This is a genomic window from Streptomyces sp. NPDC056734, from assembly GCF_042790455.1.
Lineage (GTDB): Bacteria > Actinomycetota > Actinomycetes > Streptomycetales > Streptomycetaceae > Streptomyces.
In genome coordinates this window covers 63,778-121,448 of sequence record NZ_JBHTZD010000001.1, presented here as the reverse complement: position 1 = coordinate 121,448, position 57,671 = coordinate 63,778, and the positions used below count along the sequence as shown (strand labels likewise).

At 73.3% G+C, this 57,671-nt stretch carries 32 protein-coding genes and 2 pseudogenes (1 of these 34 running past the window's edge); 19 read left to right on the top strand and 15 right to left on the bottom strand.

What is annotated here, in order from left to right; all coding sequences use genetic code 11:
- From ACFRFC_RS00435 to ACFRFC_RS00420, 4 genes and pseudogenes are all read right to left on the bottom strand, one after another.
- Positions 1-2,804: pseudogene (locus ACFRFC_RS00435) on the bottom strand (type I polyketide synthase); its annotated part reaches 1,162 nt to the left of the window's first position; the annotation flags it as partial.
- A 75-nt stretch (positions 2,805-2,879) separates the two neighbouring features.
- The gene (locus tag ACFRFC_RS00430; protein ID WP_382679496.1) at positions 2,880-11,525 is read right to left on the bottom strand and encodes a type I polyketide synthase; all 8,646 of its coding nucleotides are present in this window, start codon (positions 11,523-11,525) and stop codon (positions 2,880-2,882) included.
- 28 nt (positions 11,526-11,553) lie between these two features.
- Positions 11,554-19,581, bottom strand: a complete 8,028-nt coding sequence (locus ACFRFC_RS00425; protein ID WP_382679493.1) for a type I polyketide synthase — start codon at positions 19,579-19,581, stop codon at positions 11,554-11,556.
- Positions 19,578-19,739, bottom strand: coding sequence for a hypothetical protein (locus ACFRFC_RS00420; RefSeq protein WP_382679490.1), 162 nt, complete (start codon positions 19,737-19,739; stop codon positions 19,578-19,580). The genes ACFRFC_RS00425 and ACFRFC_RS00420 overlap by 4 nt, the downstream gene beginning before the upstream one ends.
- Positions 19,740-20,031: 292 nt before the next feature.
- Between ACFRFC_RS00420 and ccrA the strand changes: the two genes are divergently transcribed.
- The 3 genes from ccrA to ACFRFC_RS00405 all read left to right on the top strand — a co-directional run bounded on the left by ccrA (position 20,032) and on the right by ACFRFC_RS00405 (position 24,651).
- Positions 20,032-21,405 (top strand): crotonyl-CoA carboxylase/reductase, encoded by a 1,374-nt coding sequence (ccrA, locus tag ACFRFC_RS00415; protein ID WP_382679487.1) that lies wholly within the window; start codon positions 20,032-20,034, stop codon positions 21,403-21,405.
- Positions 21,406-21,547: 142 nt separating this feature from the next.
- Positions 21,548-23,374, top strand: coding sequence for a fatty acyl-AMP ligase (locus tag ACFRFC_RS00410; protein ID WP_382679484.1), 1,827 nt, complete (start codon positions 21,548-21,550; stop codon positions 23,372-23,374).
- Entirely contained in the window at positions 23,371-24,651 is a 1,281-nt protein-coding gene (locus ACFRFC_RS00405) for a beta-ketoacyl-ACP synthase 3 (protein ID WP_382679481.1), read from the top strand. The genes ACFRFC_RS00410 and ACFRFC_RS00405 overlap by 4 nt, the downstream gene beginning before the upstream one ends.
- A 17-nt stretch (positions 24,652-24,668) precedes the next feature.
- Here the strand turns inward: ACFRFC_RS00405 and ACFRFC_RS00400 are convergent, their stop codons facing one another.
- Positions 24,669-25,532 (bottom strand): SDR family oxidoreductase, encoded by an 864-nt coding sequence (locus ACFRFC_RS00400; protein ID WP_382679478.1) that lies wholly within the window; start codon positions 25,530-25,532, stop codon positions 24,669-24,671.
- A gap of 252 nt (positions 25,533-25,784) precedes the next feature.
- On the opposite strand from ACFRFC_RS00400, the gene ACFRFC_RS00395 reads away from it, so the two are divergent.
- Positions 25,785-27,029 (top strand): transposase, encoded by a 1,245-nt coding sequence (locus tag ACFRFC_RS00395; protein WP_382679475.1) that lies wholly within the window; start codon positions 25,785-25,787, stop codon positions 27,027-27,029.
- A gap of 12 nt (positions 27,030-27,041) precedes the next feature.
- Here ACFRFC_RS00395 and ACFRFC_RS00390 read toward each other — a convergent pair whose 3' ends face one another.
- Positions 27,042-28,058: a polyprenyl synthetase family protein gene (locus tag ACFRFC_RS00390; protein WP_382679472.1), complete on the bottom strand. Its 1,017-nt coding sequence runs from the start codon at positions 28,056-28,058 to the stop codon at positions 27,042-27,044.
- A gap of 256 nt (positions 28,059-28,314) precedes the next feature.
- Between ACFRFC_RS00390 and ACFRFC_RS00385 the strand changes: the two genes are divergently transcribed.
- Both ACFRFC_RS00385 and ACFRFC_RS00380 read left to right on the top strand, forming a co-directional pair.
- Positions 28,315-28,842 (top strand): DinB family protein, encoded by a 528-nt coding sequence (locus tag ACFRFC_RS00385; protein WP_382679469.1) that lies wholly within the window; start codon positions 28,315-28,317, stop codon positions 28,840-28,842.
- Between the two features lie 72 nt (positions 28,843-28,914).
- Complete coding sequence (locus ACFRFC_RS00380; protein WP_382679467.1) at positions 28,915-29,688, top strand: methyltransferase domain-containing protein; 774 nt, start codon at positions 28,915-28,917, stop codon at positions 29,686-29,688.
- A gap of 8 nt (positions 29,689-29,696) precedes the next feature.
- On the opposite strand, the gene ACFRFC_RS00375 is transcribed toward ACFRFC_RS00380, so the two are convergent.
- The 3 genes from ACFRFC_RS00375 to ACFRFC_RS00365 are packed head-to-tail and all read right to left on the bottom strand — an operon-like array spanning position 29,697 to position 33,186.
- The gene (locus tag ACFRFC_RS00375) at positions 29,697-31,058 is read right to left on the bottom strand and encodes a dihydrolipoamide acetyltransferase family protein (RefSeq protein WP_382679464.1); all 1,362 of its coding nucleotides are present in this window, start codon (positions 31,056-31,058) and stop codon (positions 29,697-29,699) included.
- A 14-nt stretch (positions 31,059-31,072) separates the two neighbouring features.
- Positions 31,073-32,041, bottom strand: coding sequence for an alpha-ketoacid dehydrogenase subunit beta (locus ACFRFC_RS00370; RefSeq protein ID WP_382679461.1), 969 nt, complete (start codon positions 32,039-32,041; stop codon positions 31,073-31,075).
- The gene (locus ACFRFC_RS00365) at positions 32,038-33,186 is read right to left on the bottom strand and encodes a thiamine pyrophosphate-dependent enzyme (RefSeq protein ID WP_382679458.1); all 1,149 of its coding nucleotides are present in this window, start codon (positions 33,184-33,186) and stop codon (positions 32,038-32,040) included. The genes ACFRFC_RS00370 and ACFRFC_RS00365 overlap by 4 nt, the downstream gene beginning before the upstream one ends.
- A gap of 521 nt (positions 33,187-33,707) precedes the next feature.
- On the opposite strand from ACFRFC_RS00365, the gene ACFRFC_RS00360 reads away from it, so the two are divergent.
- The 4 genes from ACFRFC_RS00360 (at position 33,708) to ACFRFC_RS00345 (ending at position 36,282) form a co-directional block, all read left to right on the top strand.
- Positions 33,708-34,157, top strand: a complete 450-nt coding sequence (locus ACFRFC_RS00360) for an Lrp/AsnC family transcriptional regulator (protein WP_382679455.1) — start codon at positions 33,708-33,710, stop codon at positions 34,155-34,157.
- A gap of 133 nt (positions 34,158-34,290) precedes the next feature.
- The gene (locus ACFRFC_RS00355) at positions 34,291-35,136 is read left to right on the top strand and encodes a class II aldolase/adducin family protein (RefSeq protein ID WP_382679453.1); all 846 of its coding nucleotides are present in this window, start codon (positions 34,291-34,293) and stop codon (positions 35,134-35,136) included.
- Between the two features lie 46 nt (positions 35,137-35,182).
- The gene (locus tag ACFRFC_RS00350; RefSeq protein ID WP_382679450.1) at positions 35,183-35,590 is read left to right on the top strand and encodes a RidA family protein; all 408 of its coding nucleotides are present in this window, start codon (positions 35,183-35,185) and stop codon (positions 35,588-35,590) included.
- 101 nt (positions 35,591-35,691) lie between these two features.
- A complete protein-coding gene (locus tag ACFRFC_RS00345) occupies positions 35,692-36,282 on the top strand; it encodes a cupin domain-containing protein (RefSeq protein WP_382679447.1) in 591 nt (196 codons plus the stop codon).
- A 48-nt stretch (positions 36,283-36,330) separates the two neighbouring features.
- Here the strand turns inward: ACFRFC_RS00345 and ACFRFC_RS00340 are convergent, their stop codons facing one another.
- Entirely contained in the window at positions 36,331-37,026 is a 696-nt protein-coding gene (locus tag ACFRFC_RS00340) for an alpha/beta fold hydrolase (protein WP_382679444.1), read from the bottom strand.
- Between the two features lie 241 nt (positions 37,027-37,267).
- Between ACFRFC_RS00340 and ACFRFC_RS00335 the strand changes: the two genes are divergently transcribed.
- The gene (locus ACFRFC_RS00335) at positions 37,268-37,930 is read left to right on the top strand and encodes a flavin reductase family protein (RefSeq protein WP_382679441.1); all 663 of its coding nucleotides are present in this window, start codon (positions 37,268-37,270) and stop codon (positions 37,928-37,930) included.
- A gap of 109 nt (positions 37,931-38,039) precedes the next feature.
- Here ACFRFC_RS00335 and ACFRFC_RS00330 read toward each other — a convergent pair whose 3' ends face one another.
- Entirely contained in the window at positions 38,040-41,030 is a 2,991-nt protein-coding gene (locus ACFRFC_RS00330; protein ID WP_382679440.1) for a family 16 glycoside hydrolase, read from the bottom strand.
- A gap of 425 nt (positions 41,031-41,455) precedes the next feature.
- Between ACFRFC_RS00330 and ACFRFC_RS00325 the strand changes: the two genes are divergently transcribed.
- From ACFRFC_RS00325 to ACFRFC_RS00315, 3 genes are all read left to right on the top strand, one after another.
- Positions 41,456-42,592 (top strand): hypothetical protein, encoded by a 1,137-nt coding sequence (locus ACFRFC_RS00325; protein ID WP_382679437.1) that lies wholly within the window; start codon positions 41,456-41,458, stop codon positions 42,590-42,592.
- Positions 42,592-44,727, top strand: coding sequence for a bifunctional serine/threonine-protein kinase/ABC transporter substrate-binding protein (locus ACFRFC_RS00320; RefSeq protein ID WP_382679434.1), 2,136 nt, complete (start codon positions 42,592-42,594; stop codon positions 44,725-44,727). Before ACFRFC_RS00325 ends, ACFRFC_RS00320 begins: the two co-directional genes overlap by 1 nt.
- 127 nt (positions 44,728-44,854) lie before the next feature.
- Positions 44,855-47,206 (top strand): bifunctional serine/threonine-protein kinase/ABC transporter substrate-binding protein, encoded by a 2,352-nt coding sequence (locus ACFRFC_RS00315; RefSeq protein WP_382679431.1) that lies wholly within the window; start codon positions 44,855-44,857, stop codon positions 47,204-47,206.
- Positions 47,207-47,669: 463 nt separating this feature from the next.
- On the opposite strand, the gene ACFRFC_RS00310 is transcribed toward ACFRFC_RS00315, so the two are convergent.
- From ACFRFC_RS00310 to ACFRFC_RS00300, 3 genes are all read right to left on the bottom strand, one after another.
- On the bottom strand, positions 47,670-50,057 hold the full coding sequence (locus ACFRFC_RS00310; RefSeq protein WP_382679428.1) for an ATP-binding cassette domain-containing protein: 2,388 nt from the start codon (positions 50,055-50,057) through the stop codon (positions 47,670-47,672).
- Positions 50,058-50,302: 245 nt separating this feature from the next.
- Positions 50,303-50,710, bottom strand: coding sequence for a VOC family protein (locus tag ACFRFC_RS00305; protein WP_382679425.1), 408 nt, complete (start codon positions 50,708-50,710; stop codon positions 50,303-50,305).
- A 10-nt stretch (positions 50,711-50,720) separates the two neighbouring features.
- Positions 50,721-51,164, bottom strand: a complete 444-nt coding sequence (locus tag ACFRFC_RS00300; RefSeq protein ID WP_382679422.1) for a helix-turn-helix transcriptional regulator — start codon at positions 51,162-51,164, stop codon at positions 50,721-50,723.
- Positions 51,165-51,338: 174 nt separating this feature from the next.
- Between ACFRFC_RS00300 and ACFRFC_RS00295 the strand changes: the two genes are divergently transcribed.
- The 3 genes from ACFRFC_RS00295 (at position 51,339) to ACFRFC_RS00285 (ending at position 55,518) form a co-directional block, all read left to right on the top strand.
- Positions 51,339-52,721 (top strand): hypothetical protein, encoded by a 1,383-nt coding sequence (locus ACFRFC_RS00295; RefSeq protein WP_382679419.1) that lies wholly within the window; start codon positions 51,339-51,341, stop codon positions 52,719-52,721.
- Positions 52,722-52,849: 128 nt separating this feature from the next.
- Entirely contained in the window at positions 52,850-54,085 is a 1,236-nt protein-coding gene (locus ACFRFC_RS00290) for an AAA family ATPase (protein ID WP_382679416.1), read from the top strand.
- Complete coding sequence (locus ACFRFC_RS00285; RefSeq protein WP_382679413.1) at positions 54,082-55,518, top strand: VWA-like domain-containing protein; 1,437 nt, start codon at positions 54,082-54,084, stop codon at positions 55,516-55,518. The genes ACFRFC_RS00290 and ACFRFC_RS00285 overlap by 4 nt, the downstream gene beginning before the upstream one ends.
- Positions 55,519-55,645: 127 nt before the next feature.
- Here the strand turns inward: ACFRFC_RS00285 and ACFRFC_RS00280 are convergent.
- Positions 55,646-56,170 (bottom strand): annotated as a pseudogene (locus ACFRFC_RS00280) (DUF2269 domain-containing protein); the annotation flags it as partial.
- 252 nt (positions 56,171-56,422) lie between these two features.
- On the opposite strand from ACFRFC_RS00280, the gene ACFRFC_RS00275 reads away from it, so the two are divergent.
- Both ACFRFC_RS00275 and ACFRFC_RS00270 read left to right on the top strand, forming a co-directional pair.
- Positions 56,423-56,800, top strand: coding sequence for a hypothetical protein (locus ACFRFC_RS00275; protein WP_382679410.1), 378 nt, complete (start codon positions 56,423-56,425; stop codon positions 56,798-56,800).
- Positions 56,801-56,853: 53 nt separating this feature from the next.
- Entirely contained in the window at positions 56,854-57,558 is a 705-nt protein-coding gene (locus ACFRFC_RS00270; RefSeq protein ID WP_382679407.1) for a DUF3105 domain-containing protein, read from the top strand.
- Positions 57,559-57,671: the final 113 nt, after the last annotated feature.

Here is a 57,671-nt window from a genome sequence, read left to right as displayed (position 1 = left end):
TCGGCTGCCGTGGGGGCGGGCAGTGCCGGGGCATCGGTGGTGCTGCGGCCCACGGTGACGTCGAGCCAGTGGCGGCGCCGCTGGAAGGCGTAGGTGGGGAGGTCGGCCGGGCGCGGGTCGAGCCCTTCGAAGGCGGCCGTCCAGTCCACGGGCAGACCGTCCGCGTGGAGCCGACCCAGCGCTGTGAGCAGGGTCGCGGCCTCGGGGCGGCCCTTGCGCAGGACGGGGGCGAGCACAGAGGCCCGGACGCCCCCAGGGGAATCATCGGCATCCAGGATGTCCCCGACCATCGCCGTGAGCACCGCGTCCGGCCCCACCTCCACGAACCGTGTCACCCCCATCGCGCGCAACTCCCGCACCACATCCAGGAATCGCACCGCCCCACGGGCGTGCTCGGCCCAGTAGTCGGCGGACCCCAGCTCCCCCTCACCCGCCTGCGCGCCGGTCAGGTCAGAGACCACCGGGAGGGCGGGCGGGTGGTAGTGGACGGCCTTGGCCGTGCGGCGGAAGTCGTCGAGCATGCCGTCCATGCGCGGGGAGTGGAAGGCGTGGCCGACCCGCAGCCGGGCGGTACGGCGGCCCCGGGCCCGGAAACCGGCGGCGAGGGCGAGGACGGGTTCCTCGTCGCCGGACAGGACGACCGCGCGGGGGCCGTTGACGGCGGCGATCGACACCGCCCCCGCACTGTCCCGCAGCGCCCCGGCGATCTCCTCCTCGATCTCCTCCTCGGTCGCCTCCACGGCCGCCATCGCGCCGCCCGGCGGCAGTGCCTGCATCAGCCGTCCGCGCTCGGTCACCAGCCGGGCCACGTCGGGCAGGGTGAGCACACCGGCCGTGTGGGCGGCGGCCAGCCCGCCGATGGAGTGCCCGGCGACCACATCGGGCCGTATCCCCCAGGACTCCAGGAGCCACGACAGGGCGATCTCCACGGCGAAGAGGGCGGGCTGGGCGTACTCCGTGCGGTCGAGCAGGTCGCCGTGCCCGGCGGACAGGACCGCCGTGCGCACCGGGTGGGTCAGGTGGGGTCCGCGGTGGCGGTCGAGTTCGGCGGTGACGGCGTCGAAGGCGCGGGCGTAGGCGGGGAACCGCTCGTACAGCTCCCGTCCCATGCCCGCCCGCTGGCTGCCCTGTCCGGTGAACAGAAACGCCGTCCGGCCGCCGGATGTGCCGCTCGGTGCGGGTCCCTCTGCCATCGAGTGCAGGGCGCGCAGGGCTTCGTCGCGGTCGGCGGCCACGACGACCGTACGGTGCGGGTGGGTGGCCCGCCGGGTGGCCAGGGACCAGGCGATGTCCAGGGGCTGGGCCTCCGGGTGGTCCCGGAGGTGCCGGGTGAGGTGGGCGGCCTGGTCGCGCAGGGCCTGTGGCGAGCGGGCGGACAGCGGCCAGGGCAGGACGGCGGAGGGGCGGTTCCCGGACCCCGGGGCTTCCTCGGCGTCGTCCTGCGATGGCTGCTCCAGGATCACGTGCGCGTTGGTGCCGCTCACGCCGAACGCGGAGACCCCGGCCCGGCGGGGCGCTTCGCCGTCCGGCCAGGGGCGGGCCTCGGTGAGCAGGCGGACGCCGCCGTCCGTCCAGTCGACATGGGGTGTGGGGGCGTCCACGTGCAGGGACCGGGGCAGGAAGTCGTGGCGCAGGGCCTGCACCGCCTTGATGACGCCCGCCACCCCGGCCGCCGCCGCCGTGTGCCCGAGGTTGGACTTGAGGGAGCCGAGCCACAGCGGCCGGTCGGCGGGGCGTTCGGCGCCGTAGACCTCTTGGAGGGCCTGGATCTCGATGGGGTCGCCGAGGGTGGTGCCCGTGCCGTGCCCCTCCACCAGGTCGACGTCCCGCGCGGACAGGCCCGCGTCGGCCAGGGCCCGGCGGATGACCCGCTGCTGGGCGGGTCCGTTGGGGGCCGTCAGCCCGTTGGAGGCGCCGTCCTGGTTGACGGCCGTACCGCGCACCACGGCCAGCACGGGATGTCCCAGCCGCCGCGCGTCGGAGAGCCGTTCCACCAGCAGCAGCCCGGCCCCTTCCGCCCAGCCCGTGCCGTCCGCGCCCGCGGCGAAGGCACGGCAGCGGCCGTCCGGGGACAGTCCGCGCTGGCGGGAGAAGGCCACGAACCCGGCGGGCGTCGACATGACGGTGGCCCCGCCCGCGAGCGCGAGATCGCACTCGCCGCCGCGCAGCGCCCGCACCGCCAGATGCAGCGCCACGAGAGAGGAGGAGCACGCCGTGTCGACGGTCACCGCCGGGCCCTCGAAGCCGTACGTGTAGGAGAGGCGCCCCGAGGCCACGCTGGCGAGGTTGCCGATGCCGAGGTGGCCCTCCAGTTCGGCGGGGATGCGGTCGAGGCGGGAGTGGTAGTCCTGTCCGGCCAGCCCGACGTACACGCCGGTGGCGCTGGAGCGCAGGCTCGCGGGGTCGATGCCGGCCCGTTCGAACGCCTCCCACGAGGTTTCCAGCAGCAGGCGCTGCTGTGGGTCCATGGCGAGCGCCTCGCGCGGGGAGATCCCGAAGAACTCCGCGTCGAAGTCGGCGGCGTCGTAGAGGAATCCGCCGTGCCGGGCGTAGCTGGTGCCGGGCCGGTCCGGGTCGGGGTCGTAGAGGGCGTCGAGGTCCCAGCCCCGGTCGTCGGGCCAGGGGCCGATGGCGTCGCCGCCCGCCGCGACCAGGTCCCACAGGCCGTCGGGCGAGGTGATGCCGCCGGGCAGCCGGCAGCCCATGCCGATGACGGCGATCGGCTCGCGCCGGGCGGCTTCCACCTGGTCCAGGCGGCGCCGGGCCTCCCGGCTCTCGCCGAGGGCGCGCTTGAGGTACTGCCGGAGCTTGTCCTCATCGGCCACGGCCGGCCTCCTTCGTGCCGCGCTCGCCGGTTCCGTACGCCCGTCCGTCGTGCATCACGCCTCGCTGTCCATCAGCTCGAAGAGTTCGTCGTCGGTCGCCGCGTCCAGGTCGAGATCGTCGGCGGGGTGCGGGAGGTCGGCCCAGCGGGCGGCCAGGGCGCGCAGCCTGGCGGCCAGTTCGGGCCCCTCGGGGTCGTCGGGGGTGATCCGCTCCAGCAGGGCGAGCGCGTCGCCGCGGGCCGGGGCGTGGCCGGCCGGGGGGGCCGTCGTGGGCAGCAGGGTGGCGAGATGGGCGGCGACCGCCGTGGGGGTCGGGTGGTCGAAGACCAGGGTGGCGGGGAGCCGGTGGCCGAGGGCGTCGGCGAGCCGGTTGCGCAGATCGACGGCGGTCAGCGACTCCAGCCCGAGTTCCTTGAACTGCCGGTCGGCGCCCACGTCCTCGATGCCGTCGTGGCCCAGCACCTCCGCGGTCTGACGGCGCACGAGGTCGGTCAGTTCCGCCGCGCGCTCGGCGGGCGCGAGGGCGGCGAGCCGGGACGTCAGGGTGACCGTCGTCGCTTCGTCGTCGTCGCCGAGGTGGACGGCGGTGTCGCCCACGCGAGTCGTCGGCGCCCCGGCGTCGAGCCAGAAGCGGCGCCGCTGGAACGCGTACGTCGGCAGCTCCACCCGGCGCGGGCGCAGCCCCGCGAAGGCCGGGGACCAGTCGACCGGTACCCCGCTCGCGTGCACCGCGGCGGCCGAGGTGAGGAAGCGGTCGAGGCCGCCGTGGTCGCGCCGCAGGGTCTCCGTCACGGTGGTGTCCGGGGCGTTCGCCGCGTCGGCGGTGTCCTGGATGCTCGCGGTCAGTACGGGGTGCGGGCTGACCTCGATGAAGACGGTCGGCCCCGCGGCCACCAGGTCCTGGACGACGGGCGCGAAGCGCACGGTGTGGCGGATGTTGCGGTACCAGTAGGTCCCGTCCAGGTCGGCCGGGTCGGCGAGGGCGGCCGTGACCGTGGAGTGGAGGGGGAGGTGGCCCGGGTGCGGGGTGACGAAGGCGAGCCGGTCGAGGAGTTCGGCCCTCGCCTCGTCGATCACCGGGGAGTGGCCCGCGACCGTGGCCGCCCGGATCCGCCGGGCGCGTTCGCCGCGCTGCGCGCACAGGGCGAGGAGTTCGTCCAGGGCGGAGTCGTCGCCCGCGACCACGGCGGCGGAGGGGCCGTTGACCGTTGCCACCGAGAGCCGTCCCGGCCAAGCCGCGATGCGCTCCTCCACGTCGGCGAGCGGCAGCGCCAGCGAGACCATGCCGCCCTTGCCGACCAGTCCGGCGAGGATCCGGCTGCGCTCGACGACGATCCGTGCCGCGTCCTCCAGCGTCAGGATCCCGGCGACCGTCGCGGCGGCGACCTCTCCCTGGCTGTGCCCGACGACCGCGTCCGGGTGGACCCCGTACGCCTCCCACTGGGCGGCGAGGGCGACGAGCACCGCCCACAGCGCGGGCTGCGCCACGTCCACCCGGTCGAGCGTGGGCGCACCGGGCCGCTCGCGCAGGACATCGAGGAGCGACCAGTCGAGGTGGGGTGCCAGCGCCCGCGCGCAGTCCTCGACGCGCGCCGCGAACACCGGGGAGGAGTCCAGCAGCCCCTGGGCCATCCCGGCCCACTGCGAGCCGTGCCCGGGGAACACGAACACCGTCCGGGTGCCTTCGGCGGCGGTTCCCCGTACGAGGTTCCCGGCCGGTTCGCCGCGCACCAGGGCGGCGAGACCCTCGGCGGCGGCCTCGCGACCGGCGGCGATCACCACCGCGCGGTGGTCGAAGGGCGAGCGGTCGGTGCGTAGCGCGTGCGCGATGTCGGCGCCGGTGTTCCCGGTCCCTGTCCCCGTCCCCTCGTCCAGCAGGGTGAGGAGCCGTTCGGCCTGGCCCGCGAGGGCGGTGGGGGTACGGGCGGAGAGGACCCAGGGCAGGGGGGTGTTGCCCGGCGAGAGGGGCGGGGGTGTCCCGGCGTCGGCGGGGCGTTCGAGGATGACGTGGGCGTTGGTGCCGCTCACCCCGAACGACGAGACACCGGCACGCAGCGGCCGTCCCTCCCGCGCCTCCCACACCTGCTGTTCCGTCAGCAGCCGTACGCCTCCGGAGGCCCAGTCGACATCGGGGGCGGGCTCGTCGACGTGCAGGGTCCTCGGCAGGACGCCGTGCCGCATGGCCTGGACCATCTTGATGATCCCGGCGACTCCGGCGGCGGCCTGGGTGTGCCCAATGTTGGATTTGAGGGAGCCGAGCCACAGCGGCCGGTCGGCGGGCCGGTCATGGCCGTAGGCGGCGACGAGTGCCCGTGCCTCGATGGGGTCGCCGAGGGTGGTGCCGGTGCCGTGTCCCTCCACGGCGTCGACGTCCCGCGCGGACAGGCCCGCGTCGGCGAGCGCCTGGCGGATGACCCGCTGCTGGGCGCTGCCGCTGGGCGCGGTCAGGCCGTTGGAGGCGCCGTCCTGGTTGACGGCCGTGCCCCGCACCACGGCGAGCACGTGATGCCCCAGCCGCCGCGCGTCCGAGAGCCGTTCCACCAGGAGCAGCCCCGCGCCCTCGGCCCAGCTGGTGCCGTCCGCCCCGGCCGCGTACGCCTTGACCCGGCCGTCGGGGGCGAAGGCGCGGTGCCGGGAGGTGGCGACCATCCCGGACGGCGACGCCATCACCGCCACCCCGCCCGCGAGCGCGAGATCACACTCGCCGCCGCGCAGCGCCCGCACCGCCAGATGCAGCGCCACCAGCGAGGAGGAGCAGGCGGTGTCGACGGTCACCGCCGGGCCCTCGAAGCCGTACGTGTACGAGACGCGCCCCGAGGCCACACTGGCCGCGCTGCCGTTGTGGAGATAGCCCTCCAGCTCGGGCGGGAGTTCGTGCAGGCGGGAGGCGTAGTCGTTGTACATGACGCCGACGAACACGCCCGTGTTGCTGCCGCGCAGGGCGGCGGGGTCGATCCCGGCCCGCTCGAACGCCTCCCAGGACGTCTCCAGCAGCAGCCGCTGCTGCGGGTCGGTGGCGAGGGCCTCGCGGGGGGAGATCCCGAAGAAGTCGGCGTCGAAGTCGGCGGCGTCGTGCAGGAATCCGCCGTGCTGGGTGTAGGTCCGGCCGGGGCGGTCGGGGTCGGCGTCGTAGAGGGACTCGGTGTCCCAGCCCCGGTCGGTGGGCCAGGGCGTGATGGCGTCGGTGCCGGTGGCGACCAGGTCCCACAGGTCGTCGGGCGAGCCGACCGAGCCGGGCAGCCGGCAGCTCATCCCCACGACGACGATGGGGTCGTCGTCGGGGGCCGGGGTCACCCGCGCGGGCAGGTCCGCGCCCGTTGTCTCTCCTGCGCCCTCCCCGATGATCTCGGCGAGCAGGAAGCGGGCCAGTGCCTTGGGGGTGGGGTGGTCGAAGACCAGCGTGGGTGACAGGCGCAGGCCGCTGGCCGTGCCGAGCCGGTTGCGCAGTTCCACGGAGGTCAGGGAGTCGAAGCCGAGGTCCTTGAAGGCCCGGTCGGCGGCGATGCCCGTACGGTCGTCCCGGCCGAGGACGGTCGCCGCCTCGGCCCGGACCAGCGCGGCCAGGTGCTCTTCGCGCGCCGCCGGTTCGAGGGCGCGCAGCCGGGCGGCGAGGGAGGTGCCGGACTCCTGGGACGCGGTGGACGCCGCTCGGGCGACGGGCCGCCGGGTGCGGACGAGATCCCGAAGGACCGGCGGGAGCTGGACGGGGTCGGCGCCGTGGCGCAGGGCGAGCGGGACGAGCAGCGGGTCGCTCGCCGTGGTGGCCGTGTCGAACAGGGCGAGGCCCTCGGGGGTGGTGAGCGGGCGGGTGCCGTGGCGGGCGTTGCGCCGATGGTCGGTGTGGTCGAGATGGCCGGTCAGTCCGCTGCTCTCGTCCCACAGTCCCCAGGCGAGGGAGGTGGCGGGCAGGCCGTGTGCGCGGCGGTGGGCGGCCAGGGCGTCGAGGAAGGTGTTGGCGGCGGCGTAGTTCGCCTGTCCGGGCACGCCCAGGACGCCGGCGGCCGAGGAGAACACGACGAAGGCGGTGAGGTCGCTGTCCCGGGTGAGTTCGTGCAGGTTCCAGGCGGCGTCGGCCTTGGGGCGCAGCACGGTGTCCAGGCGGGCGGCGGACTGGGCGGCGAACACGCCGTCGTCCAGGGTGCCGGCCGCGTGGACGACGGCGGTCAGCGGACGGTCGGCCGGGATGGCGTCCAGGACGGTCCGCAGGACGTCCCGGTCGGCCGCGTCGGCGGCGGCGAGGGTGACGGTGGCTCCCAGGCCGGTGAGTTCGGCGGCGAACGCCTCGGCGCCGGGGGTGCGCCCGCCCCGCCTGCCGGTGAGCAGCAGGTGGCGTACGCCGTGCTCGGTGACGAGGTGCCGGGCGATCAGCCGGCCCAGGAGCCCGAGGCCGCCGGTCACCAGGACCGTGCCGTCGGGTGCCGCGAGCGGCTGGTCCGGGGTGGTGGTGATGGTGGTGGTGGCCGGGGCGAGGCGCGGTACGAAGGCGGCGCCGCCCCGCAGGGCCAGTTGCGGCTCCGCCGCCACCGCGACCGCCGTCGTCGCCGTCGTCGCCTTCGCCATCGCGGCGAGCAGGTCACGGGACGCGTCCGTGCCGTCCGTGTCCACCAGCAGCAGCCGGCCCGGATGTTCGGACTGCGCGGCACGCAGCAGACCCCAGACGGCGGCCGTCGTCAGATCGGGTGCCTCTCCGTCGACGGACACGGCTCCGGTGGTGAGTACCGCCAGCCGTACGGCGTCCAGTTCGGGGCGGGTGAGCCAGTCCTGGACGAGGGTGAGGACGCGGTCGAGCGCGGCCCTCGCGAGCGCGGGCACGTCAGCCGTGGCGGCGGGCGCGGCCGGAACCTCGTACCAGACCGTGTCCGGAAGCTCGCGTCCGTCGGTGAGTCCCGCCGGGCCGGTGTCCCCGAGGAAGACCGGCGTTCCGGTGGGGGGTCCGTCGGGCAGCGGGAGCGGCTGCCAGGCCAGGCGGTACAGGGGCAGGGTGGCGGTCCCGGTGGTGAACTGCGCCGCCGGGAGCGGCCGGTAGGAGAGTGCGGCCACGGACACGACCGGGGTTCCGGCCGGGTCATGGGCGTCCAGGGAGAGCCCGCCGTCGGCGGTGGGGGCGAGCCGGACCCGCAGGGTCGTCGCGCCGGAGGCGTGCAGGCGTACGCCGCGCCATGCGAACGGCATCAGGGCCCGGCCCGGCTCCTCGGGCGTCTCGGAGGTGAGGGCAAAGGCGTGGAAGGCCGCGTCGAGCAGCGCCGGGTGCAGTCCGAACTCCCCCGCCGCCGCGCACTCCTCGTCGCCGAGCGTGACCTCGGCGAAGATCTCCGGCCCGCGCCGCCAGGCGGAGCGCACGCCCTGGAAACGCGGCCCGTAGACCACACCGGACTCGGCGAGACGGTCGTAGAGGCCGTCCAGGGACAGGGGGATGGCCTGCGGCGGGGGCCAGGCGCCCGGCGGGTCGGCGGGCTGGGGCGGGGTGGTGGTGTGGGTGAGGTAGCCGGTCACGTGACGGGTCCAGCGGGTGCCGTCGGTCGCGTCCTGCGGGCGCGAGTGGAGGGTCAGGGCGTGGCGGCCGTCGGTGCCGGGGGCGGTCACGGCGAGCTGGAGCTGGACGGCGCCGGTCGCGGGCAGGGGGAGCGGGGTCTCGATCACCAGTTCGTCCACGGTGTCCGCGCCGGTCTCGTCGGCGGCGCGGACCGCCAGCTCCAGCAGGGCCGTTCCGGGGACGACGATCCGCTCGTGCACGGTGTGGTCGGTGAGCCAGGGCGCGGACTTGGCGGAGAGACGGCCGGTGAGGAGCAGGCCGTCGCCGGTGGCGGGGCGCAGGGCCGCGCCGAGCAGGGGGTGCCCGGCGGGGCGCAGCCCGAGGTCGGTGGCGTCCGCCGGTTTGGTGGCCGGTGCGAGCCAATAGGGCCGCCGCTGGAAGCGGTAGGTGGGCAGGCCGGTGACGCCGGGCTGCCGTGCGTCGCCCAGTGCCGGGCTCCAGTCCACCGGCACTCCGTGGACCTGCGCCCGCGCCACGGACGTGAGCAGCCGTACCGGTCCGCCGTCGTCGCGGCGCAGGGTCCCGGTGACGGTCACCGGCCCGGCGTCCACCGACTCGGCGGTCTCCTGCACGGCGGTGGTCAGCACCGGGTGGGGGCTGGACTCGACGAAGAGGTCATGGCCCTCGGCGACCAGTTTGCGGATCGCCGGTTCGAACAGGACGGTCTGCCGGAGGTTCGTGTACCAGTAGTCGGCGTCCATGCGGGTGGTGTCGAGCCAGTCGCCGGTGACGGTGGACAGCACGGGCACGCGCGCGGGCTTGGGGGCGACCGGGGCGAGCGCGGTCAGCAGGTGCTCGCGTATGCGCTCGACCTGGGGGGTGTGCGAGGCGTAGTCGACGGCGATCGTCCGGGCGCGGACGCCGTCCCGTTCGCAGGCGGCGACGAGTTCGGCGAGGGCGGTGGGCTCGCCCGCGACCACGACGGCGGACGGGCCGTTGACCGTCGCCACGCCGATCCGGTCCCCCCAGGCGGCGATCGTCCCGGTGGCCCGGTCCAGGGGCAGTGCCAGCGACACCATGCCGCCACCGCCCGACAGCGCGCCGAGGGCCCGGCTGCGCAACGCCACCACGCGGGCCGCGTCCTCCAGCGACAGGGCCCCGGCGACGTACGCGGCGGCGATCTCGCCCTGACTGTGCCCGACCACGGCGTCCGGCCGTACCCCGTACGACTCCCAGAGCCGGGCGAGGGACACCATCACCGCCCACAGCGCGGGCTGTACGACGTCCACCCGGTCATGCCCGGGAGCCCCCTCGGCGCCGAGCAGCACCTCCGTCAGGGACCAGTCGGTGAACGGCTCCAGGGCGTCGGCGCACTCGGCGACGCTCGCCGCGAACACGTCCGAGGTGTGCAGCAGTTCGCGGGCCATGCCGGGCCACTGCGAGCCCTGCCCGGGGAAGACGAACACGGTACGGGGGTCGGGGCCGGCGCTTCCGCGCACGACGCCGGGCGCGGGCTCGTCCGCCGCGAGGGCGTCGAGTCCGGCGAGCAGGGTGTGCGGGTCGGCGCCGACGACGACCGCGCGTTCCTCCAGGGCGGCCCGGCCCCGGGCCAGTTCATGGGCGAGGGCCGGGAGGGGGGTGTCGGGGCGGGAGCGCAGGTGGGCGGCCAGGGCGGCGGCCTGGGCGGTGAGGGCGGGGGCGGTGCGGGCGGAGAGGAGGAGGGGGAGGGGTGCGGTCCTTGGGGTGCTGTCCGCCGGTGCCTCGGACGGGCCCTCACCCTCCGAACCCTCAGCCTCCGGCACGTCCACGGGTGCCTGTTCCAGGACGATGTGGGTGTTGGTGCCGCTCATGCCGAACGCGGACACCCCTGCCCGGCGGGGCTCACCCGTCTTGGGCCAGGGCCGCTGCTCGGTCAGCAGGGAGACGGCGCCGGACGCCCAGTCGACGTGCGGGGAGGGCGTGTCGACGTGCAGGGTCTTCGGCAGGACGCCGTGCCGCATGGCCAGGACCATCTTGATGATCCCGGCGACTCCGGCGGCGGCCTGCGTGTGCGCGAGGTTGGACTTCACGGAACCGAGCCACAACGGACGCTCCGGCGCCCGCTCCTGGCCGTACGTCGCGAGCAGCGCCTGGGCCTCGATGGGGTCGCCGAGAGTGGTCCCGGTGCCGTGTGCCTCGACCGCGTCGACCTGCGCGGCCGTGAGCCCGGCGTCGGCGAGGGCCTGGCGGATGACGCGCTGCTGTGCGGTGCCGTTGGGGGCGGTCAGGCCGTGCGAGGCGCCGTCCTGGTTGGCGGCGGTGCCCCTGATGACGGCCAGCACCCGGTGCCCGTGGCGCCGGGCGTCCGAGAGCCGTTCGACGAGCAGCAGTCCGACGCCCTCGGACCAGCCGGTCCCGTCGGCGGCCCCGGCGAACGCCTTGCAGCGGCCGTCCGGGGACAAGCCCTGCTGCCGGGAGAACTCCACGAAGGTGGACGGCGTGGACATCACCGTCACCCCGCCCGCCAGGGCGAGATCGCACTCCCCAGAGCGCAGTGACCGTACGGCCAGATGCACGGCGACCGATGACGCCGAGCAGGCGGTGTCGACGGTGACGGCGGGGCCCTCCAGGCCGAAGGTGTAGGAGATCCGGCCGGAGGCGACGCTCGCCGCGTTGCCCGCCAGGATGTAGCCCTCCAGGTCCTCGGGGACGCTGCCGGGCGGCGGCGCGTAGTCGTTGCCGTTGCTTCCGACGAACACGCCGGTGCCGCTGCCGCGCAGGCTGTCGGGCCGGATGCCCGCGCGTTCGAAGGTCTCCCAGGCCGTCTCCAGCAGCAGCCGCTGCTGGGGGTCCAGGGCCAGCGCCTCGCGCGGCGAGATACCGAAGAAGTCGGCGTCGAAGGCGCCGGGGTCGGCGAGGAAGGCGCCGTGGCGGGTGGTGGAGGTGCCGGGGCGGGAGACCGGGATGCCCCCTCCCCCAGTTTCTCCGGCCTCTCCGGCCTCTCCGGCGAACAGCGTGGCCAGGTCCCACCCCCGGTCGTCCGGGAAGTCGCCCACCACCTCGCCGCCCTCGGCGAGCAGTTGCCACAGCTCCTCCGGGGAGTCGATGCCGCCCGGGAAGTGGCAGCCCATCGCGACGACGGCGATGGGCTCCCGGTCGCTCTCCTCGGCCTCGCGCAGCTTCCTGCGGGTCGTGTGCAGTTCGGCGGTGACCCGTTCCAGGAGGTGCCGCATGCGGCTGTCGTTCATGAATCCACCCTTCGTGCGCGTTGCCGGCTCAGGAGATGCCGAGTTCCTTGCCGATGAAGTCCATGAGTTCGTCGTCGGTGGCGGCGGAGAGCGTGCCGGAGACGTCCTGGTCCGTCGTCCCCGGTACGTCGACGGTGGCGTCGTCGGGCGGTGCGGCCGGGTCGGGCCCGGTGAGCCGCTCGTACAGCAGGTCGGCGAGCGCTCGCGGCGTGGGATGGTCGAACACGACGGTGGTGGGCAGGCCAAGGCCCGTGTGCCGGTTCAGCCGGTTGCGCAGCTCGACGGTGGTGAGGGAGTCGAAGCCCTGCTCCTTGAACCCCCGGTGGACGTCCACGGAGTCGACGGCCCGGCCGCCCTGCACCTCGGCGACCTGCGTCCGGACGAACCGGAGCAGCAGCCGCCGCCGGTCGTGTTCGCCGCGTGCAGCCGCCAGCTCGGCCGCGAGCCCGGTCGGTCCGGTGGACCCGGTCGATCCATCGCCGGAATCGGGGCCGGACGTGGCCTCCGGTGCGCCCGGGACCAGGGCTTCGAGGAGCGGATGGGACCGCAGGGCGGCCAGCGCGGCCCAGTCGCCGTGGCACACCACGAGGTGGGTCTCGTCCTGGTCGAGGGCCTGTTCCAGTGCGCGGACGGCGAGTTCGGGTGCCATGGGCAGCAGTCCGCGCCGGGCGAGCCGCCGTCCGCCCTCGTCCCCGGCGATGCCGTCCCCCGCCCACAGCCCCCAGGAGACGGAGGTGGCCGGAAGACCGGCGGCCCGCCGCTGGTGGGCGAGGGCGTCCAGGTAGGCGTTGCCGGGGGCGTAGTTGGCCTGTCCGGGTGTGCCGAGGACGCCGGTCACGGAGGAGAAGAGCACGAAGGCGGTCAGGCCGAGGTGCCGGGTGAGGTCGTCGAGGTGGCGGGCGCCCGTCGCCTTGACCCGCAGGACCCGGTCGAGCCGTTCGGGAGTGAGCGCGTCGAGCGGCGCGTCGTCCAGGACGGCGGCGGTGTGCACGACGGCGGTCAGCGGGTGCTCGGGCGGTATGGAGCCGATGACCTGGGCGAGTGCCGTCCGGTCGGCGACATCGCAGGCCGCGAAGGTGACCTGGGCGCCGAGGGCGGTCAGTTCGTCGCGCAGGGCGTCCGCGCCGGGTGCGTCGGCGCCGCGCCTGCTGAGCAGGAGCAGCCGGGCGGCGCCTTTGCGGGCCAGCCACCGGGCGGTGTGCCGGGCGAGGGCGCCGGTACCGCCGGTGATCAGGACCGTGCCGCTCGGCTGCCAGTGGGCGGCGGGCCGGTCGGCGCGGGCGGGACCGAGTCTGCGGGCGAGCAGCCCTTGCGGGCGCAGGGCCAGTTCGGCCTCCCGGTGCCGGCCGGTCACGGCGTGCACGACCTGTGCGGCGGCGGTGGCGTCGGCCCGTTCGGGCAGGTCGAGGACACCGCCCCAGCCGGGGGCCTCGGTGGCGGCGACGACGCCGAGTCCCCACACCAGGGCGGCGGTGGGGTCGAGGGATTGCCGGTCGTCGGTGCCGGTGGTCACGGCCCCGTGGGTGAGTGTCCACAGCGGGGCGGCACCGCCCGTGGTCTCCCACGCCTGGATGAGGGCGGTGGTGGTGGCGAGGCCGGACGTTGCGGGCGCCGGGTCCTGCGGGAGCGCGAGCAGAGAGAGCACTCCGGTCACCGGCACTGCGGCGGCCTTGCCAAGAAGCCCTGTCAGAGACACGCGGTCGAGCCGGTCCGGCGGCACCACGACCCGCTCGACGCCCACACCGGTGTCGGCGAGTGCCCGTGCCAGAAGGGGGCCCCAGTCGTCGTACGGCCCCGTCCCCTCGGGCAGCAGGAGGAGCCAGCGGCCCCCGGGGGCGCCTGACTGCGGGTCGGGTACGGGCTGCCATCCGACCCGGTGACGCCAGCCGTCGATCTCGGCCGTGCGCCCGCGTTCCGTGTGCCATGCGGCGAGGGCGGGGAGTACGGCGTCCAGGGCCGCGCGCTGATCGGTCCCGGTGAGACCGAGCGCGGTGGCGAGGGAGGTCGTCTCCCGGCGCTCCACCAGTTCCCAGAAGGATCCGTCGGGCGCGGCCTGGGGTGTGGGGCGTTCGGGCTCCTGGAACCAGTGGCGCTGTCGCTGGAAGGCGTACGTGGGCAGCTCGACCCGGCTGGGTCCCGAGCGGCCGATGACCGCTTCCCAGTCGACTCCGGCGCCCCGGGCGTGGATCGTGCCGAGGGCGGTGAGCAGGGTCTCCGGCTCGGGGCGGCCCCGGCGCAGGGACGCGGCGAGGGCGGGCGGGGGCGTGTCCTCGGCGGGGCCGCCGTTCAGGCCCTCCTGGGCGAGGGCGGTGAGGACCGCGTCGGGGCCCAGTTCGAGGTAGATGGTGACCCCGTCCGCCTCCAGCCGCCGTACGACGTCCAGGAACCGGACCGTGCCGCGCGCGTGGGCCGCCCAGTGGTCGGGCGGGATGGGGCGGTCCGGGGTGTAGCGGGTGCCGTCGAGGGCGCTGAGCAGGGGGATGCGGGGTGGCCGGGGCGTGAGGCCGTCGGCGATCAGGGCCAGTTCGCCCGTCATCGGGTCCATCAGCGGGGAGTGGAAGGCGTGACTCGTACGGAGTCGGCCGGTCCGGCGGCCCCGGGCGCGGAACCGCTCGGCGACCGCGAGCACCGCCGGTTCCTCGCCCGAGATCACCGTCGCCGACGGTCCGTTGACGGCGGCGATGCCTAGCGCGTCCGCTTGGCCGTCGATCTCGCCGAGCACCTCGTCCTCGGTCGCCTCCAGCGCGACCATGGCTCCGCCCTCCGGCAGGGCTTGCATCAGCCGGCCCCGGGCGACGGTGAGCGCCGCCGCGTCGGTGAGGCTCAGGGCGCCCGCGACGTGCGCGGCGGCGAGTTCCCCGACCGAGTGACCGGCGACGACGTCCGGGCGGACGCCCCACGACTCCAGGAGCCGGAAGAGGGCCACTTCCAGGGCGAACAGGGCCGGTTGGGTGAGGGCGGTGCGGTCGAGGGCGTCGGCGGCGGTGCTCGCGAGGACGGTGTCCCGCAGGGGGGTGGGCCCGGTGAGGTGGGCGTCCAGCGCGGCGCATGTCTCGTCGAAGGCGGCGGCGAAGGCGGGGTGGGCGGCGTACAGCTCCCGTCCCATGCCGGGGCGTTGGCTGCCCTGGCCGGTGAAGAGGAAGGCGAGCTTGGCGGGGGTGGTGGCCCGGTCCCGTACGAGCCCTTCGGCGGACTCGCCGCGCGCCAGGGCCCGTACGGCGGTACGGAGGTCGTCCGGGCGGCGGGCCACGACTACGGCACGGTGCTCGAACCGGGGCTTTCGGGCGAGGGCGTGGGCGACTTCGGTGGGGGTGGGGTCGGCCGGGGTGGGGTCGTTCGGGGTGGGGTCGTTCGGGGCGGCTGCGGTCGGGGCGAGGGCGTCCGGAGCGGGCTCGGGGGTGAGCGCGGCGGCCAGTCGGGCGGCCTGGGCCTGGAGGGCCTGCGGGGTGCGGGCCGACAGGATCCAGGGGACGGGGACAGGGACGGGGGTGGCGGGTTCCGGGTGGTCAGGGGCGCTGTCGGCCGGGGGTGCCGCTTCGAGGATCAGGTGGGCGTTGGTGCCGCTGATGCCGAAGGCGGAGACGGCGGCGCGGCGCGGGTGGCCGGGGGCCGGCCAGGGGGTGGGGCGGGTGAGGAGGGTGACGGTGCCGTCGGTCCAGTCGACGTGCGGGGTGGGGTGGTCGGCGTGGAGGGTGGCCGGGAGCAGTCCGTGCCGCAGTGCCTCGGTCATCTTGATGACGGAGGTGACTCCGGCCGCGGCCTGCGTGTGGCCCAGGCCGGATTTCAGGGATCCCAGGTGGAGCGGGTGCGCGGGGGGCCGGTCACGGCCGTAGGTGTTGATGAGGGCCTGTGCCTCGATGGGGTCGCCGAGGGTGGTGCCGGTGCCGTGGGCCTCGACGGCGTCGATGTCCCGGGCGGTCAGCCGGGCGTCGGCGAGGGCCTGCCGGATCACCCGCTCCTGGGCGGGGCCGCTGGGTGCGGTGAGGCCGTTGCTGGCGCCGTCCGAGTTGACCGCGCTGCCCCGGATCAGGGCGAGCACCCGGCGACCGGCCCGGCGGGCGTCGGACAGCCGCTCCAGCAGTACCAGGCCGACGCCCTCCGACCAGGCGGTGCCGTCGGCGGCGGCGGCGAACGGCTTGCAGCGGCCGTCCGGGGCCAGCCCGCGCTGCCTGCTGAACTCGGTGAACATGCCCGGCGTCGCCATCACCGCCGCGCCGCCCGCCAGCGCCAGGGCGCACTCGCCGGAGCGCAGCGCGCGCACCGCCAGATGCAGGGCCACCAGGGAGGAGGAGCAGGCGGTGTCCACGGTCAGCGCCGGTCCTTCGAGACCGTAGGTGTAGGCGATGCGGCCGGAGGCGACGCTGATGCCGGAGCCGGTCAGCCGGTACCCGGCGGTGGTGCCGGTGGCCTCGTGCAGCCGGGGGCCGTACTCCTGCTGTGAGGCGCCGACGAAGACGCCGGTCGCGGAGGCGCGCAGAGCGGCGGGGTCGATCCCGGCGCGTTCCAGCAGCTCCCAGGAGGTTTCCAGCAGCAGCCTCTGCTGCGGGTCCATGGCTTCGGCCTCGCGCGGTGTGAGTCCGAAGAAGTCGGCGTCGAAACGGTCGGCGTCGTGCAGGAATCCGCCGCGCCGTACGGAGGTGTGGCCGGGGCGGTCCGGGTCGGGGTCGTAGAGGTCCTCGTCCCAGCCCCGATTGACCGGGAAGCCGCTGGTGGCGTCCGTGCCGGAGAGCAGGAGGTGCCAGAGGCGTTCGGGGGTGTCGGCGCCGCCGGGCCAGCGGCCCGCCGTGGCGACGATCGCGATGGGGTCGTCGTCGGCCGGGGGTGTGGCGGGGCCCGCCGGGGTTTCGTCCGTGGTGCGCGCGGTGGCGGTCGTCGCCGTCGGGTACCGGGTGGCCTCAGCCGCCAGGTGCTGGGCGAGCGCGAACGGGGTGGGGCGGTCGTAGACGGCGGTGGGCGCCAGGCGCACCCCGGCGGCGTGGGAGAGACGGTCGGCGAACTCGACCGCGCCGAGGGAGTCCAGGCCCAGTTCCTTGAAGGTGCGCTCGGGGTCCACGTCGTGCCCGGCGGCGAGCCCGAGGACTTCGGCGGCCACGCTGCGGACGAGGGGGAGGAAGTCGGTGGCGGGGACCTCGGCGGCCGGGGCGGGGCTCACGGGCGCGGACGGTGGGCCCGCGACGGGCCGGGGCGGCGTCGGGGTGCCCTCGGCCGGGGCAGCGGTCGCGAACCGGAAGGGCCGCCTCTGGAAGGCGTACGTCGGCAGCGCCACCCGCCGTGGCCGCTGGGCGCCGGTTCGGCCCGGCCAGTCCGTCTCCGTACCGGCGACATGGAGTTCGGCGAGGGCGGTGAGCAGGGAGAGCCGTTCGTCGGTGGCCCGGCGCAGCAGCGGGGCGACGGTCGCTTCCCCGGTGCCCGAGGTCCGGGTGAGGGTGGTGAGGACGTTGCCGGGGCCCAGTTCCGCGTAGGCGGTGACGCCCTGCGCGGCGAGTTGGCGCAGGGCGTCGTGGAAGCGGACCGGGCGGCGGATGTGTTCGGCCCAGTGGTCGGGGGAGGTCAGTTCGGCGGGGGTGGCGGGCAGGCCGGTCGTGTCGGAGACGACGGCGAGGGTGGGCGGGCGGAAGGTGAGCGTCGCGGCGATCCGGCGGAACTCGTCCACCGCGCTGTCCATGTGCGGGGAGTGGAAGGCATGGCTGACCGTGAGCCGCCGGGTCCTGCGGCCTGCGGCGGCGAGGCGCCCGGCGAACTCGGTCGCCGCGTCGGCGTCGCCGGAGACCACGACGGAGCGGGGCCCGTTGACGGCGGCGAGCGCGAGGCGTCCGGCGTACTCGGCTTCGGCGAGGAGGGGTTCCGTCTCTTCGGCGGTGGCCTCGACGGCGATCATGGCTCCGCCCGAGCGGGCCTCCTGCATCAGCCGGCCCCTGGCGGCCACGAGGGTGACGGCGTCCGGGAGCGCGAGCACTCCGGCGACATGGGCGGCGGTGAGGCCGCCGATGGAGTGCCCTAGGACGAAGTCCGGTGCCGGGAGGTGCCGTTCGAGCAGCCGGTACAGGGCGGTGCCCAGGGCGAAGAGCGCGGCCTGGGTGTAGCGGGTGCGGTCCAGGAGCGCGGCGTCGGGGGTGCCGGGTGCGGCGAACAGGACATCGCGGAGCGGCCGGTCCAGCTGGGGGTCGAACAGGGCGCAGATCTCGTCGAGCGCCTCGGCGAACACGGGCTCGGTGCCGTACAGCCCCCGTCCCGCGCCGGGCCGCTGGCTTCCCTGGCCGGGGAAGAGGAAGGCGAGGGGGGCGGCGGCGCGTCCGGGGGCGCGGCCGAGGACGGCACCCGGGGCGGGTGCGCCGGCCGCGAGGGCGTCCAGGGTGCGCAGCAGGCTCGCGCGGTCGGCACCGAGGGCCACCGCGCGGTGCGGGAAGTGGGTGCGGGTGGTGGCGAGGGAGTGGGCGAGATCGGTGACCCGCAGGTCCAGCCGGGCCCGGACATGCGCGGCGAGGCGCCCCGCCTGGGCTTGGAGGGCCTCGGGGGTGGCGCCGGACAGGGGCCAGGGGGTGACGGGGGGCGGTGTCTGCGCGGGCGTGGTGGGCTGTGCGGGGGCGGGATGTGGGGCGTCGTGCGATACGGCGTCGGCGGCCTCGGCGGTAGGCGGCTCGGCGTCCGCAAGAGGCAGCTTGGCGTCCGTCGACTGCGGCTCGACCTCCGTGAAGGGCGGCTCGGCACCCCTGGGCGGCGGCTCGACCTCCGTGAAGGGCGGCTCGACCCCCACGAAGGGCGACTCGGCGGCCGCAAGGAGCGGCTCGGCCAGCAGTACATGGCAATTGGTGCCGCCCATGCCGAAGGAACTCACCCCGGCGATCAGCCGTCGCTCGGGCCTCGGCCAAGGACCCGTGTCGCGCTGCACCCGCAGCCCCAGCTCGGCGAGCGGGATCCGGGGGTGGGGCGTCTCATGGTTGAGCGTGCCGGGCAGGCGGCGGTGCCGGAGACCGAGGACCGTCTTGAGCAGACCGGCGGCACCGGCCGCGCCCTCCAGATGCCCGATGCCGGCCTTCACCGATCCGACCAGCAGGGGTTCGTGCGCCGCCCGGCCGGTGCCGTACGCCGCGCCGAGGGCCGCCGCCTCCACCGGGTCGCCCACAGGCGTGCCGGTGCCGTGCAGTTCGACGTACTGCACCTCGCCGGGGTCGATCCCGGCGTCCCGGACGGCCTGGCGGACAACATCGCGCTGTGCGTCGGCGCTGGGGACGGTCAGTCCGTCGGTGCCGCCGTCGTTGTTGACGGCACTGCCCAGGATCACGCTGTGCACGTGGTCGCCGTCGGCCAGCGCCGCCCCGAGCGGCTTGAGCAGGACGAGGCCGCCGCCCTCACCGCGTACGTAGCCGCTCGCGCGGGCGTCGAACGGGTAGGAGCGGCCCTCGGGTGACAGTCCCCCGAAGCGGGCGGCGGCCGTGGTGCCGGCGGGGGCGAGGTTGAGGTTGACCCCGCCGGCCAGCGCGAGCGCGCAGTCGCCGTCCCGCACCGCGCGGTACGCCAGATGGAGGGCGACGAGCGCGGAGGACTGGGCGGAGTCGACGGTGAGGCTGGGGCCGCGCAGGCCCAGGGTGTAGGAGACCCGGTTGGCGAGCAGGCCCCGGTTGAGGCCGGTGAGGGTGTGGCGGGTGAGGGGGGCCGCGTCGGGATGGTGGCGCAGGGCGGCGTAGTCGTAGGCCATGGCGCCGATGTAGACGCCGACGGGGGTGTCCGCAAGGGCGGCGGGGAGGATCCCGGCCTCTTCCAGGGACTCCCAGGCCAGTTCGAGGACGAGCCGCTGCTGGGGGTCCATCTCGGCGGCCTCGCGCGGGGAGATGCCGAAGAAGGCGGCGTCGAAGTGGTCGACGTCGGGGAGGAAACCGCCGGGAAGATCCACGTGGGCGGGACCGGCGGGGCGGGCGGAGTCGGCAGACACCCGGCGTCCCTCCGGCGCCGGGCCGATCGCGCTCCCGCCGGTGCTCAGCAGGTCCCAGAAGGCATCCGGGTCGGGTGCGCCGGGCAGTCTGCACGCCAGTCCGATCACGGCGACGGGAGTGGTCATCCTTTTCGCCGACCCCTTTCCGAGAAGTGCCAGAAGTGCGAGAAGTACGAGGTGTATGAGCTGTACGAGATATATGAGCTGTACCAGGTGTACGAGCTGTACCAGGTGTACGAGCTGTACCAGGTGTACGAGCCGTACCAGGTGTGCGCGCTTCGCAAGATTCCTGGATCGCCGGGATTTCCGAGAGGGTGCCGGAATATCCCTCAGGCTCGCCCAACGCCGCTCCCCATTCTCGCCGTACACGGTTTTCCGGGCCCACCCCTAACCTCCCCCTAGAAGCCCCAAACCCCTGGCCCACCAGCCCAGAAGCCCACTCCCCTGAACCGGGACGCGTCACGGTAAGCCGTTTCCCCGACCCCACCCCTAGCCGTCACCCTTAGGGGTTCCGTATTCGAAATGAACGACCCTAGCGTCTTCAACAAACACATGACGCGAGGGGATGAGCCATTCATGGATTCACCTACGGATTCCCTGACGGAAGCGGTTCTCCGGGGAGCCCCCGCCGATGAACTCGAACGGACGCCGGTCCCGGCGGATTTCGTCGCCGCCCATATCCGGCAGGAGGACGTCGGGATCTTCGACGGGGAGGCGGACAGCGACGTACGGCGTTCGCTGCGGGTGGGCCGGGTGCCGATGCCCGAACTCGCCCCGGACGAGGTGCTGGTGGCGGTGATGGCCAGCTCCATCAACTACAACACCGTCTGGTCGGCGACCTTCAAGCCCGTCTCGACGTTCGGCGCGCTCAAGCGGTTCGCGCGCGGCGGTGGTTACGCGGCCCGGCACGACCTCCCGCACCAGGTGGTGGGCTCGGACGCGGCCGGGGTGATCGTGCGGACCGGGGCCGGGGTGCGGCGCTGGAAGGTCGGCGACCATGTGGCCGTCAACGCGGCCGTCGTGGACGACCAGGATCCGGTGACCCAGCACGACGGGATGCTCGGCGCCGACCAGAAGGCGTGGGGGTACGAGACCAACTTCGGCGGCCTGGCGCACTACACCGTCGTACGGGCGAGTCAGCTGCTGCCCAAGCCGGGGCATCTGACCTGGGAGGAGGCGGCGTGCGTACCGCTGTGCGGCGGTACCGCCTACCGGATGCTGGTCAGTGACCGGGGTGCACGGATCAAGCAGGGGGACATCGTGCTGATCTGGGGCGCGACGGGCGGCCTCGGAGCGTTCGCGGTGCAGTTGGTGAAGAACGGCGGGGGCATTCCGGTCGGGGTGGTCAACTCCGAGGCGAAGGCGAAGCTGCTGGCGCGGCTCGGCTGCGATGTGGTGATCAACCGCGAGGAGATCGGCATCGGCGGCGACGTGGCGGCCGGCGCCGACACGGTGGAGCTGGCGAAGCGGCTGGGCCGGGCGATCCGGGCGGAGCTGGGCGAGGACCCGCATGTCGTGTTCGACCATGTGGGGCGGGCGACCTTCGGGATCTCGGTGATCGTGGCCCGCCGGGGCGGCACGGTCGTCACCTGCGGATCCAGCACCGGGTACGAGCACTCGTTCGACAACCGGTATTTCTGGATGAACCTCAAGCGGATCGTGGGCAGTCACGGCATGAACCTCAACGAGGCCGCCGAGATGATGCGCCTGCTCGACCTGGGCGCGGTCGCGCCCGTGCTGTCGGAGGTGTTCCCGCTGGCCGAGGTGGGCGAGGCGGCCCGGCTGGTGCAGCAGAACCGGCACACCGGCAAGGTCGGTGTCCTCGCGCTCGCGCCCTCCCCGGGCCTCGGGGTGACGGACCCTCAGCGGCGGGCCGCGCTCGGCGAGGAGTGGCTCAACCCCCTGCGGTCCACCTCGCTGACCACACCGGTACCGGAACCCGTGGGATGAGCACCCCGGCCGACACCCCCACCGGTTCTGGTTCCGGTACCAGAACCGGTACCGGAACCAGAACCGGCCCCGGCAGCCGAGTGACAGGCGCCCCCACCCACCCCCGAGACCACCAGGACCGCGAGAAGAGGACCCCCCACTGATGACCGCCCCCGCGCCCACGGCCGACCCGCAGGGTCGGGCCACCGCGCTCGCCACCCTCCCCGAGGTGCTGCGCCTGCGCGCCCGCACCCAACCCGACGCCGTCGCCTACGTCTTCCTGCGCAACGGCGAGACCCCCGAGGACTCCCTGACCTACGGCCGGCTGGACGAGAGCGCGCGGGCCAGGGCCGCCGCACTGGACGCGGCGGGGCTGCGCGGCGGCGCCGCCGTGCTCCTGTACCCCTCCGGCCTCGATTTCGTCGCCGCGCTGCTCGGCTGCATGTACGCGGGGGTCGCGGGCGCCCCCGTGCAGGTGCCGACCCGGTCGCGGGGACTGGCCCGGCTGCGGCGGATCGCCGACGACGCGGGGACGGCCACCGTCCTCACCACGTCCGCCGTGAAACAGGACCTGGAGGAACGCTTCGGCGACTCCCCGCACCTGGCCGGACTCACCCTCCTCCCCACCGACACCCCGGCCGCCCCGGCCCCCGGGGACTGGACCCCGCCACCGGTCGCCCCCGACGACATCGCCCTGCTCCAGTACACCTCCGGCTCCACGGGCGACCCGAAGGGCGTGCGCGTCACCCACGCCAACTTCCGCGCGAACGTGATGGAGACCGACCTGCTGTGGCCCTGCCGCCCCGACAGCGCGGTGGTCAACTGGCTGCCCCTCTTCCACGACATGGGCATGCTCTTCGGGGTGATCCTGCCGCTGTGGGCGGGGATACCGGCGTATCTGATGGGCCCGGAGGCGTTCATCCGGCGGCCGGGCCGCTGGCTGGAGGCCGTCTCCCGGTTCCGCGGCAGCCACACCGCCGCGCCGAGCTTCGCGTACGAGCTGTGTGTGCGGGACGCGGCGGACAACGGGGTGCCGGAGGGGCTGGACCTGTCCAGTCTGCGGGTGGCGGCGAACGGGGCCGAGCCGGTGCGCTGGCACGTCGTGCGCTCCTTCACCCGGACCTTCGCCGCCGCGGGCTTCCGTGCCCGGGCCATGTGCCCCGGCTACGGCCTCGCGGAGAACACCCTCAAGGTCACCGGCAGCCGGGAGGACCAGGAGCCCACGATGCTCCCGCTGGACGCGGAGGCCCTGCGCGCGGGCCGCGCCGAGCCACTGACCGGCACGGCGGCATCGGAGACGGCGCCCGGCCCGGGGGTCGTGCACGCGGTCGGCTGCGGTACGACGGTGGGGGCGTCGGCGGTCCGGATCGCCGACCCCGACACGCTCACCGGGCTGCCGGACGGGTCGGTCGGCGAGATCTGGGTCAACGGCCCCTGTGTCGCCGACGGTTACCACGGCCGCCCGGAGGAAAGCGCGCGCACCTTCCGGGCCCGTCTGGCGGGCGAGGAGGCTGCGGGCGGCTGGCTGCGGACCGGGGATCTGGGGTTCCTGCGCGCCGGGGAGCTGTTCGTGACCGGCCGGCTCAAGGACGTGATCATCCGCAAGGGGCGCAATTTCTATCCGCAGGACATCGAGGCGGCGGCGGAGCGTGCCGACGCCGCGCTGCGGCCGAACTGCGCGGCGGCGTTCTCCGTGGACGACGGCACTGCGGAGTCGCTGGTGCTGGTCGTGGAGGCCGACGGGCGGGCGCTGCGCGACGGGGGTCCGGAGGGGCTGCGTGAGCGGGTACGGGCGGCGGTGCGGGACGGCCAGCGGCTGGAGGCCGAGCTGATCGTGCTGGTCAGACGGGGCGCGCTGCCGAAGACGTCCAGCGGGAAGGTACAGCGGCGCGAGACGCGGCGACGGTACCTGGAGGGCGAGTTCGGGGCGGCGCAGGTGCCCAAGGTGACCCCCGCGCCGGTGGCACCCGTACCGGAGGTGACGCGATGACCGGGAGCGACCCGGTAACCGGCGGCGACCCGGTAACCGGCGGCGACCCGGCGACCGGGAGCGACCCGGTAACCGGGGGCGACTGGGTGACCGGCAGCGACCCGGCGACCGGCAGCGACCCGGCGACCGGAGCAGACAGCGTGACCGGCAGCCACCCAACGACCGGAACCGGCCGTGTGACCGGCAACCACCCAACAACCGGAACCGACCCCGTCACCGGCAACCACCCAACAACCGAAACCGGCCGCCTCACCGGAGCCGGCGTGCCGCCCGGCACCCCCCGGCGGCTGCGCGTCCCCGCCCCGGTGCCAGGCGCCCGCGTCCTCGGCGTCGGCGCCTACCGTCCCGCCCGGGTCGTGCCCAACTCGGAGGTGGCGCCGGCGATCGGGTCGAGCGACGACTGGATCCGCCGTAGGTCCGGCATCGTGACGCGGCGGTTCGCCGCTCCGGACGAGACGGTCGTGGAGATGGCAGCGGCGGCCTCGCTCAAGGCGCTGGCCCAGTCGGGGGTCGCGCCGGACGCGGTCGACACCGTGCTGCTGGCGTCCATGTCCCTGCTGGAGCAGTCGCCCCCGGCGGCGCCCCGGGTGGCCCACCGGATCGGCGCGGTCGCGGCGGGCGCCCTCGATGTCGGCGCGGCCTGCGCGGGCTTCGTCCACGCGCTGGCGACGGCGGACTCGCTCATCAGGTCGGGAAACAGCAGACATGTCGTGGTGGTCGGCGCGGAGCGCATGTCGGACATCGTGGATCCCACGGACCGGGGGACGGCGTTCCTGTTCGGCGACGGTGCCGGGGCGGTGGTCGTAGGTCCGGCGGACGAGCCGGGGATCGGGCCGGTGGTGTGGGGTTCCGAGGGCGGGCGGCACGCGGCCATCGCCCACGGCGGCCCATGGCCGGTGCCGGGTGCGCCGGTCGCGGTGACACCCACCCTGCGGATGGACGGCCCGGCCGTGTTCCGGTGGGCGGTGGCCACGGTGCCGAGGGCGGCGCGGGCAGCGCTCTCCGCGGCGGGGGTGCATGCCGCCGACCTGGCCGCGTTCGTCCCGCACCAGGCCAACCTGCGGATCATCGACGGGGCCGCGGCGGCACTGCGGCTGCCGGAACAGGTCGTGGTGGCGCGTGACGTGGTCCACGCGGCGAACACATCGGCGGCGTCGATCCCGCTGGCCATGGAGGAGTTGCTGGCCCGGGGCGCGGTGCCGAGCCGTGGCCTGGCGCTGCTGGTGGGCTTCGGCGCGGGCCTGTCCCACGCCGCCCAGGTCGTGTCGCTGCCATGACCACCGGCGGCGACGGCTCAGCTCAGCCAGGGGGTGGTGAACGACTGGACGGCGGCGCCGTCGAGGTCGGCGAGCTTGATCGCGGCGAGGCCCCGGGCGGCGTCCGAGGTCTGCACCCGGAACGGCGGTCGCTCGGCGTCGAGCACCTCGATGACGGTGGCCGCCGCCTCGTCCGCGCTCTGCGCCTGCTCGAAGAGACCGGCGGTGGCGCCGAGGTACGCCTTGAAGGCCGCCTCGTAGGGCCCGGCGTGCTCCAGCAGCCCGGGCACGGACGGTGTCAGCCGGGTGACGAACTCGCTGGCCACGGGGCCCGGTTCGACGACCGTGACCGTCACGCCCGTACTGGCGGCGACGGGTGCGAGCGACTCCAGGAACCCTTCGAGGGCGAACTTGGCGGCGCAGTACGCCTCGTTGAAGGGCTGCCCGATGAGCCCGCCCAGACTGGACACGGCGATCAGCCGCCCGCCGGTGGCCCGCAGATGCGGCAGCGCCGCCCGGGTCACCTCGACCGCGCCGAGGAAGTTCGTCTCCAGGACGGACCGGAAGGCGTCGACCCCGATCTGCTCGACGGTGCCGAGCTGCCCGACCCCGGCGTTGCTGACGACGGCGTCCAGGCGTCCGTACGCGCTGATCACCCCGGCCACGGCCGACGCGACGGACTCCGGTTCGGTCACGTCGAGCCGGACGATCTCCAGCCGGTCACCCACCCCGGCGGCGTCGGCGGCGGCGCGCAGGGCGTCGCCCCTGCCGGGGTCGCGGAGGGTGGCGACGACCCGCCGGCCGGACACGGCGGCCCGCACGGCGGTGGCCAGGCCGATGCCGGAGGAGGTGCCGGTGACGAGGACGGTACGCGGATCGGCGGGGGCGGTCACAGGTGCCATGGGGGTCTCTTCCGTCGGGCGGGGCGCGTTGACGGCACGGTGTCATCACCGCCGGGACGGGCCAACCCCTATGTTCCGGACCCCTTCCCCACCTTTTTTCCCGTTCCCGCCACCCCCTTGACAAGCCGGTGCGCAGCACGGTGAACCTGGGTGGGCCATGGGGCGGCGGAACCGCCCCCGAGGACTGCCCAATAGGGAACAGTGGACGTCAAGTGATCGTGATTACTTATCAGTTGGTGTTAGCGTGCGTTCATGAGACCGGTCTTTGACATCATCGCGCTGCGCAGTCTGGTGGCGGTCGCGGACGAGGGCGGATTCCGCCGGGCGGCCGAGTCCCTGACGCTGAGCCAGTCCGCGGTCAGCCAGCATGTGCGGCGGCTGGAGAAGACGCTGGGCCGTCCGGTGGTGGAGCGGAGCGGGCGCTCCGCCCGGTTCACCGCGGCGGGCGAACTCCTGCTCGACGAGGCGCGCTGGATCCTGGGCGTGCACGACGAGGCGGCCCGGCGGCTGCTCGGTGCCGAGCCCCAGAGTGTCGTCATCGGCTCGGCGGAGCACGCCGCGGACCAGATCCTGCCCAGGATCACCGCGGCGGTCCAGCGGTCCCTGCCCGCCTGCCAGGTCAGATTCCGCATCGACCGCTCGGCCCGGCTGGTGGAGGCCGTCGACCGCCGGTCCGTCGACGTGGCGGTGTACGTCACCGAGGCGGTCGCCGTCCCCGGCACCCCGGTCGGCGGCCTGCCCCTCAAGTGGTACGCGGCACCGGGCTGGACTCCCCCGCCCGCCCCGGCGCCGCTGCCCCTGGCGGCGATCGAGGAGCCCTGCGCGGTCCGCCGCCAGGCCCTCGACGTACTCTCCGCCCATGCCATCCCGGCCTCGGTGATCTGCGACGCCGGGTATCTCACCGGCGTACTGGAAGCCACCCGCGCCGGACTGGGCGTGGCCCTGCTGGCGGACACCGCGCGCGGCTACGAGGGCCTGGAGGAGTACGCCGTCCTTCCGCGCTCCCCCGCGATCCGCATGAGCGCCCACGCCCGCCCGGGCGCCGACCCGGCCATGGTCACGAACGTCATCGAATCGGTCCGCGCGCTGCTCCGCGACCTCAGCCCGACCCAGCGCCGGGCCACTGCCCCGACCTGCGCGGACGAGGACCTCACCGACGCCCAGTGGAAGTCGGTCGAGCCCCTGCTCCCGGTCGGCGAACGCGGCCCCTATCCCGAGGGCCTGCGCTCCCAGTTCAACGGGGTCCTGTGGCGGTTCCGCACCGACCGCCCATGGCGTACGGTCCCCGCCCACTACGGCGCCTGGCAGACCGTCCACCACCGCTTCCACCAGTGGGCCCTGACCGGTACCTTCGCCAGACTCCTGGAGTCCCCGCCCCCCGTCCCGGCCGCCACCCACCCCCACTGGACGACGGCCCTGCGCAAGGCCGCGGAGGAGGAGCGGCGGCTACGGGACACCAGGTCCGCCGCGGCCCCGGACAGCAGGCGGCTTCCCTGACGGTACGGGGACCTACCGGACGGACAAGGGCGTGTCCGGCCGCAGAACCAGCACGGCCGTCCGGTCCACGAGGTCCTTCAGGGCGGGCAGACAGGCCCGTTCGCCGCCGAAGCCGTCCAGCAGCTGATGTGCCCGGTCGCGGAACCGGCCGATGTCCTCCTCGAACCGGCGCAGCACCGTGGGCGCGACCAAGTGGCGGGCGAGTTGGGCGCGGGCGGTCTCGGAGTCCCTGGCGTCCGCCCGCAACTGCCTGAAGCCCGCGTCGGGCCCGGTCGTGGGCGCTTCTTCCAGGGCGCACGCGAGCAGATAGGTGGCGGTGCCGTTGCGGAGGTCCTCGTTGCGGCCGGACAGAAGGTCTTCCTGGTCGTTGAGGAGCTGCCAGAGCACGCCGAAGACATCGCCGAACTCACGCCACAGCTCCACGCGCGGCTTCGGCGCCCCGGCGAGCAGTGCGGCCATCGCGGTGATCATGCTGAAGGGCGATCCGGACTTGCCCCGGTAGGCCGCGGCGACCGACGCGCGGGTGACGTCGGCGGTCGAGCCGTGGAGATCCCACAGCTGGCCCTCGGACGCGCCCACCCAGCAGCGGATGATCTCCTCCGCCAGCGGGCCGTGCAGCGGCCCGGGTACCCGGCTCGACCGGACGGCGAGCAGGGGCAGCGGGGCCGCCGCGACGACGGTGGCGAGAAAGGCGTCCCCCGCGTCGAGATCCCCGGCGAACCCGGTGACACCGGAGACATCGCTGCCGGGTGAGTCGGCCAGGTCGTCCAGGGTGCAGGCCGAGGTCCACCACAGCTCGTGCACGACGGCCAGCGGGAGCGCCGGTCGCGCGGAGCCCGTCTCGACCGCGTGGACCATCAACGGCAGCACCGACAAGGGGTACTTGAAGGCACGGTGGCGCAGGAGCGCGGCGACCGCCGTACGCAGTGCGGGCGCCGACGGCCCCAGCAGCGCGAGGACGGCCTCTCTCTCCGCGTCGATCTCCGTGGCCATCTGCCGGTGCACATCGAGGTACGAGGTTGCCAGCACGCGAGCCCCCATCGACGGGATGGTCATAACGGGTCATGTTCGGGTCAGCTGCGAGTCAGGTGCGACTCATGCGCGAGAAGCACACTCCCCCTCGCCCGTGCCGGATCGTGCAGGGTGCGAGGAGCGGGTGTCAACGGTGCCTTATGGGACGCGTGGGGACCGAGGGAGGCCGGATCGCCCCCTGTCTTCGCGTTCGTGCACAGGCCACGCCGCTCTTCGGGTCGTACGCGCCACCGGCCTTTGACAGGGTGGGCCCATGACGACGACACCTGACGGGCGGCCCGTTCCGCCCCCGTTCGCCGATGAGCGCACGATGCTGGAGGCGTGGCTGGACTTTCACCGGGCGACACTGGAGCTGAAGTGCGCGGGGCTCACGGACGAGGAGCTGCGGCGGGCGTCGGTGGAGCCGTCGGCGATGACGTTGCTGGGTTTGGTGCAGCACATGGCCGAGGTGGAGCGGAACTGGTTCGGGCGGATCTTCGGCGGCGAGGAACTGCCCCCGGTCTTCGGGGCGGACAACGACTTCGGTTTCGGACTCGCGCCGGACCGGGGACTCGACGCGGTGACGGCGGCCTGGCGGGCGGAGGTCGCCCGGGGGCGCGAGCTGATCTCGACGGCGTCGCTCGACGACTCCGGCCACCTCTCGCCGGAGGAGGCCGCTCAGGTCGGCGGTGACGGCCTGTCGCTGCGCTGGATCCTGATCCACCTGATCGAGGAGTACGCCCGCCACAACGGGCACGCGGACCTGATCCGCGAACGGATCGACGGTGTCAGGGGAGCGTGAGGGCGATGCGGGGAGTGAGGGGGGTGGCCGGATCCGGGCGCCTCGCGGAGCGGGGACTGTTTGACTGCCCCTATGTCCTCCGCACTTGGTGTCTCCCGACCCGACCAGGCCGCCTACATGCTGCGGGCCGCCGCTCGCGACGCCGGTCGCGCCTACAAGCAGCGGCTGCTGGATCTGCTGGACGTCCGGACGGGCCACACCGTCCTGGACGTCGGGTGCGGCCCGGGTACGGATCTGCCCGCGCTGGCCGAACGGGCCGGGGCCACCGGCTCGGTCATCGGTGTCGACCTGGACCCCGCGATGCTGGCCCGCGCCCGGGAGCGTACGGACGGCCTGCCCCGGGTGGAGTTCCGTGAGGGGGACGCCCATGACCTCCCGGTCGCGCCCGGCTCGGTGGATCGGGCGAAGGCCGACCGGGTCCTGATGCATGTCGCCGACCCGGGTGAGGTGCTCGGGCAACTGCACCGGGTGACCCGGCCGGGCGCGCGGATCGGGCTGGCCGAACCCGACTGGGACACCCTGATCGTCGACGCCGAGGACCTGGAGACGAGCCGCGCCTTCACCCGCTACACCACGGCGGCGGTGGTCCGTCAGGCGACCGTCGGACGGGCCCTCCCCCGGCTCGCCGAGCGCGCGGGCTTCCGGGTCGAGACCGTACTGACCACGACCCCCCTCTTCCGCGATGTCGAGGAGGCGGACTACACCCTGGGCCTCGGCCGCAACCTGGAACGGGCCATCGCGGAGGGACACATCGACCCGGTGCGCGGGCGTCGCTGGTTCACGGGCCTGTCCGACGGGCCGTTCTACGCGTCGTTCACGCTGGTGAGTGTGGTGTGCGTGCGCTGACCGCCGCCTCAGAGCATCGCCAGCCCCGGATCGTGCAGCACCGCGCCGATGTCGGCGAGGAGCTGGGAGCCCTGCTGTCCGTCGATCAGCCGATGGTCGAAGGACAGGGCGAGCTGGGTCACCCAGCGCGGCTCGATCGACTCCGCGCCGGAGTCGTCCGTCACCACCCACGGGGTACGGCGGATGGCGCCCATGGCCAGGATGGCCGCCTCACCGGGGTTGATGATCGGCGTCCCGGTGTCGACCCCGAACACCCCCACGTTGGTGAGGGTGACGGTCCCGTCCGTCATCGACCGGGGCGTGGCCCTGCCGGAGCGGGCCAGGCCGGTCAGCTCGGCGAGCGCCTCGGCCAGTTCACGCAGTGACATCAGATCGGCGCGCTTGATGTTGGGGACGATCAGGCCCCGGTCCGTCGCCGCCGCGATCCCCAGGTTCACATAGTGCTTGAGCACGATCTCCTGCGCCGCCTCGTCCCAACTGGCGTTCGCGTCCGGGGTGTTGCGCAGGGCCAGCAGCAGCGCACGGGCCACGAACAGCAGCGGAGTGACTCTCAGCTCCCGGAACTCACGCCGGGCGGCGACCGTCTCCCGCAACCGCATGGTGACCGTGATGTCCACGGTCATGAACTCGGTGACATGCGGCGCGGTGAACGCCGAGGCGACCATCGCGGCAGCGGTGTGCTTGCGCACCCCCCGGATGGGGATACGGGTCTCGGTGCCCGGTTCCGGGGCGGCGGCCCGGGACGGGGTGGGGGTGACCACCGTCGGCGTAGCGGCTGCCGCCCGGTGGACGTCGTCGCGGGTGACGGTGCCCGCCGGACCGGTCGGGGTGACCGTGGTGAGGTCCACGCCCAGGTCCTTGGCGAGCTTGCGGACCGGTGGTTTGGCGGCGATGCGCTCGGTGGGGCGGGCGGCGGGGGCGGGGGCGGATGTGGGTGTGGGGGTGGGTGTGGGGGTGGGTGCCTGCTCGGGGACCGGCGCGGCGGCCTGCGCCGCCCTGCGTCGGCGCCGCCCGCTGCCGCCCGCCTGAGGACCGTAACCCACCAGCATGGGCTCCCCGTCACTGTCCGCACCGCCACCGCTGCCACCACTGCCACTGCCGCTCGGGGCGGAGGTCGGCGTCGGGGCGCTCTCGGTCAGGATGGTGATCAGGGGCCGGCCGACCGGGAGGGTCTCGCCCTCCTGGGCGTGCAGGGTGCCGACCACTCCGGCGTACGGGGACGGCAGTTCCACCGCCGCCTTGGCGGTCTCGACCTCGACGAGGGTCTGATTGACCTCGACGGTGTCACCCGCCCGCACGGACCAGTGCAGGATCTCGGCCTCGGTGAGTCCCTCGCCGACATCGGGGAGCAGGAAGACTTGTTCTGACACGGTGACCGGCTCCTCTAGTAACTCAGGCTGTGATCGAGGGCGTCGAGGATCCGGTCGACACCGGGCAGCCAGTCCGACTCCAGACGGCTGGGCGGGTACGGGGTGTCGTACCCGGTGATCCGCAGCACCGGCGCTTCGAGGTGGTGGAACTCCTCCTGCTGGATGCGTGCGGCCAGTTCGGCGCCGAAGCCGTGGGACAGGGACGCCTCGTGGGTGACCAGGGCCCGCCCGGTGCGGTGCACCGACTCCCGTACGGTGGCCATGTCCAGCGGTGACAGGCTGCGCAGGTCGACGACCTCCAGGCTGCGGCCCTCCTCGGCGGCGGCGTCGGCGGCTTCGAGGGCGAGGGCGACCGTCGGGCCGTACGCGATGAGGGTGGCGTCGGTGCCGGGGCGGACGATCCGCGCCCGGTCCAGCGGCGGTGGCGGCTCGTCGGTGACCTCGCCCTTGGCCCAGTAGTGCCGCTTGGGTTCGAGGAAGATGACCGGATCGTCGTCGGCGATGGACTGGCGGATCATGTCGTACGCGTTCTGCGGGGTGGAGCAGGTGACCACCTTGAGGCCCGCCGTGTGGGCGAAGTAGACCTCGGGCGACTCGGAGTGGTGCTCGATGGAGCCGATGCCGCCGCCGTAGGGGATGCGGATGGTCACCGGCAGGGTGATGACTCCGCCGGAGCGGTGCCGCAGCTTGGCGAGCTGGCTGATGATCTGGTTGACGGCCGGGTAGACGAACCCGTCGAACTGGATCTCGCACACCGGGCGGTAACCGCGCATCGCCAGGCCGATGGCGGTGCCGACGATGCCCGCCTCGCCGAGCGGCGAGTCGACGACCCGCAGGTCCCCGAACTCCTTCTGGAGCCCGTCGGTGACCCGGAACACCCCGCCGAGGCGTCCGATGTCCTCACCCATCAGCAGGACCTTGGGATCGTCCGCGAGGGCGGCGCGCAGGCCGTTGTTGAGGGCCTTGACCATGGAGATCTTCATCGGGTGACTCCGCTCTCCTGGCCGGCGGCGACGAACGCGAGGTGCTCGGCGAGCTGGCGTCCGAGTTCGGGGGACATCGCGGTGTGGGTGTGCTCGAAGGGCCCGGCGCTCGACGGCTCCGGCAGCGCGCGGCAGCCGGATCTCATGTGTGCGGCCAGTTCCTGTTCCTGCTGTTCGATGCCGGCGAAGAACGCGTCGTCGGCCGGGCCGTTCGCGCTCAGATACAGGCGCAGCCGCTCCAGCGGGTCCTTGGCGGCCCACTCGTCCTCCTCGGCGGAGGGGCGGTAGCGGGTGGCGTCGTCGGCGGTGGTGTGGGCGTTCATCCGGTAGGTGACGGCCTCGATGAGGGTCGGGCCGCCGCCGGAACGGGCCCGGTCCAGGGCGTCGGTGGTCGCCGCGAGACAGGCCAGGACGTCATTGCCGTCGACCGCTACGCCGGGGAAGCCGAAGCCGGAGGCGCGCTGGGCGACCGGGACACGGCTCTGCACGCTGTAGGGGGCGGAGATGGCCCACTGGTTGTTCTGGCAGAAGAACACCACGGGCAGGTGCTGCGCGGCGGCCCACAGGAACGCCTCGTTGGTCTCGCCCTCGCTGAGCGCCCCGTCGCCGAGGAAGACCAGGACGGCGCTGTCCCGGGTGGCGTCCCCGGTGCCGATCGCGTCGTCCCGGACCAGGCCCATGGCGTAGCCGACCGCGTGCAGGGTCTGGGCGCCGATGACCAGGGTGTAGAGGTGGAAGCGCCGCTCGTAGGGATGCCAGCCGCCCAGGGTCGAGCCCCGGAAGAGGCCGAGCAGGGACACCGGGTCCAGGCCCCGGCACCAGGCCACGCCGTGTTCCCGGTAGGTCGGGAACACCATGTCGTGCTCCCGGACGGCGTGCGCGGCCCCGATCTGGGCGGCCTCCTGACCGCGCAGGGACGGCCACATGGCCAGCTCCCCCTGCCGCTGAAGCGCGATCGCCTCCGCGTCCAGACGACGGGCGAGGACCATGTCCCGGTAGAGGCCGCCCAGATCGACCCCACCGGGCAGGGCAAGCCGACCGTCCCCCGCGAGCACCCCCTCGGCCGACAGAAACCGAATCGGCCCCTCGTCCTGCCCGGCAACCGCACCGGGCTTGGGCTCGGGCTTGACTGACTTACGTGACATCACGGCTCTCGTTTCGGATACGGGGGGGGTGTGGTGGCGCGGATACGGGGGCGTCGTGGCGGCGCGGATACGCGGGCGTCGTGGCGGCGCGGATACGCGGGCGTCGTGGCGGCGCGGATACGGGGGCGTCGTGGCGGCGTCGGTCGATCAGCTACGTCGGGCAGGACGGGGCGGTGATCGACCGACGCCGGATCAGGGGACGCGCCGGGGAGTACGGGATGGATCGACGGCGGCGGCACCGATACCCGGCACGCGACGAACTCGTCCGGATCCCTGTCACCCAACCCCGACACCATCGCCGCCAAGGGGCGCGGGGAACTGCGCGACCAGCCCCCACTCACCCGCACCCGCCCCACCACACCAACCCCCCGCGCACTCGTCCTCGTGGACGACCACACTCGGCACACCTGTGGCACAGTGCAATTAACCTGCACACAAGTTGACACAGGCGCAAAAAATACGAAGTCCAAGCAAGGTCACGCGCAAAAAAGCTGCGCCCCACACTCCCCCGAGGTGGCCCCATGCCAGGTACCGAGCACGTAGACGGCGTCGACAGCCTGATCATCGACCTGCTGGTGCAGGACGGCCGACGGACGGTCACCCAGATCGCCGAGCAGGTGAGCCTGTCCCCCTCCGCCGTGAAGCGCCGTATCGACCGCCTCGAACGGGTCGGGGTCATCGCGGGCTACACGGTCATCCTCGATCACAACAAGCTCGGCTCCAGCTTCGAGGCGTTCGTGGAACTCCGGTTCGCGGGGGACGTCAAGGTCGAGCTGATCACCAACGCCGCGACCAGCGTCCCGGAGGTGCTGGAGGTGTTCACGGTGGCCGGGGATCCCGACGCGCTGGTCCGGGTCCGGGTCTCCGGCGTCCAGCACCTGCGCGACGTCATCGACCGGCTGCGCCGCGCGGGGCCGGTGATCGGGACCAAGACGCTGATGGTGCTGGGTGCGTGGCGCCGGGACGGGTGAGCCCCGGCCGGGCGTCCCGTCGTACAGAATTTGCCCAGCGGGCATATCAACTTGCCTCACGGGTTGACTTCCCTATGGTGTCCGGCGCACGCTGAGGGTGCCCCATCCGTATCGAGCAGGGAGGCATGCGCTCATGTCCGTGTCGACTGACCGCGCCGGCGCCGACGCCACCGACAGCACCCGGAACACCGTGCACACCGAGGATCGGGACAGCGTCGGCGAGCTGGACATACCGCAGCTGGCGGACGCGCTGGACTCGGTGGAGGCCGAGCGGCAGCACCGTAAGGAACAGCTGGCGATCGCCTTCCGGATCTTCGCGCGCTACGGCTTCGACGAAGGCATCGCCGGGCACATCACGGCCCGTGACCCGGAGCATCCCGACCAGTTCTGGGTCAATCCGTACGCCGTGCACTTCTCCCGGATCAAGGCGAGCGATCTGCTGCTGATCGACGAGGAGGGCCGGGTGATCGAGGGCGACCGCCGTACCAACAAGGCCGCCTTCTGGATCCACTCCTCGATCCATCAGGCGCGACCCGACGTGGTGGCCGTCTGTCACGCCCACACAATCCATGGCCGGGCCTTCGCCTCGCTGAACAGACCGCTGGACCCGATCGTCCAGGAGTCGTGCGCCTTCGCGGGCGACCATGTGCTCTTCGACGAGTACAAGGGCCTGGTGCTGGAGAAGGCCGAGGGCGAGCGGATCGCCGAGCGTCTCGGCGACGCGCGGGCGGCGATCCTGCGCCACCACGGGCTGCTCACCGTGGGGCGGTCGGTCGAAGAGGCGGCCTGGTGGTTCATCACCATGGAGCGGGCCTGCCAGATGCAGCTGCTGGCCGACGCGGCGGGCACGCCCAGGATCATGAGCGACGAGGAAGTCCGGCTGGCACACCGGCAGTTCAGCAACGCAAACATGGCCCGGCACAACTTCAATCTGCTCGCCGAGCTGGTGGTGGAGGACGAGCCCGACGTCCTGAAGTGACGGACGTACCAGATGCCTTATTCCTTATGAGAGGGAGACCGACGCCATGTCCATTCGAAAAGTGAACCCCGAGTCGATCGCGCCCCCGGTCCAGGGCCTCTACACCCATGTGGCGATGGGGCGGGGCCGGTTCGTCGCGATCGCCGGGCAGATCGCCCTGGACGCGGACGGGAAACTGGTCGGCGCCGGTGACCACGAGGCCCAGGCCGAGCAGGCGTTCCGTAACTTCAGGGCCGCTCTGGAGGCGGCCGGTGCGACCCAGGACGACCTGATCAAGAACACCATCCATGTGGTGGGCCACCGGCCGGAGCTGGTGGGTCCGATCTTCGCGGCCGGGCAGCGGGCCTTCGACGGCGTCTGGCCGGTGTCGGCGAGCACCTTCCTCGGGGTGCAGACGCTGGGCCTGCCCGAGTGGCTGATCGAGGTCGACGGCTTCGCCGTGGTACCGGACTGAGACCGGCTCGGTGCGTCTTCGGCCGGCGCCGCCCCCGAACCGGCGGGAGGGTTTGCCAACCCAGCAATATGTTTTGCCTTTGAGGCGTGTATGTTACGGGCATGGCGCACGACAACGAGGTAGACACCTGGGTCGGTCACCGGCTGAGGGACCTGCGCAGTGAGCGCGGGATCACGCTGATGACGCTGTCCGAGCAGACGGGCATCTCCGTCACCCATCTGTCCCGCCTGGAGAAGGGCCACCGGCAGCCGTCGATCGGCAGTCTGCTCCAGATCGCCCGGGTCTACGGGCTGTCGGTGAGCGAGCTGATCCAGGAGCAGGAGCTGGAGGACTACCACCTCGTCCGCGCCGCCGACGCGCAGGAGCACCCCGGGCAGGACGGGCACTACACGGTGCTGAGCGGGCCGGGGTCCACCATCGCGGTGATCCGGGTGGAGGTGGAGCCCGGCAAGTCCATCAAGGACGCCCGGCACGCCGGTGAGGAGTGGCTCCATGTGCTGGCGGGTGAGGTGGTGTTCCGGCTGTCCGGCACCGACATCGTGCTGGGCGCCGGGGACTCCGTCCACTTCGACTCGTCGAAGGTGCACCGGCTGACCAACAGGACCGAGCGGCCCGCGACGGTCCTGGTCGCCTCGACGGCGGCCACGATGCCGATGCACCACCCGGTCCCGTCACCGAAGTCCCGCCGCTGACCGCCCGATGGCCGCCCGACGTCCGGGCGCCGACCGGGCCGCGACCGGTCAGCCGAGAGCGAGCAGTTCGCGGGCCAGCGACCCGGGGCGCACCAGCACCTCGGCGTGGGCGGCCTCGGGCAGCGTCACCAGCCGGAAACCGCGTTTGACGACGGCGGCTGCGGTGTCGTTGAAGAACTCCTGCGCCGCGCAGTGGATGTAGGTGACGGGTTTGCCCTCCAGGATCTCCTCGCTGCCGGGCAGCAGCGGTTCGGCGTGGGTCAGTCGCGGCATGGGGGCCAGATTGTGCTCCAGCCAGGTCGCCCCGTCCTCGTCGGCACCCAGTGCGCGCGGGTCGAGCGGGGCGACCTCCCAGTCGGCGCCGTCCACGGGCGGTACGAAGGCGTCCGCGAGCCAGGGCAGCATGCTGAAGGCGGACTCGCCGCTGGTGGGCGCGAAGGCGTCGACGTAGACGACCTGCCCGACCCGCTCCGGGGCCAGGGCCGCGACGCCGGTGATCACCATGCCGCCGTAGCTGTGGCCCACCAGGATCACGCCGGTCAGGTCCTCGGCGGCCAGCAGCTCCGCGATCTCCCTGGCGTTGGCGTTGACCCCGGTCTGCGCGCCCGACGGATCGCGCTTCTCGGCGAAGCCGGTGAGGGTCGGGGTCACCACGCGGTGGCCCGCCTCCTCGAGCAGGGGCCGCAGACGGTCCCAGACCCAGCCTCCGCCCCAGGAACCATGAATCAGCACGAACGTCGCCATCTTGCTCTTCCTCCTGCGAGTCGCGGGCCCCACGGACCGGATGCGCCCAGCACCACGCCTGGCCGACCCGCGGACCTCATGAACACAGCATCAAGGGAGCACGTCACCAGGTCAACCCATGGGGCGATTTCTTTTGCCAATCAGGCAAACGCCATGGATGCGCCCGCTACTCGAAGCGATGCCGCCCGGCCAGGCATCCTTCGGCGCGCACCGAAGAGTTCCCGCCCTACCGTCGGGTCCCATGAACACCTTGACGCCGGGCAGCGTGCCCGCCGACACCTCCGCGGACCGCATGACCCACATGACCCACATGACCATCACGCCGAGCGTCCTGTACTTCGGAACACCGGTCGTGCTGCTCTCCACGGAGAACGAGGACGGCTCCTTCAATCTCGCGCCGATGTCCTCGGCCTGGGCCCTGGGCCAGGTGATCGTCCTGGGGCTGGGGGCCGATGGGCAGACCGCGCACAATCTGCGCGGCCGACCCGAGCTGGTCATCAACCTGCCCGCGCCGGACCAGTGGCCGGCGGTGGAACGGCTCGCGCCGCTCACCGGGTGCACTCCCGTGCCCGTGCGCAAGCGGGACGGCTTCCGGTTCGAGCGGGACAAGTTCGCTGCCGCGGGCCTGCGTCCTGAGCCCTCCGAGCTGGTGCGGCCGCCCCGGGTCGCCGACTGCCCCCTGCAACTGGAGGCCCGTGCCGCCCGGGTCCAGCCCGACATCTCCGGCGAGTTCCTCATCGTCGAGGCCCAGGTGCTCAGGGTCCATGCCGACCCACGCATCGTCGTCCCCGGCTCCCAGCACATCGACCCGGCCCTGTGGAGCCCACTGATCTACAACTTCCGCCACTACTACGGCCTCGGCTCCGAGCTGGGCCACAGTTTCCGTTCCCGGACACCCCGCTGACGCCACCCGCACCCCACAGCGGGACCGGCTCCCCCGCCCCACAGGCGAAGGGCCCCCGGCATTCAGCCGAAGGCCCTCCCGTCACCTCACCGGTGTCTCCGGTCCGTCCTCAGCCCAGCGGCTGGATCCGGAGGTCGCGGTAGCGGACCTTGTTGCCATGGTCCTGGAGACGGATCGCGCCGGTCGACGCGCCCTCCGGGATGCTGCCGCCGGTCGGGCCGGTGATGGCCACGTTGTCGTGGACCTTGACGCCGTTCCAGACCAGGGTCACCCGGGCGTCCTCCGTCTTGTTGCCCGCGCTGTCGAAACGGGCGGCACGGAACGTGAGGTCGTAGGACTGCCAGGTCTCCGGGGCCTTCGCGGCGTTCTGGTCGGCCGCCTTCTGGTTGTAGATGGCGGCGGCGTCGTTCGCGGCCAGTTTCGGTACGCCGAAGGAGTCCAGGACCTGGATCTCGTAGCGCTCCTGGAGGTAGACACCGCTGTTGCCCCGGTCCTGCCCGGTCACGTTGTCAGGGAGCTTGGGGACCTTGAACTCGACGTGGAGCTTGTAGTCGCCGAAGGACTGCTTGGTGCGGATGTCGCCGCAGCAGACCTCGATGGCGTCCTGCTCGGCCCGTGGCCAGCCCACCGCGCGGCCGTCGGTGTGCTGCCACTGGGACAGGGTGCCGCCGTCGAAGAGGTCGATCCACGCGCCGGGCCGGCTCAGCTGGAGCATGTCGAGGTTGACATGGCCGTCGTCACCCTCGTCGTAGCGGTAGCTGATGGTGTTCGTGCCCCCGCGCAGGCTCAGCCGCTCGGTCCTGGTGGCCCAGGTGGTCCAGCCGCCGGTGGGCGGCAGGGCGCTCTGGCGGACCTTCTCGCCATTGACGTACACGCTGATCTTCTTGGTGCCGTTGAAGGGGTGCGGGCCGTTGGCGTAGCGCAGTCCGACGTCGTACATGCCCTTCTTGGGGGTGTCGACGTGGAAGGTGACACCGGCGCCCTGGGTGCCGAAGCCGTCGACGAAGCCGCCGCCGGAGTGGCCCTGGTGTTCCTTGGTGACACCGGCACTGCCGGACAGCTTGGCCTCCTCCGCCTCGTAGGAGGCGGGGGCGGAGCGGTCGCCGGGGATGGCGTTGAGGGTGTACCAGGCCTCGGTGCTCCACAGAGCCTCGCCGCTCGCGGCGGCGAAGGGGCGCGGGGAGCGGATGTGGACCACACGGTCGGCGGTCAGGCCCGGGATGTCCAGGGTGACCTGGGTGCGGTCATTCGACACGACGGCCCTGGACACGCTCAGCGCCTCCTCGTCGATCTTGGGGCCGCCGTACTCGGGCGTGGGCGAGTAGCGCCACTGCCGGACCTCGTAGCTCTGGGCGAGGTTCTGGGCGATCCGGTCGAGGGTGGCCTGGGACAGCGGCTTGGTGTACTTCAGGACGAAGCCGTCGTCGGTGGCCCGCATCGAGTGGATGTCGAAGGCGCTGGTGCCGTTCGGGGTGAGCTTCTGGAGGCCGAAGCGGAGCTTGCCCTCCTGGCCCCAGTTGCCCTCGGCGCCCAGGCCGCCCGCGTAGAGCGCGCCGTCGGGGCCGACGCTGATCCGGTTGACCCCGGCCTCCAGGCCCTGGGTGTGCCGGAAGACCGCGCCCTGGTATTCGCCGTCGACCTTCTCCAGGCTGGCGCGCTGGAGTCCGCCGTAGGTGACATCACCGAAGAGCAGCTGCCCGGCGAAGGGGCCCTTCTTCAGGGTGAGGGGTGTGCTGGGCGAGTTGGCGATCTCGTTCTGCGGCAGCCACAGCACCGGCTTGGTCGCCGGACGGTCGTCGAAGCGGCCGCTGACCGTGTTCTCGCCGTCCTTGAAGCGGGTGTAGTGATTGAAGAAACGATCCTTCTTCACCTGGACCAGCTTCGACGCGGGCAGCCAGCCGCCCTGGTTGTCGGTGACGAAGAGTTCCTTGCCGGGGCCCCAGCCGATGCCGTTGGGGGTGCGCAGCCCGCCCGCGAGGTAGGTGACCTTTCCGGTGCGCTTGTCGACCTTGAGAGTGGTGCCCCGGTCCTTGGCGGGCTGCGGGTCGGTGGTGGCGCCACCGTAGTTGATGGCGACGGAGAGGTTGAGGTAGAAGCTGCCCTTGTCGTAGAGCAGGCCGAAGGCGAACTCATGGAAGTTGCCGCCGTGGGGCCAGGCCGCGACCGTGCGGTAGGTGTCGGTCACCTCGTCGCGGTCGGTGTCGTTCAACTCGGTCAGCTGGTGCTTCTCCGACACATACAGCTTGCCGTCGACGTACTTGATGCCCATGGGCTCGCGCAGCCCGGAGGCGATCTTCTTCGCGGTGACCTGCTCGGGGCCGGTGGAGCCGGTGACATTGTCGAGGAGGTAGACCTCGCCGTTGCTGGTCTGGCTCTCGCCCCAGGTGGCCACGGCGAGCCGGCCGTCGGGCAGCCAGTCCATCGCGGAGACCTTGGGCTCGAAACCGGGCGGACGCAGATCGGTCAGGGTGTAGTTCGGGTGGACGCCCGCCAGCGGAAGGCCGTCGCCGGGGCTGTCCTGGCCGCTGACGCACTCCTTGCGGCCGGGCGCGGTGACCCGGACCACGCCCGCGTCGGTGCTCAGCGCGGTGCCGGGCACCACGGTGAAGCCGGCGGCGCCGGGCGGCTTCCACTGGAGGGTGATCTGCTGGCCGCCGCCCGCCTCGAAGTGCTCGATGCGCAGCGGGTGCAGACCGGCGGTCAGCTGGGCACTGCCGTCCTTGGGGTCGGCGCCGTGCAGCCCGTCGTGGTCGATGACCAGTTTGTCGTCCAGGAGCAGCCGGGAGCCGTCGTCGCTGATCAGCCGGAAGTCGTAGGTGCCGTCCCGGGGCACGTCGAGATGGCCGATGACCTGGGTCATGAAGTTGCTCGCCATGCCGAAGTCGGCGTCGGACGACCAGTCGATGACCGGCATCAGCTTGTCGACGTTGGGGGTCTGGCCCTCCTTCAGCTCGCAGAGTTTCTTGAGCGGCGCCTGGACGTCGAAGACGCGCAGGGTGACCCCGGGTTCCTGGGGCGGGATGTCGGCGGTGGCAGCGGCGCGGTCGGGGGTGTCGGCGACGGCGGGCGCGAAGCTGCCCGCGACGAGCAGGGCGAGCACGACGCTCGCGGTGCGTCTGGAGAACTGGCGGTACCGCCCGGGTCTCGGCCCAGGTCTTGGCCCTGGTCTCACATTTCCTCCTGGCGCTCGGGGTGCGGAAGGGGGGCAACTCGCCGAGACACTAGGGACTTTTCACCGCACGGTCCATACTTCGTCCACAGAGAGTCAAAAGTTTTTTCACAGGAAGCGGAAGAGGCGAGGATTCCGGTTCAACCGGGCCACGGCCGCCAACTCCCGCCCCAGCAGTTGGCCTTATGTCGTACGGGGATACGATTTGGTCGGCGTCGTACGCAGCGGGGACCGGGTGGGACCGGGAACCGCACGGCGTCCGGCGAGCATCGGTACAGGCGCGGACCGGCGCATCAGCGGCGCGGACGCACGGGGGCACACGGGGTGCACCGGACACGATGCAAAAGGCGGGGACCGTGGCGTATGGAAGAGCCCGGCCGGGGTGGGGAGCCCTGGCCGTGTGCGGCATGCTGCTGGCCGGTTGTACGGACGGCGGCGACGGGGGCGACGGGGGCGGCACCGGGACCAAGGGCGGGGAGCAGTCGGGCGGCGGGGTGAGCGTCGCCTCGCCGGAGGCCGCTGCCTCGCAGTCGGCGCAGCCGCAGCGGATGGAGACGGACCCGAAGCTCCAGCCCGGCACGGAGGCCGAGGCGAAGGCGCTGATCGGGAAGGTGATCGCGGGGCCGGACCTGTTCCCCGCCGAGGTCCGGCAGTCGACGCCGTACGAGAGCGATCCGAGTCGCTGGGCGGTGCTGGGGCGGGACTGTGTCTGGCAGCGCGAGCCGCTGCCGGACGACGTACTGGCCACGCTGACCCGGCACTTCGAGGTGCCCGCGGGCGACGGCAAGGGTCTGGTGCGGATCTCGGCGACCGTGACCGTGCACCGGACGTCCGAGGACGCCGGGTGGGAGCAGGCGGGGATGCTGGAGGAGTCCGTGGACTGCGGCGAGCAGATCCTCCAGGACGGTGAGCTGCTCACCGGGCTGATCACGCTCGCCTCCAAGTGGGGCGAGGGCAACAACCGGTTCAGCGAGGACTCGCTGATCGAGACCGGGCAGTGCGTGAGCGAGGAGCACGGCGGGCCGTATCCCTACTGGTGGTCGCAGGCCACCTTCGGGCCGGTGACGGCGGCGACCTCGGTGTGCGGCGGACGCGGCTACGACGACGGGTCGTTGCAGCCGATCGTCGAGAAGGCGCTGCCGTGGATGCTGCTGCGGGCGCAGGAGCAGGTCGGGCGTCCGGTGGAGGGCAAGGCGGAGTCGGCGTCGCCGGGTGGCACGCCCTCGGGGGCGGAATCGGGGGCGGCCACCGGAGAGGACTCCGGGGCGAAGTCCGGGGCGGAGTCCGGGGCGGAGTCCGGGGCGGACTCGGGTGCGAAATCCGGTATGGACGCCGCAGCCGCTGCCGGTTCCGGCACGGACTCCGCTGTCGGCTTCGGTGCCGGCTTCGGTGCCGGCTTCGGTGCCGGCTCCGGCGCTGGGTCCGGCGCTCGCTCCGGTGTCGGCTTCGGTGTCGGCTCCGGCGCTGACTCCGGTGTGAAGGAGGGTTCGTGATGGAGCGGCTGCTTCCCTCCGATCCGTCCCGGCTCGGCGCCTACCGGCTGCTCGGCCGGCTGGGCGCGGGCGGCATGGGTGTGGTGTATCTGGCGCGGGCCGGGAACGGCGATCTGGCCGCGGTGAAGGTGATCCAGCCCGAGTTCGCCGAGGAGGACGAGTTCCGGGCCCGCTTCCGGCGTGAGGTCGCCTCGGCGGGGCAGGTGCGCAGCCCGTGGGTGGTGCCGGTGCTGGGCGCGGACACGGAGGCCGCGTCGCCGTGGCTGGCGACGGCGTTCGTGCCGGGCCCGTCGCTCGCGGAGGCGGTGCAGGCGTGCGGCCCGCTGCCGGTGCGGGCGGTGCGGGTACTGGGCAAGGTGCTGGCGCGGGCGCTGGCCGCGGTGCACACCGCGCACCTGGTGCACCGGGACGTCAAGCCCGGCAATGTGCTGCTGGCCCTGGACGGGCCCCGGCTCATCGACTTCGGCATCGCCCGTTCCACGGCCGCCGAGGCGACCGAACTCACCTCGGCCGGGGTCATGGTGGGCACGCCCGGCTTCCTCTCCCCCGAGCAGGCGCGGGCGCGGGACGTGGGCGCCCCCAGCGATGTCTTCTCGCTGGCCTGTGTCCTGGCCCACTCCGCCACCGGCCGCCTGCCGTTCGGCACCGGCGCGGTGGACGCGCTGCTGTACCGCACGGTCCATGACGCGCCCGACCTCACCGGCATCACCGACGACGGGCTGCGGGACCTGCTCGGGCACTGTCTGGCCAAGGATCCCGCCGGGCGGCCCACCGCGGCGGACGTGGACCGGGCGCTGGTGGAGGACGCCCCGGAGGGGGCCGTCGACTGGCTGCCCGACCCGGTGGTCACCCTGATCGCCGAGCGGTCGCACGCGCTGCTGGCGCTGCCCGGCATCGAAGCCACCCTGGTCCCCGACACCGTCGCGCCCGAGCGGGCCCGGCCCGGACGGCGCCGGTTCCTGACGCTGGCCGCGGGCGGCGCGGCCGTACTGGCGGCGGGCGGCGGGACCGTCCTGTGGGCGGCGCTGCGGGACGAGGGCGACGGTACGTCCGGGCAGCCCGACGCGGCGCAACGGGTCATCGGCGTGCACGCGGACCTCAGCGGCCCGCAGCAGGCGGCCGGTGTCGCGCAGGAGCGGGCCGCGCGGCTGGCCGTGGACGAGTTCAACGCCCAGCGGGACAAGCCGTTCACGCTGGTCCTCGACGTGGTGGACGACAAGGGCGAGGCGGCGCGGGCCACGGCGGCGGCCCGGCGGCTGACGGGCCGTCCGGAGGTGCTCGCCGTGCTGGGCCCGACCGGCTACGCGTCGGCGGAGCATTCCATGGCGGTGTACGAGAGCGCCCGGCTGCCGGTGATGACGGTGTCCGAGCTGTCGCTGTCCGCGTCGCAGGCCGCGCTGATCGCCTCGCCCAAGTGGTACTTCCGGGCGGCGGCCCTGGCGCCGTACACCGCGTACGGCACGGTGCTGGCCATGGCGGCGCGGGGGTCGAAGAGGCCGGGGCTGCTGATCGACCGCGCGAGCGGGATCAGCGGCTATGAGCTGACCACGCTCGCCAAGGGCGCGGCCGGCGGTCTCTCGCTGGACCTGTACACCCGGGTCGTGCCGGACTTCGCGGACCCGGCGTCGGTGGTCCCCGACCTGATCGAGAACGGTATCGACGGGCTGTTCTACACCGGCACCGCCGAGCGCGCCGCGTCGGTGGCCCGCGCCCTGGCCGAACGGGACTTCGACGGGCCCCGGTTCGTCGACACGGGCTCGGCGACGGACGCCTTCACCGAGGCGGCGGGTCCGGCCGCCGAGGGCTGGCAGGCGGTCAGTCCGCACATCGATCCGGCGGCTCCCGAGGTGGCGTCCTTCGCCGCCGCCTACCGCGACCGTCACGGCACCGCGCCACCGGCCTCGGCGGCAGAGGCGTACGACGCCATTCGCCTGCTCGCCAACCGGATCGCCTCGCTGGACGGCGGCGGCGACCGGGAGGAACTGGCGGACGCGCTCGCGGCGTCGCGGTACCAGGGGCTGGCGGGGCTGTACGCGTTCGACGACGAGCACCGCCGGGAGGTCGCACAGGTCCATCTCCGCGTGGTGAACGACGGCGGGTTCGGCTACGTCGACGTGATCGATCTGCCGACGTGATGGATCGGCCGACGTGACCGACCCACTGACCTGACCTGACCCGCCCCCCTCGGCCCCCGGTCCCCGGTCCCCGCCGAACCCGGCACCGTACGACCGCTTCCCGAACGCACCGCGAGGAACGAAACGCATGCGCGCACTACGGCCCGAGGACCCGGAGACCCTGGGCGGGCACCGGCTGCTCGCCCGGCTCGGCACGGGCGGCATGGGCACGGTCTATCTGGCCCGCGCCGCCGACGGGGCGCCCGTCGCCCTGAAGGTGATCCGGGCCGAGTACGCCGCCGATCCGGCGTTCCGGGCCCGGTTCCGCCGTGAGGTGCGCCTCGCGGGCGGGCTGTCCGGGCGCTGGGTGGTGCCGGTGACGGCGGCCGACACCGAGGCCGCCGCGCCTTGGCTTGCGACCGCGTTCGTGGCGGGCCCGTCGCTGGCCGAGGCGGTGTCGGGGGCCGGTGCGCTGCCGGGCCGTACGGTCGCCGTCCTCGGGGCACGGCTGGCGCGGGCGCTGGCCGAGGTGCACGCGGCGGGCCTGGTGCACCGGGATGTCAAGCCGGGCAACATCCTGCTCGCCCTGGACGGCCCCCGGCTGATCGACTTCGGGATCGCGCAGGGCGCGGGCGTGACCGCGCTCACCGCCCCGGACGCGGTGATCGGCACCCCCGGCTATCTCGCCCCGGAGCAGGCGCGGGCCTCGGCGGGCGAGGTGGCGGCGCCCAGCGATGTCTTCGCGCTCGGCTGTGTGCTGGCGTACGCGGCCACCGGGCGGCGGCCGTTCGGCACCGGCGATCCGAGCGCGGTGCTGTACCGCACGGTCCACGAGGAGCCGGATCTCGTCGGGCTCGACGCGGTACTGACACAGGAATTGGCGGCCGTCGTCACCGCGTGTCTGCGCAAGGCGCCCTGGGAGCGGCCCACAGCGGCCCAGCTCGGGGAGGTGTGCGAACGGGCGGCGGGCGAACGGGCGGCGGGAGGATGGCCGGCGGTCGATTGGGGGGCGGGCGGCGGATCGTACGGCCCGGCCGACAGATCGTACGGCCCGGTCGACGGCGCACTTGGTCCGGCCGACGGATCGTACGGCCCGCCGGAGGACGGAGACGGAGCCCGGTCCGGGTCCGGCTCCCCCGCCTGGCTGCCGCCGGAGGTCGTGCGGCTGGTCGCCGACCGTTCCGCGCGGGCGCTGGACCCGCCGCCGCGTCCGGTGGCCGCCATGCCCGAGGTGCTCCCCGACGACACCCGGGACCGACCCACGACCCGGCGCCGGGCACTGCTGATCGGCGGCTCGGCGCTGGCGGTGGTCGCCGCGTCCGGTGCCGCCGCGGCCGTGCTGCTGGTGCGGCGCGACCCGTCGACGCAGGGCGCGGCGCCGCAGGTGCCGACGCGTACGCTCGCCTTCCAGGGGGATCTCTCGGGCGCGCAGAAGGACATCGGTACGGCCCAGGAGCGGGCGGCGCGGCTCGCGGTCGCCGACCACAACGCCCGTGCGGACATCACCTTCCGCCTCGCGCTGTCGGTGCACGACGACGGGGGCGACACCGGGCGGGCGGCGACCCTCGCCCGGACCCTGGCGGACGACCCTGAGGTGCGCGCGGTGATCGGGCCGACCGGGGCCGGCACCGCGAAGGCCGCCGCGCCGCTGTACCAGGCGGCGTCGATGCCGTTCGTGCTGGTGTCGGCGGACCCCGACGAGGCGGGCCTGTCCCCCGCGACGACCCGCAACCTCGTGGTGACCAGGGCTCCGGGGTCGTACCGCACACTTCCGCTGATCAGCTATCTGACGCGGGTCCACGACAGCCGGCGTACGGCCGTCGTCGAGGACGGCGACGGGGGCGCGATGGCGCGGGACGCGAGCCAGAACTTCCGGGACACGGTGCCCAACGGGGACGATGGCGGGACGGTCTCCGTGCATCAGGTGGCCGCCGGTGAGGACGACTTCGGGCCCGCCGTGCGGGAGGTGCTGGCGGCCGACGCGCAGGCGGTGGTCTATGCCGGGACGTCGGCGGTCCGCGCGGCGGCCTGTGCGCGGGCGCTCACCGAGGCCGGGTTCCCGGGCGCGTGTGTGGGGTTCGAGGCCGTGATGCGGCAGGAGTTCCTGGACGCGGCGGGCGGCGCGGCCGACGGCTGGGTGTTCGGGGCGTCGTTCACCGAGGTGCTGTCGGTGGACACCGGGGCGGCGCGGGCGTTCACGGCCGCGTATCGCGAACGGTACGGGGCGCCGCCGGGCCGCTGGGCGGTGGAGGCGTACGACGCGGTGGGCCTGCTCGGCCGCACGCTCGACGCGTTCGGCTCCCGCGCCTCCGTCGAGCCGGGCGAGGTGGCCGAGCGGGTGTTCGTGACGTCGTACGAAGGGGTCGCCAAGCCGCTCGGTTTCACGAAGGACGGGGAGCGACTGCTCCAGCTGGAGCGGTCGGCGTTTCTCTACCGGGCCGAGGGAGGACAGTTCCACTTCCTGGGGCGGTTCGACCAGGTGACGGCGGACAGCGCGTAGCGGGCGGTTCGCTCATGCCTGTCGGCTGCGCATGTGGACATGGCGGAGTCTGCGGGCTTGACCCGGTCCTACTCCCAGGCCATCGACTGGCACCCCCTGCTCCCTCGGCCCCGACGACGGCACCGGGCAGCGGCTCGACTGAACAACGGCGGTCCCGGCGGGGCCGGTCTGGACATGCCGCTGACCGTCGGACAGACGATGGGTGAGGTGGTGGACGAGTACGACCTGATCGGCGTGGACCCCCGGTTCGCGGGCCGCTCACTGGAGTTGCCCCGGCCTGGGCCGGCTGGGCGGCCGACCGGAACGCGACCCATGTGGAGCGGCTGGTCACCACGTATCGGGACACGGGGCGGCTGCCCGCGCGGGAGGTGATCTGCCGGAAGCAGCCGGGCGAGGAAGAGGAAGAAGGAGGGGCGGGCCCGAGTCAGGTCCGCCCCTCCCCCCTCTTGCACACACAGGCCGGTCAGGCGCCGACGTACTGTGCCAGGTGCTCCCCGGTGAGGGTGGCGCGGCCGGTGACCAGGTCGGCGGGGGTGCCTTCGAAGACGATCTTTCCGCCGTCGTGGCCCGCGCCGGGGCCGAGGTCGATGATCCAGTCCGCGTGGGCCATGACCGCCTGGTGGTGCTCGATCACGATGACGGACTTCCCGGACTCGACCAGCCGGTCGAGGAGGCCGAGCAGATGGTCGACGTCGGCGAGATGCAGCCCGGTGGTCGGCTCGTCCAGGACGTAGACCCCGCCCTTCTCCGCCATGTGCACGGCCAGCTTCAGCCGCTGGCGCTCACCGCCGGACAGGGTGGTGAGCGGCTGGCCGAGGGTGAGATAGCCGAGCCCGACGTCCGCGAGCCGCTCCAGGATCTTGTGCGCGGCGGGCGTGGCGGCCTCGCCCTCGGCGAAGAACCGCTCGGCCTCGGCCACCGGCATCCCGAGCACCTCGCTGATGTCCTTGCCCCCGAACCGGTACTCCAGTACGGCAGCCTGGAACCGCTTGCCGTCACAGTCCTCGCAGGTGCTGGCGACGCTCTGCATGATCGCCAGGTCGGTGTAGATGACCCCGGCGCCGTTGCAGGTGGGGCAGGCGCCCTCCGAGTTGGCGCTGAACAGGGCCGGCTTGACGCCGTTGGCCTTGGCGAACGCCTTGCGGATGGGTTCCAGCAGCCCGGTGTAGGTGGCCGGGTTGCTGCGCCGGGAGCCGCGGATCGGGCTCTGGTCGACGGAGACCACGCCCTGGTCGGCCGGGATCGACCCATGGACCAGGGAACTCTTGCCGGACCCGGCGACTCCGGTGATCACGCACAGCACGCCGAGCGGGATGTCCGCGTCGACGTCCTGGAGGTTGTTGGCGCTCGCGCCGCGGACCTCCAGGGTGCCCTTGGGCTCGCGGACGGTCTCCTTGAGCGTGGCCCGGTCGTCCAGGTGCCGCCCGGTGACCGTGTCGCTGGCGCGCAGTCCTTCGAGCGTGCCCTCGAAGCAGACGGTGCCGCCGCCCGTACCGGCGCCGGGGCCGAGGTCCACGACATGGTCGGCGATGGCTATCGTCTCCGGCTTGTGCTCCACCACCAGCACGGTGTTGCCCTTGTCGCGCAGCCGCAGCAGCAGGTCGTTCATCCGCTGGATGTCGTGCGGGTGCAGGCCGATGGTCGGCTCGTCGAAGACGTAGGTGACATCGGTGAGGGAGGAGCCTAGATGGCGGATCATCTTGACGCGCTGGGCCTCGCCGCCGGAGAGGGTGCCGGCCGGCCGGTCCAGGGAGAGATAGCCGAGGCCGATCTCCTCGAAGGAGTCGAAGGTGTGCTGGAGCTTGGCGAGCAGCGGGGCGACCGACGGTTCGTCCAGCTCACGGATCCATCCGGCGAGGTCGCGGATCTCCATCGCGCAGGCGTCGGCGATGTTGATGCCCTTGATTCTGGAGGAGCGGGCCGCCTCGGCGAGCCGGGTGCCGCCGCAGTCGGGACAGTCGGTGAAGGTGACCGCGCGCTCCACGAACGCCCGGATGTGCGGCTGCATCGCCTCCTTGTCCTTGGACAGGAAGGACTTCTGGATCTTGGGGATCAGGCCCTCATAGGTGAGGTTGACCCCGTTGACCTTGACCTTGGTCGGTTCGCGGTACAGGAAGTCGTGCATCTCCTGCTTGGTGAACCGGCGGATCGGCTTGTTCGGGTCGAGGAAGCCGGACTCGGCGTAGACCCCGACGGTCCAGACGTTGTCCGACTTCCAGCCCGGGATGGTGAAGGCGCCCTCGGCGATCGACTTCTCGTCGTCGTAGAGCTGGGTGAGGTCGATGTCGGAGACCTTGCCGCGGCCCTCGCAGTGCGGGCACATGCCGCCGGTGCGGGAGAAGGTGGCCTTCTCGGCCTTCTTGTTGTTGCCGCGCTCTACGGTGATCGCGCCGCTGGCCTTGACCGAGGGCACATTGAAGGCGAAGGCGCCGGGCCCGCCGATGTGCGGGTCACCGAGCCGGCTGAAGAGGATGCGGAGCATCGCGTTGGCGTCGGTGGCGGTGCCGACCGTGGAGCGCGGGTCGCCGCCCATGCGCTGCTGGTCGACGGTGATCGCCGTGGTCAGACCGTCGAGGACATCGACCTCGGGCCGGGCCATGTTCGGCATGAAGCCCTGTACGAAGGCGCTGTATGTCTCGTTGATCAGCCGCTGCGACTCCGCCGCGATCGTGTCGAACACCAGCGAGCTCTTGCCCGAGCCGGAGACCCCGGTGAACACCGTCAGCCGGCGCTTGGGGATCTCGATGGTGATGTCCTTGAGGTTGTTCTCGCGCGCGCCGTGCACCCGGATCAGGTCGTGGCTGTCGGCGGCGTGCGGCTCGGGCGACTGCGGGTCCGTCCTCTTGGCCATGGTCTTCTGTTTCTCCAAGCGGTCTTGATCGGTTCTGTGCTGCCTGACGTCGCCTTCGCCGTCCCCCTCCGGCGCCGCCTGTGTGAGTTCGGCCGTCTCTGAATCAGTCCGGTATCGGCCGCTCCGGCCGGTCCTGCGTCAGGCCGTCTCCGCCTCGCTCCCGCGTCAGGCCGTCCCGGGCCGGTAGGTCAGGTTAACCGGCCCGGGTCGCTACGTCGTGGGCTCGACGGCCGGGGGCCCGGGGCTCAGCGCTTCTCCTGGATCCGGATCATGTTGCCCGCGGGGTCGCGGAAGGCGCAGTCGCGGACCCCGTACGGCTGGTCGGTCGGTTCCTGGACCACTTCGGCGCCGGACTGGAGCCGGTCGAAGGTGGCGTCGACGTCACGGGTGGCGAGGAGCAGGCTGGCGTAGGTGCCCTTGGCCATCATCTCGGTGATGACCCGCTTCTCGTCCTCGGTGACGCCCGGGTCGGCGCCCGGCGGGAACAGCACGATGCTGATCTCCGGCTGGTCGGCGGGGCCGACGGTGATCCAGCGCATCCCCTCGTAGCCGACGTCGTTGCGGACCTCGAAGCCGAGGGTGTCCCGGTAGAAGGCCAGGGCCTTCTCCGGGTCGTCGTGGGGCAGGAAACTGGCGTGAATGCTGATGTCCATGGCCCTCACGCTAACCTCGGGCCGAAAGGGGCGCTTCTCGATTCCTGACGGGTCGCGTGACCTGCTTGGCCACGCACGACGGTATCCCCGCCGTCGCCGTCTCCCCCTCCCGCCGGTACACGCTCGGCGGCACCCCGACCAGCTCCGTGAACCGTGTGCTGAAGGTGCCGAGCGAGGAGCAGCCCACGGCGAAACACACCTCGGTGACACTGAGGTCGCCCCGGCGCAGCAGCGCCATCGCGCGCTCGATCCGGCGGGTCATGAGATAGCTGTACGGCGACTCGCCGTAGGCCCGGCGGAAGGCGCGGCTCAGATGCCCGGCCGACAGGTGCGCGCCGCGCGCGAGGGCCTCGACGTCGAGCGGCTGGGCGTACTCCCGGTCTATCCGGTCCTTGACGCGCCGCAACCGCGCGAGGTCCCGCAAGGACTGATCCGGGGCGGATCGACTACTCATGTCCGAAATACTACGTCCGGGCACTGACATTGGGCCTGACCTGCATGTTTCTCGCCGAGCGGGCGGCGCGGGAAATATGCCTCGCCAGGCGGCGGCCGACGGGTTAGGATCCCCGGCGATGATGACTCACTCCCAGAACAGATCGGGGGACCCGTCCGCGCAAGGTGAGTGCTGATGCTCACTTCCGCTGTGGACGACGACTCCCGGGTTTCCTTCTGGCCGCGCGTGCGCGAGTTCGCCGTGCCGGCCTCCATGATCGAGCGAGCGACCGCCCGGCGTACGGCCGGGGACTGGGCAGGGGCATGTGCCGCCGCCGGGGTCGAGGTCGATCTCCATGTACGGTCACTGGCCCGCGCCTATGGGCAGGAGCCGGCCGCCCGACTCCGCGCGGATCTGCGGCACTTGGCGCCCGATCTGCTGCGCTGGCATCTGCCGAGGATCGCTCCCCACGGGGTGCTCAGGCCCGGTCTGACTGTCGCCCTCGCCCGTTACGGGGCCGCCGCGCGGGACGGCACGTCCGCGCTGTATCTCGTGGCCCGGACCGTGCCCGCCTGGGCCGACGCCGGTCAGCGGATCAGCCTCGCGGTGTGGGACGGCTCGGGCGGCGACACCCCAGGCCAGCGGTATCCACACCCGCACCCCCACCCGCACCGGAGATTCCGGTTCGATCTGCATCGGCATCTGTGGGATGTGCGCAGGGTGGGTGAGCTGCCTGCCCGGTCGACGGCACCTGGGTGGTCCGCTTCGGGTGGGCCGGCTCCCGGTCCTGTTCCGTACGCCGATCTCCTGCGGGGTGTCCCGGACGGGCGGCGGCTCGCCGTCGGACGGTGGGCCGACGAGGCGCGTCTGCTGCTCGGGGCGGACGGGGTGGCCGACGGTCCGGTCCTCGTGCGGGCGGGCAGCCGGCATCGGTTCCTGGTGGCGCCGGACGGGACGATCACCCCGGCGGGCGCCGTCCGCGGCGGACCCGTGCTGCCGGACGCGGCGACCTGGGTGCTGCCCGATCTCGAACTGCTCCGCGCGGGTGCGATCGAGGGGGACCGGCTCCATCCGCTGGTCGCCGCCGCGCTCGTACCGGGACGGCATGGGTCATCAACTACCTTGTCCGATAAGGGTGTTGGGCCACGGTTGGTGGAGTGCCGGGGTGCGATGCACCGGATCGGGCTGGTCGGTGGTGTGCTCGCGGCGCTGGATCACGATCGGGACGAGATCCGGCGCGAGGAGTTGCTGGCCGAGCTGACCGGTACACCGCTGCCGTGTCTCCAGGCCATCGACCGGGCACACCGTCACCCCAACTGCCTCGCCGACATCCGGGAGCGGCTGCGTCACGGTGACACCGGCGGGGCGCTGACGGTCGTGGAGAACCTGCTGGGTCCCGGAGCGCTGCTGCGGGACGGCGCGTTGCGCGAGGCGCTGGAGAGCGCGGCTCGGCAGCGGGTGACGTACGGGCTGTTCCGGGCGGGCATGACCGATCCCCGGTCACCCCGGCGGGAACGGCCGCGTCCGCTCCCGCCGTCCGGCCGCCGCAGCCGGCCCCGGCACGCGCACGTGCACTGACCCCGGGCGCTCCGCTCACCGACCCGCACACCCTCACCGACCTTTGCTGACTCCCCCTCACCCACCTCCGCGGTCCACCGCCGGACGCCTCCGCGCGCCCGGCACGAACAGAAGCCCGGTGATGCCCTATGACGTTTCCTGCCCTGCCCGCGCCCGCCGCTCAGCTCGACGTGGCCGATGAACTGCTGGCCCTGCTGGCCGATACGACCACCGAAGCGCGGCCCGACACGCAACTGGAGGCCCTGACCCTGGCGGTGGCCGCCGATCTGCCCGTTCTGTTGTGGGGTGAGCCGGGGATCGGCAAGACGGCGGCGCTGACCCGGCTCGCCGAGGCCCTGGACCTTCCCCTGACCACCGTCATCGCCAGCGTGCACGAGCCGTCGGACTTCTCCGGGCTGCCCGTCGTCGGGGACGACCCGGCCGAGCAGGGCGTCCCGATGGCCCCGCCGGACTGGGCGGTGCGGCTGGTGCGGGCCGGCCGGGGACTGCTGTTCCTGGACGAGCTGTCCACCGCCCCGCCCGCAGTCCAGGCCGCCTTGCTGCGGCTGGTGCTGGAACGGCGGGTCGGCGCGCTGCGGCTGCCGCCCGGCGTACGGATCGTGGCCGCCGCCAATCCGCGGGCCTCGGCGGCCGACGGCTGGGAACTGAGCGCACCCCTGGCCAACCGGTTCGTGCACCTCCAGTGGACCCATGACCACGAGGTGGTCGTCCGGGGACTGGGCGGCACCTGGCCCCAGGCCACGCTGCCCCGGCTCGACCCCGCGCGGCTGCCGGAGGCCGTCGGCTTCGCCCGGCGCGCGGTGTGCGGACTGCTGGGCGCGCGGCCCGGCCTGGTGCACCGGCTGCCGAACAGCGAGACCCGTCGCGGCGGTGCCTGGCCCTCGCCGCGCAGCTGGGACATGACGCTGCGGCTGATCGCCTTCGCCACCGCGGCCGGTTCCTCGCGGGATGTGCTCTCCCTGCTGGTCCGGGGGACGGTCGGTGACGGTCCGGGGCTGGAACTGCTGGCCGCCGTCGACCGTATGGACCTCCCCGACCCCGAGACACTCCTCGCCGACCCGGCGCACGCCGAACTGCCCGCGCGCGGCGATCTGCGTCAGGCGGTGCTCGACGGGGTGGTCGAGGCGGTACGCAACCGCCCGGGCCGGGAACGCTGGGACGCCGCCTGGACCCTGCTGGTCCGGGCCCTGGACACCGGCGCCCCGGACCTGGTCGTCGTACCGGCGTCGACGCTCGCCTCCCTGCGGCAGCAGGACTGGGACGTACCGGCGCAGATCGAGCGGCTCGCGGGGGTGGTGACCCTGTCCCGGCAGGCGGACCGGCTACGGGACCGGGCCGAGGCCGCGGGGAAGGCGGGCCGATGACGACGCGGCGACCCGCGGCACCGACTGCGGCACCGACCGCGCCGCCGGACACGGCACAGGACGCGCGGCCGCCGGCCGGTCCCGACCCCGGCCGCCGGGCGGCCCACCGCCACGACCCGGACCGCGCCCCTGACCACGACCCGGACCCAGGCCTCGGTCGCGGCCTCGATCGCGACCCAGATCGCGAACCAGATCTCGGCCCAGATCTCGGCCTCGATCTAGAAAAGCTCTACACCGCACGACTGCACGCCGCCCGCGTCCGGCCGTATCTCGCCACGGCGTTGTTCGCACTGCATGTCGTCGCCTCGCGGCAGGTGCCGACGATGGGGGTCGACCGGTACTGGCGGTGCTATGTGTCCCCGGCGTTCGTGGACCGCACCCCGGTGGAGGAGCTGGCCGGGGTGTGGGTCCACGAGGTGTCGCATCTGCTCCGGGACCATCACGGGCGCAGTGACCGGATCGCCCGGCAGCGCGGGCTGACCGGCCCCGGCGACCGGCTGCGGATGAACATCGCGGCGGACCTGGAGATCAACGACGATGTGTACGGCGACGGACTCACCGAGCCCGCGGGAGCCGTCGTACCGAAGGCTCTGACGCTCAACGACGGCCTGCTGATGGAGGACTACCTGAGGCTGTTCCGGCTCGGTCCGCACGCGCAGGGGTTCGTGTGGCTGGACTGCGGCAGTGGCGCCGACGGGCTCGACCGGGAGTGGGAACTCGGGCCCGGCGGGGCACACGGACTGAGCGCGCAGGAGCGGGACGCGGTGCGGTTCCGGGTCGCGCGGGGCATCACCGGACGGCCAGGCGACGCGCCACAGGGCTGGCGGCGGTGGGCCGAGGAGGCGTTCCAGCCGCCGCAGCCATGGCGGGAACTGCTGGGCGCGGCGATCCGCTCGGCGGCCTCGGGCAGCGGCGCCGGGGAGGACTATTCGTACGGCCGCCCGTCGCGGCGCTCGTCCGGGCTGCCCGGTGTCGTCCTGCCGAGTCTGCGGCGCAGACCGCCCCGGGTCTGCGTGGTCATCGACACGTCCGGGTCGGTCAGCGACACGGAACTCGGTGGTGCGCTGCGCGAGGTCGCCGAGATCTGCCGGGCCGTGGGCGGGCGGCGCGATCTGGTCAGTGTGGTGCCGTGCGACGCGTCGGTGGGGGTGACCCAACGGCTGTGCCGGGCGGAGGGGATCGCGCTGACGGGCGGGGGCGGTACGGATCTGCGGGCGGGGTTCGCCGCGGCGCTGCGGGCGCGGCCCCGGCCGGAGGTGATCGTGGCCCTGACCGACGGCCAGACGCCCTGGCCGGATTCCCGCCCGCCCTGCCGCACGGTCATCGGTCTCTTTCCCCGGGTGGGGCGGGGCGCCGATGAATCCGACCCCGACTATGTGCCGTCGGGGCCGCCGGAGTGGGCACGGGTGGTGGAGATCGTGACGGACGGGTGACCGCAGCGTCCGGGCCGCCGTCTCAGGGGATCCGGTGACGTCCCGTTTCCTCCCTTGCCGACTCGCTTGCCGACTCCCTGGCCGACTCACCGGCCGACTCACCGGCCGACTCACTGGCCGACTCGCCGGCGGGCGCGGCCCGTACGGGCTTCCGGGCCTGCGCCGCCCGCAGCCTGCGGCCGCGGCGGGTCAGTCCCCAGGGCTTGAGGATCGAGAGGGCGGTCATGAAGAGGTAGGCGGACAGAGAGACGACCGGCCCCGTCAGGATCTCGCCGGTGTCGGGCAGGGTGTGCCCGGCCGCCACGGCGGTCACCGCGTCGTTCACCCCGGGGCGCAGGGCGAGGGCGGTCGCGGTGACGGTGGCGAGGGTCAGCCAGAACTTGGTGAGCACCCAGCGGTGCCGGGCCAGCCCCCACGGCGTACCGAGGGCCAGCACCAGCCCGGACGCCAGGGTGAGGAAGGCGACCGGCAGCAGGAGCCGGTCGGCGAACAGCTTCATGGCCCGTACGGACGCCTCCACCGTCACCGCGTTCGCGGTGGTGGCCGCGGTGACCCCGAGCGTGAGCAGCCCGAGCGTGAGCCCGAGCCAGCAGGCGGCGGCGACGGCATGGACGACGAGGGAGGCCCGGCGTGCGGGGCGGCTGAGTTTCACCTGCCCCACCGTGCCGGGCACCGGGGGTGCGGGGCATCTGACGCAGGGAGTAGGCGGACGTACTGGCGTGGGCGTACGGAGCCCGGGAATCCGGGTGCGGCAGGCTTCGACGACGGACGGGGTGGTGTCGGGCGGATGGCCGGATCCATGGGATCCGTCGGCTCAGTAACCCCCGTGCCCCACCTGCTCCTATGATGCCTAGGTGTTCACCCGCGCCTTCCTCCACCACGCCCCCCGAGGGGCCGCCCGGCCATGACCGTGCGGCGGCGTTCCGGTTCCGTGGTGCTGGGCCTGCTGGTGGCCCTGGCCACGCTGTTCGGCGTGGCATGTCTGTGCGCCCAGGCCAACGCCCAGGCCGGCCAACAGCGCTCCGGACCCGCCGTGCACACCGTGCAGGGCGCCCAGAACGGCCGCGTACTCGATCTCGTCTGTCTCTCCCCCGGTCACCAGGAGTGCGACGGAACACCCGCGGTGGACACCCCGACCACGGGCCCGGTCCCCCAGCCGCAGCCGCTGGGTCTGCCCGCCCGCGAGGCCCCCGGCCCGGTCGAGGTCCCCACGCTCACCGTCCGGTACGCGCCGCCGCCGCGTCCGCCCGATCTCCATGTCCTGCAAGTGCTGCGCACCTGACCGGTGCTGTCACCGGTATCCGTCATTTTCCGCCGCGCACAAAGGACTTCATCATGGCCACGGCCAAATCCAAGAACTCGGATCAGGGCAAGAACGCAGGTCAGGGCAAGAACGCGAGTCAGGGCAAGACCGGCAGCAAGGCGGCCAAGTCGGCCTCGCGCCGGGCCCGAATAGAGGAGCAGCGCCGCGCCGAACGGGCTCGTGAGCGCCGCGGCCGGATCATCACCATCGCGGTGTCCACGGCGATCGTGCTCAGTCTGATCGGCGGTGGCTGGTATCTGCTGGACTCGGCCAATCAGCAGGAGCAGGAGCAGGCCGCCCCGGTCGAGGGCGAGCAGACATGGGAGGACCTGAGCCAGACCCATGTGGAGGAAGAGGTCGACTACCCGATGACGCCACCGGTCGGCGGCGACCACGACGGCGTCTGGCAGAACTGCGACGGCGATGTCTACACCGAGGCGATCATCGACGAGAACGCGGTGCACTCCCTGGAGCACGGCGCGGTCTGGGTCACGTACAACACCGAAGCCTCGGACGCCGACGTCGAGACGCTGACCGAGCGGGTGCAGAGCACGCCGTACACGCTCATCAGCCCGTACGACGACTCCGACTCACCCATCACGCTCTCGGCCTGGGGGCACCAGCTGAAGGTGACGGAGGCGTCGGATCCGCGGATAGACGAGTTCTTCGAGAAGTACATCCAGGGCAGCCAGACCCCGGAGCCCGGTGCGGCGTGCACGGGCGGTATCGGGGCGTGACCTCGCGGGGGTAGGCGGGGGGGGGGGCCCGGGGGGGGGCCCCCCCCGCCCCCCCGGGGGGCCAACGGCCCCCCCCCCACAACCAAAAAACAAAAGAAAAAAAAAATACCGGG

Coding starts and splice junctions, on each gene's coding strand:
- ACFRFC_RS00430 (WP_382679496.1), bottom strand. CDS start 11,525: ATGAACGACAGCCGCATGCGGCACCTCCTGGAACGGGTCACCGCCGAA.
- ACFRFC_RS00425 (WP_382679493.1), bottom strand. CDS start 19,581: ATGACCACTCCCGTCGCCGTGATCGGACTGGCGTGCAGACTGCCCGGC.
- ccrA (WP_382679487.1), top strand. CDS start 20,032: ATGGATTCACCTACGGATTCCCTGACGGAAGCGGTTCTCCGGGGAGCC.
- ACFRFC_RS00410 (WP_382679484.1), top strand. CDS start 21,548: ATGACCGCCCCCGCGCCCACGGCCGACCCGCAGGGTCGGGCCACCGCG.
- ACFRFC_RS00405 (WP_382679481.1), top strand. CDS start 23,371: ATGACCGGGAGCGACCCGGTAACCGGCGGCGACCCGGTAACCGGCGGC.
- ACFRFC_RS00400 (WP_382679478.1), bottom strand. CDS start 25,532: ATGGCACCTGTGACCGCCCCCGCCGATCCGCGTACCGTCCTCGTCACC.
- ACFRFC_RS00395 (WP_382679475.1), top strand. CDS start 25,785: ATGAGACCGGTCTTTGACATCATCGCGCTGCGCAGTCTGGTGGCGGTC.
- ACFRFC_RS00385 (WP_382679469.1), top strand. CDS start 28,315: ATGACGACGACACCTGACGGGCGGCCCGTTCCGCCCCCGTTCGCCGAT.
- ACFRFC_RS00380 (WP_382679467.1), top strand. CDS start 28,915: ATGTCCTCCGCACTTGGTGTCTCCCGACCCGACCAGGCCGCCTACATG.
- ACFRFC_RS00370 (WP_382679461.1), bottom strand. CDS start 32,041: ATGAAGATCTCCATGGTCAAGGCCCTCAACAACGGCCTGCGCGCCGCC.
- ACFRFC_RS00365 (WP_382679458.1), bottom strand. CDS start 33,186: ATGTCACGTAAGTCAGTCAAGCCCGAGCCCAAGCCCGGTGCGGTTGCC.
- ACFRFC_RS00360 (WP_382679455.1), top strand. CDS start 33,708: ATGCCAGGTACCGAGCACGTAGACGGCGTCGACAGCCTGATCATCGAC.
- ACFRFC_RS00355 (WP_382679453.1), top strand. CDS start 34,291: ATGTCCGTGTCGACTGACCGCGCCGGCGCCGACGCCACCGACAGCACC.
- ACFRFC_RS00350 (WP_382679450.1), top strand. CDS start 35,183: ATGTCCATTCGAAAAGTGAACCCCGAGTCGATCGCGCCCCCGGTCCAG.
- ACFRFC_RS00345 (WP_382679447.1), top strand. CDS start 35,692: ATGGCGCACGACAACGAGGTAGACACCTGGGTCGGTCACCGGCTGAGG.
- ACFRFC_RS00340 (WP_382679444.1), bottom strand. CDS start 37,026: ATGGCGACGTTCGTGCTGATTCATGGTTCCTGGGGCGGAGGCTGGGTC.
- ACFRFC_RS00335 (WP_382679441.1), top strand. CDS start 37,268: ATGAACACCTTGACGCCGGGCAGCGTGCCCGCCGACACCTCCGCGGAC.
- ACFRFC_RS00320 (WP_382679434.1), top strand. CDS start 42,592: ATGGAGCGGCTGCTTCCCTCCGATCCGTCCCGGCTCGGCGCCTACCGG.
- ACFRFC_RS00315 (WP_382679431.1), top strand. CDS start 44,855: ATGCGCGCACTACGGCCCGAGGACCCGGAGACCCTGGGCGGGCACCGG.
- ACFRFC_RS00310 (WP_382679428.1), bottom strand. CDS start 50,057: ATGGCCAAGAGGACGGACCCGCAGTCGCCCGAGCCGCACGCCGCCGAC.
- ACFRFC_RS00305 (WP_382679425.1), bottom strand. CDS start 50,710: ATGGACATCAGCATTCACGCCAGTTTCCTGCCCCACGACGACCCGGAG.
- ACFRFC_RS00300 (WP_382679422.1), bottom strand. CDS start 51,164: ATGAGTAGTCGATCCGCCCCGGATCAGTCCTTGCGGGACCTCGCGCGG.
- ACFRFC_RS00295 (WP_382679419.1), top strand. CDS start 51,339: ATGCTCACTTCCGCTGTGGACGACGACTCCCGGGTTTCCTTCTGGCCG.
- ACFRFC_RS00290 (WP_382679416.1), top strand. CDS start 52,850: ATGACGTTTCCTGCCCTGCCCGCGCCCGCCGCTCAGCTCGACGTGGCC.
- ACFRFC_RS00285 (WP_382679413.1), top strand. CDS start 54,082: ATGACGACGCGGCGACCCGCGGCACCGACTGCGGCACCGACCGCGCCG.
- ACFRFC_RS00275 (WP_382679410.1), top strand. CDS start 56,423: ATGACCGTGCGGCGGCGTTCCGGTTCCGTGGTGCTGGGCCTGCTGGTG.
- ACFRFC_RS00270 (WP_382679407.1), top strand. CDS start 56,854: ATGGCCACGGCCAAATCCAAGAACTCGGATCAGGGCAAGAACGCAGGT.